Origin of the sequence: Paraburkholderia sp. GAS41, assembly GCF_050436545.1 — a bacterium.
Lineage (GTDB): Bacteria > Pseudomonadota > Gammaproteobacteria > Burkholderiales > Burkholderiaceae > Paraburkholderia.
The window spans coordinates 1-57671 of record NZ_JBNDMK010000016.1 but is presented as its reverse complement, the minus strand read 5'-3'; the positions used below and the strand labels follow the sequence as shown (position 1 = coordinate 57671).

General features: G+C 58.8%; 49 protein-coding genes and 5 pseudogenes (1 of these 54 running past the window's edge). 22 read left to right on the top strand and 32 right to left on the bottom strand.

Annotated features, from left to right (window positions below):
* The 3 genes from P3T43_RS21420 to P3T43_RS21410 all read right to left on the bottom strand — a co-directional run.
* Positions 1–487 carry the 5' portion of a Fe2+-dependent dioxygenase gene (locus tag P3T43_RS21420; RefSeq protein WP_429283045.1) on the bottom strand. 197 nt of this gene lie to the left of the window's left edge, so the window shows 487 of its 684 coding nt (coding positions 1–487); its start codon is at positions 485–487; its stop codon lies off the left edge, out of view.
* An 82-nt stretch (positions 488–569) separates the two neighbouring features.
* Positions 570–2822 (bottom strand): TonB-dependent receptor, encoded by a 2253-nt coding sequence (locus tag P3T43_RS21415; RefSeq protein WP_429283044.1) that lies wholly within the window; start codon positions 2820–2822, stop codon positions 570–572.
* Between the two features lie 350 nt (positions 2823–3172).
* Positions 3173–4567: a phosphomannomutase/phosphoglucomutase gene (locus tag P3T43_RS21410; protein ID WP_429283043.1), complete on the bottom strand. Its 1395-nt coding sequence runs from the start codon at positions 4565–4567 to the stop codon at positions 3173–3175.
* Between the two features lie 272 nt (positions 4568–4839).
* Here P3T43_RS21410 and P3T43_RS21405 point away from each other — a divergent pair, with 272 nt between their 5' ends.
* The 7 genes from P3T43_RS21405 (at position 4840) to P3T43_RS21375 (ending at position 12301) form a co-directional block, all read left to right on the top strand.
* Positions 4840–6114, top strand: coding sequence for an oligosaccharide flippase family protein (locus tag P3T43_RS21405; protein ID WP_429283146.1), 1275 nt, complete (start codon positions 4840–4842; stop codon positions 6112–6114).
* Positions 6111–6992, top strand: a complete 882-nt coding sequence (locus P3T43_RS21400; RefSeq protein ID WP_429283042.1) for a glycosyltransferase — start codon at positions 6111–6113, stop codon at positions 6990–6992. The genes P3T43_RS21405 and P3T43_RS21400 overlap by 4 nt, the downstream gene beginning before the upstream one ends.
* 24 nt (positions 6993–7016) lie before the next feature.
* Positions 7017–8198 (top strand): glycosyltransferase family 4 protein, encoded by a 1182-nt coding sequence (locus P3T43_RS21395; RefSeq protein ID WP_429283041.1) that lies wholly within the window; start codon positions 7017–7019, stop codon positions 8196–8198.
* Between the two features lie 11 nt (positions 8199–8209).
* Positions 8210–9235: a UDP-glucose 4-epimerase GalE gene (gene galE / locus P3T43_RS21390; protein WP_429283040.1), complete on the top strand. Its 1026-nt coding sequence runs from the start codon at positions 8210–8212 to the stop codon at positions 9233–9235.
* A gap of 829 nt (positions 9236–10064) precedes the next feature.
* Entirely contained in the window at positions 10065–11183 is a 1119-nt protein-coding gene (locus P3T43_RS21385) for an integrase domain-containing protein (protein WP_429283039.1), read from the top strand.
* A 102-nt stretch (positions 11184–11285) separates the two neighbouring features.
* Complete coding sequence (locus tag P3T43_RS21380) at positions 11286–11900, top strand: hypothetical protein (protein WP_429283038.1); 615 nt, start codon at positions 11286–11288, stop codon at positions 11898–11900.
* A 158-nt stretch (positions 11901–12058) separates the two neighbouring features.
* Positions 12059–12301 (top strand): hypothetical protein, encoded by a 243-nt coding sequence (locus P3T43_RS21375; protein WP_429283037.1) that lies wholly within the window; start codon positions 12059–12061, stop codon positions 12299–12301.
* A gap of 415 nt (positions 12302–12716) precedes the next feature.
* Here the strand turns inward: P3T43_RS21375 and P3T43_RS21370 are convergent, their stop codons facing one another.
* From P3T43_RS21370 to P3T43_RS21350, 5 genes are all read right to left on the bottom strand, one after another.
* Complete coding sequence (locus P3T43_RS21370; RefSeq protein ID WP_429283036.1) at positions 12717–12851, bottom strand: hypothetical protein; 135 nt, start codon at positions 12849–12851, stop codon at positions 12717–12719.
* A 138-nt stretch (positions 12852–12989) separates the two neighbouring features.
* The gene (locus P3T43_RS21365; protein ID WP_429283035.1) at positions 12990–13232 is read right to left on the bottom strand and encodes a hypothetical protein; all 243 of its coding nucleotides are present in this window, start codon (positions 13230–13232) and stop codon (positions 12990–12992) included.
* A gap of 671 nt (positions 13233–13903) precedes the next feature.
* A complete protein-coding gene (locus P3T43_RS21360; protein WP_429283034.1) occupies positions 13904–14434 on the bottom strand; it encodes a hypothetical protein in 531 nt (176 codons plus the stop codon).
* A 187-nt stretch (positions 14435–14621) separates the two neighbouring features.
* Positions 14622–15455, bottom strand: a complete 834-nt coding sequence (locus P3T43_RS21355; protein WP_429283033.1) for a hypothetical protein — start codon at positions 15453–15455, stop codon at positions 14622–14624.
* A gap of 447 nt (positions 15456–15902) precedes the next feature.
* Complete coding sequence (locus P3T43_RS21350; protein WP_429283032.1) at positions 15903–16181, bottom strand: hypothetical protein; 279 nt, start codon at positions 16179–16181, stop codon at positions 15903–15905.
* Between the two features lie 1272 nt (positions 16182–17453).
* On the opposite strand from P3T43_RS21350, the gene P3T43_RS21345 reads away from it, so the two are divergent.
* Positions 17454–17594 (top strand): hypothetical protein, encoded by a 141-nt coding sequence (locus P3T43_RS21345; protein WP_429283031.1) that lies wholly within the window; start codon positions 17454–17456, stop codon positions 17592–17594.
* Between the two features lie 681 nt (positions 17595–18275).
* Here P3T43_RS21345 and P3T43_RS21340 read toward each other — a convergent pair.
* From P3T43_RS21340 to P3T43_RS21315, 6 genes are all read right to left on the bottom strand, one after another.
* Complete coding sequence (locus tag P3T43_RS21340) at positions 18276–18770, bottom strand: hypothetical protein (RefSeq protein ID WP_429283030.1); 495 nt, start codon at positions 18768–18770, stop codon at positions 18276–18278.
* A 731-nt stretch (positions 18771–19501) separates the two neighbouring features.
* Positions 19502–19717, bottom strand: a complete 216-nt coding sequence (locus P3T43_RS21335; protein ID WP_429283029.1) for a hypothetical protein — start codon at positions 19715–19717, stop codon at positions 19502–19504.
* Positions 19718–20253: 536 nt separating this feature from the next.
* Entirely contained in the window at positions 20254–22209 is a 1956-nt protein-coding gene (locus tag P3T43_RS21330; protein ID WP_429283028.1) for an AAA family ATPase, read from the bottom strand.
* A 1100-nt stretch (positions 22210–23309) separates the two neighbouring features.
* Positions 23310–23630: a hypothetical protein gene (locus P3T43_RS21325; RefSeq protein WP_429283027.1), complete on the bottom strand. Its 321-nt coding sequence runs from the start codon at positions 23628–23630 to the stop codon at positions 23310–23312.
* Positions 23630–23995, bottom strand: coding sequence for a hypothetical protein (locus tag P3T43_RS21320; protein ID WP_429283026.1), 366 nt, complete (start codon positions 23993–23995; stop codon positions 23630–23632). The genes P3T43_RS21325 and P3T43_RS21320 overlap by 1 nt, the downstream gene beginning before the upstream one ends.
* A gap of 214 nt (positions 23996–24209) precedes the next feature.
* A complete protein-coding gene (locus P3T43_RS21315; protein WP_429283025.1) occupies positions 24210–24566 on the bottom strand; it encodes a hypothetical protein in 357 nt (118 codons plus the stop codon).
* Positions 24567–24988: 422 nt separating this feature from the next.
* Between P3T43_RS21315 and P3T43_RS21310 the strand changes: the two genes are divergently transcribed.
* Positions 24989–25177, top strand: coding sequence for an integrase core domain-containing protein (locus P3T43_RS21310; RefSeq protein ID WP_429283145.1), 189 nt, complete (start codon positions 24989–24991; stop codon positions 25175–25177).
* A gap of 180 nt (positions 25178–25357) precedes the next feature.
* Here the strand turns inward: P3T43_RS21310 and P3T43_RS21305 are convergent, their stop codons facing one another.
* On the bottom strand, positions 25358–25687 hold the full coding sequence (locus P3T43_RS21305; RefSeq protein ID WP_429283024.1) for a hypothetical protein: 330 nt from the start codon (positions 25685–25687) through the stop codon (positions 25358–25360).
* 174 nt (positions 25688–25861) lie between these two features.
* Between P3T43_RS21305 and P3T43_RS21300 the strand changes: the two genes are divergently transcribed.
* Both P3T43_RS21300 and P3T43_RS21295 read left to right on the top strand, forming a co-directional pair.
* Positions 25862–26374, top strand: a complete 513-nt coding sequence (locus tag P3T43_RS21300) for a zinc ribbon domain-containing protein (RefSeq protein ID WP_429283023.1) — start codon at positions 25862–25864, stop codon at positions 26372–26374.
* On the top strand, positions 26364–27221 hold the full coding sequence (locus P3T43_RS21295; RefSeq protein ID WP_429283022.1) for a hypothetical protein: 858 nt from the start codon (positions 26364–26366) through the stop codon (positions 27219–27221). Before P3T43_RS21300 ends, P3T43_RS21295 begins: the two co-directional genes overlap by 11 nt.
* Here the strand turns inward: P3T43_RS21295 and P3T43_RS21290 are convergent.
* The 6 genes and pseudogenes from P3T43_RS21290 to P3T43_RS21265 form a co-directional block, all read right to left on the bottom strand.
* Positions 27140–27570: pseudogene (locus P3T43_RS21290) on the bottom strand (DDE-type integrase/transposase/recombinase); the annotation flags it as partial. The gene P3T43_RS21295 and the pseudogene P3T43_RS21290 overlap by 82 nt on opposite strands.
* 372 nt (positions 27571–27942) lie before the next feature.
* Positions 27943–28434: pseudogene (locus P3T43_RS21285) on the bottom strand (IS3 family transposase); the annotation flags it as partial.
* 80 nt (positions 28435–28514) lie between these two features.
* Positions 28515–30032 carry a group II intron reverse transcriptase/maturase gene (ltrA, locus tag P3T43_RS21280; protein ID WP_429283021.1) on the bottom strand — a complete coding sequence of 506 codons (1518 nt, stop codon included), beginning with the start codon at positions 30030–30032 and terminating at the stop codon, positions 28515–28517.
* A gap of 642 nt (positions 30033–30674) precedes the next feature.
* Positions 30675–31043 carry an IS3 family transposase gene (locus P3T43_RS21275; protein ID WP_429283020.1) on the bottom strand — a complete coding sequence of 123 codons (369 nt, stop codon included), beginning with the start codon at positions 31041–31043 and terminating at the stop codon, positions 30675–30677.
* A 123-nt stretch (positions 31044–31166) separates the two neighbouring features.
* Positions 31167–32525, bottom strand: coding sequence for an IS110 family transposase (locus P3T43_RS21270; RefSeq protein WP_429283019.1), 1359 nt, complete (start codon positions 32523–32525; stop codon positions 31167–31169).
* Positions 32526–32757: 232 nt separating this feature from the next.
* A pseudogene (locus P3T43_RS21265) lies at positions 32758–33018 on the bottom strand (transposase); the annotation flags it as partial.
* Between the two features lie 315 nt (positions 33019–33333).
* Here P3T43_RS21265 and P3T43_RS21260 point away from each other — a divergent pair.
* From P3T43_RS21260 to P3T43_RS21235, 6 genes and pseudogenes are all read left to right on the top strand, one after another.
* Positions 33334–33501 (top strand): annotated as a pseudogene (locus P3T43_RS21260) (UbiA family prenyltransferase); the annotation flags it as partial.
* Positions 33502–33569: 68 nt separating this feature from the next.
* Entirely contained in the window at positions 33570–34886 is a 1317-nt protein-coding gene (locus P3T43_RS21255) for an FAD-binding oxidoreductase (RefSeq protein ID WP_429283018.1), read from the top strand.
* Positions 34883–35623, top strand: a complete 741-nt coding sequence (locus P3T43_RS21250) for an SDR family oxidoreductase (protein ID WP_429283017.1) — start codon at positions 34883–34885, stop codon at positions 35621–35623. Before P3T43_RS21255 ends, P3T43_RS21250 begins: the two co-directional genes overlap by 4 nt.
* A gap of 258 nt (positions 35624–35881) precedes the next feature.
* Positions 35882–36052, top strand: coding sequence for a transposase (locus P3T43_RS21245; RefSeq protein WP_429283016.1), 171 nt, complete (start codon positions 35882–35884; stop codon positions 36050–36052).
* A gap of 69 nt (positions 36053–36121) precedes the next feature.
* Positions 36122–36256 (top strand): hypothetical protein, encoded by a 135-nt coding sequence (locus P3T43_RS21240; RefSeq protein ID WP_429283015.1) that lies wholly within the window; start codon positions 36122–36124, stop codon positions 36254–36256.
* Between the two features lie 14 nt (positions 36257–36270).
* On the top strand, positions 36271–36522 hold the full coding sequence (locus P3T43_RS21235) for a transposase (protein ID WP_429283014.1): 252 nt from the start codon (positions 36271–36273) through the stop codon (positions 36520–36522).
* A gap of 6 nt (positions 36523–36528) precedes the next feature.
* Here the strand turns inward: P3T43_RS21235 and P3T43_RS21230 are convergent, their stop codons facing one another.
* Together P3T43_RS21230 and P3T43_RS21225 are read right to left on the bottom strand one after the other, a co-directional pair.
* A complete protein-coding gene (locus P3T43_RS21230) occupies positions 36529–38559 on the bottom strand; it encodes an acyltransferase family protein (protein ID WP_429283144.1) in 2031 nt (676 codons plus the stop codon).
* 111 nt (positions 38560–38670) lie between these two features.
* On the bottom strand, positions 38671–38976 hold the full coding sequence (locus P3T43_RS21225) for a hypothetical protein (RefSeq protein ID WP_429283013.1): 306 nt from the start codon (positions 38974–38976) through the stop codon (positions 38671–38673).
* Between the two features lie 386 nt (positions 38977–39362).
* Here P3T43_RS21225 and P3T43_RS21220 point away from each other — a divergent pair, with 386 nt between their 5' ends.
* Complete coding sequence (locus tag P3T43_RS21220) at positions 39363–39749, top strand: GtrA family protein (RefSeq protein WP_429283012.1); 387 nt, start codon at positions 39363–39365, stop codon at positions 39747–39749.
* A gap of 10 nt (positions 39750–39759) precedes the next feature.
* Here the strand turns inward: P3T43_RS21220 and P3T43_RS21215 are convergent, their stop codons facing one another.
* Together P3T43_RS21215 and P3T43_RS21210 are read right to left on the bottom strand one after the other, a co-directional pair.
* Positions 39760–41415, bottom strand: a complete 1656-nt coding sequence (locus P3T43_RS21215) for a methyl-accepting chemotaxis protein (RefSeq protein WP_429283011.1) — start codon at positions 41413–41415, stop codon at positions 39760–39762.
* A gap of 181 nt (positions 41416–41596) precedes the next feature.
* On the bottom strand, positions 41597–41980 hold the full coding sequence (locus P3T43_RS21210; RefSeq protein ID WP_429283010.1) for a hypothetical protein: 384 nt from the start codon (positions 41978–41980) through the stop codon (positions 41597–41599).
* A 203-nt stretch (positions 41981–42183) separates the two neighbouring features.
* Between P3T43_RS21210 and P3T43_RS21205 the strand changes: the two genes are divergently transcribed.
* Entirely contained in the window at positions 42184–43287 is a 1104-nt protein-coding gene (locus P3T43_RS21205) for an MraY family glycosyltransferase (protein ID WP_429283009.1), read from the top strand.
* Between the two features lie 98 nt (positions 43288–43385).
* On the opposite strand, the gene P3T43_RS21200 is transcribed toward P3T43_RS21205, so the two are convergent.
* Genes P3T43_RS21200 through P3T43_RS21185 form a run of 4 tightly spaced genes read right to left on the bottom strand, consistent with a single transcriptional unit; the run spans position 43386 to position 48116 of the window.
* On the bottom strand, positions 43386–45269 hold the full coding sequence (locus tag P3T43_RS21200) for a polysaccharide biosynthesis protein (RefSeq protein WP_429283008.1): 1884 nt from the start codon (positions 45267–45269) through the stop codon (positions 43386–43388).
* Positions 45269–46309: an MraY family glycosyltransferase gene (locus P3T43_RS21195; RefSeq protein ID WP_429283007.1), complete on the bottom strand. Its 1041-nt coding sequence runs from the start codon at positions 46307–46309 to the stop codon at positions 45269–45271. The genes P3T43_RS21200 and P3T43_RS21195 overlap by 1 nt, the downstream gene beginning before the upstream one ends.
* 8 nt (positions 46310–46317) lie before the next feature.
* On the bottom strand, positions 46318–47274 hold the full coding sequence (locus P3T43_RS21190) for a UDP-glucose 4-epimerase family protein (protein WP_429283006.1): 957 nt from the start codon (positions 47272–47274) through the stop codon (positions 46318–46320).
* Positions 47271–48116 (bottom strand): glycosyltransferase family 2 protein, encoded by an 846-nt coding sequence (locus P3T43_RS21185; protein WP_429283143.1) that lies wholly within the window; start codon positions 48114–48116, stop codon positions 47271–47273. The genes P3T43_RS21190 and P3T43_RS21185 overlap by 4 nt, the downstream gene beginning before the upstream one ends.
* Before the next feature lie 1315 nt (positions 48117–49431).
* Between P3T43_RS21185 and P3T43_RS21180 the strand changes: the two genes are divergently transcribed.
* Positions 49432–52905, top strand: coding sequence for a glycosyltransferase (locus P3T43_RS21180; protein ID WP_429283005.1), 3474 nt, complete (start codon positions 49432–49434; stop codon positions 52903–52905).
* A 151-nt stretch (positions 52906–53056) separates the two neighbouring features.
* On the top strand, positions 53057–54121 hold the full coding sequence (locus tag P3T43_RS21175; protein ID WP_429283004.1) for a glycosyltransferase domain-containing protein: 1065 nt from the start codon (positions 53057–53059) through the stop codon (positions 54119–54121).
* Between the two features lie 269 nt (positions 54122–54390).
* On the opposite strand, the gene P3T43_RS21170 is transcribed toward P3T43_RS21175, so the two are convergent.
* The gene (locus P3T43_RS21170; protein ID WP_429283003.1) at positions 54391–55395 is read right to left on the bottom strand and encodes a phosphoribosyltransferase family protein; all 1005 of its coding nucleotides are present in this window, start codon (positions 55393–55395) and stop codon (positions 54391–54393) included.
* A 326-nt stretch (positions 55396–55721) separates the two neighbouring features.
* Here P3T43_RS21170 and P3T43_RS21165 point away from each other — a divergent pair, with 326 nt between their 5' ends.
* Positions 55722–56633: an acyltransferase gene (locus P3T43_RS21165; protein WP_429283002.1), complete on the top strand. Its 912-nt coding sequence runs from the start codon at positions 55722–55724 to the stop codon at positions 56631–56633.
* A 227-nt stretch (positions 56634–56860) separates the two neighbouring features.
* On the opposite strand, the pseudogene P3T43_RS21160 reads toward P3T43_RS21165, so the two are convergent.
* Positions 56861–57193 (bottom strand): annotated as a pseudogene (locus P3T43_RS21160) (hypothetical protein); the annotation flags it as partial.
* A gap of 97 nt (positions 57194–57290) precedes the next feature.
* A partial coding sequence (locus tag P3T43_RS21155; protein ID WP_429283001.1) for an ATP-binding protein occupies positions 57291–57671 on the bottom strand: 381 nt, incomplete at its 5' end.

Here is a 57671-nt window from a genome sequence, read left to right as displayed (position 1 = left end):
CGACCTGATGCAGGCTGGTCGCCGGATAGACGATCATGTCGCCGGCCGCGAGCTTCACCTGCTGCACGCCATAGGTGTCCTCGATGATCAGTTCGCCGCCGTCGTACTCATGCGGCTCGCACAGGAACAACGTCATCGAGACGTCCGTGCGGACCTTGGTGCCGTTCGGCAACAGGCGCACCGCGCCGTCCACGTGACTGCCGAACTGCATGCCGCCTTCGTAACGGTTGAACAGCGGCGGATAGACCTGGTTGGGCAACACCGCGCTGATGAAGAGCGGATGACGCTCGAGCTCGGCGAGAATCACCTCGCCCAGTTCGCGCGCCAGCGGCGAAAACTGCTCGATCTGCTGGTTGCGTTTGACCGGCGCACCCTGATAACCGGCCGTAGCCCGACCATCGACCCAGGCGTCGCCCGCCGTGTCGAGCCGCTCGCGGACGAAGCGCACTTGCGCCTCGTTGAGCACATTCGGAATCTGCAGGAGCATCAGTCAATCCTTCGCGGAGTCGCCGCATTGTATGAGGAGCTTGCGTCAACACGGTGACCCCGAGCCTTCGTGCAAGCCTGAATCAGAACCGGTAGTCGAGCGTGGCCAGCAGCGTGCGGCCAATGCCTGGCACCGAACGGCCGCCGTCCGACGGAATCAGCGCGTCGTAGTAGCTCTTGTTGGTCAGGTTCAGCAGGTTTAGACGCACGTCGTACTGTTTCGCGTGATACGCCGCCGTCATATCCCAGCGCGTGTAGCCGCCCACCTGCACGTAGTTGGTGTTCGACGCGTAGCGCCCCGACATATAGCTCGGGCCGCCGCCGATTTCCCATGCCGGAGTCAGCGAGTACGTGGTCCAGAAGGTCAAGGTGTTACGCGGCGTATTGGCCGGAACATGGCCCTGGGTACCGTCCGCCGCCTGCAGGATGATGGCGTCCATGTACGTATAGCCGCCGAACACCTGCCACTTGTCGGTGATATGGCCCGTCACGCCCGCCTGGAAGCCGTCGACGCGGATATCCCCGTCGAGCTCATACTCGGTGGGCGAGACCTGGGTGCGCGCGTTGGTCATCTCTTCGCGGAAGAACGCGGACGTCACCGACAGGTTGCCGCCAAGCAGATCCCACTTGCCGCCTACTTCGTACGAGCGGGTGGATTCCGGCGCCAGATTCTGCGTCAGATTGGTGACCGTGAGCGCTTCGAGCGAAGGATCGAACGATGTCCCGTACGAGATGTAATAGGACTGCCAGTCGGTCGGCTGGTAGATCGCACCGGCCCGCACGCTGGTGAAGTAGTTGGTCTGGGTGGCGTACGACGGTGCGCTGATCGTATTGTGAATCTGCGCCTGGAAGCGATCCCAGCGCAAACCGCCAATCAGCTTCCAGTATCTGCCGATCGACACCGTATCGTTCACATAGCCGGCAATTTCATTGGAGCCGGAGTCGGCGTAGTTGCCGGTTGTCGTGGTCACGCCTGCCGGGCTGGACAGGTAGGCGGGGTTGAGCATCGTCAGGACCGGCAGGTTGCCACGCGTGTAGGCCTGATTCGAATAGCTGTCATGTCCCACTTCGACACCGGCGATCAGGTCATGCTTGATCAGTCCGGTGTTGAATTTGTATTCGAGCGTCGTGTCGTTGTAGATCGAGTGGTTCTGGATCACCCGGTCGTGGCTCTGCAGCTTGATGAACAGTTGCGACGGCGAGAGGTTCGTGTAGTTGCCGTTCGACAGCGCCGGGCTGGTTGCGAGCGGCCCCGTCAGCACCGCTTGCGGCGCGGTTTCGCGCGCATCGGTCATGGAATGGGAGATTTGCGTCTGGTTGCGCAGCGTGATGTCGTCCGAGAACTTGTGCTTGATACCCGCGTTGAACGTCTGCACGTCCTGGATGGTGCGGTCGCTGGTGAGGCCATAGAACGTGTTCTTCGGCACCGGCGACGGATGGCCGTTCAGCGCCTGCACGCCGTAGTCCGGCATGTCGTAGTTGTGCTGGATCAGCGCCGAGAGCGTGATCTCGGTTGGCGTGCCGATGCCGAAACGCGCTTCGGGCGCGATACCGTAATCCTTGTTCTTCTCGACGTCGCGCGTCGAGCCCAGACTCTGGCCGAACGCGTTGATGCGGATCGCGGAGGTGTCCGTCAACGGATGATTGAGGTCGACGGTCGTGCGGTAGCGGTCGTTGGTGCCGACCATCGCCGACACTTCGCCCGACTCCTGCAGATTGGCCTTCTTGCTGACCTGGTTGATGACGCCACCGGTCGAACCGCGCCCGAACAGCATCGACGAAGGGCCGTAAAGCACCTCGATCTCTTCGAGGTCGAACGTATCGCGGTAGTACTGGTTACGGTCGCGGAAACCGTCGAGATAGATGTCGTTCTGCGCCGTAAAGCCGCGCAGGTTGACGTTGTTGCCGATCTGGCCGCCTTCGGCCGCACCGATCGTCACGCCGGGCGCGTTGCGTATCGCGTCCTGAAATGAAGTCGCGCCCTGCGATTGCAGCACCGCCTTGTTGATGACCGTGACCGTTTGCGGAATGTCGCGTAAGGCCGTGGGCGTTTTCGCGCCTACCGTCGAGCGCTCCGCCTGAAAGTCCTGCTTCTCGGACTGGCCCGATACGGCGATGGCCGGCAGCGTGCCATTGCTGGAAGTCGCGCTGGAAGGGGTGCTGGAAGACGCATTGGCCGTCCCGCTCGAAGGGGCGGCCTGCGCGGTCTTTTCCGGGTAGGCCGGTGAGGCGTTCGACGCGGCGGTCGACCCGGCAGTCTGCGCCAACGCCGGCGCGGAAAAAGGAATAGCCAAAGCTAGCGCCAGCGCTGTTGCCAGCGGCGTTTTTTTCAACATGGGAATCTCGTCAGTGGTAGGTCCCTGTCAGAAGCGCATGCATCGAAGGCAGCGATCAGGTGACAAAGGAAGCGGCGGCTGGCTAGCCGCTCCTCCAGGTGACGGGAAGGAAACGGTGGGCTGGCGTTAGTAGTTAATGAGAATCACTATCATTTCATATGTTTCAAAACATTTCAATCGTAAGGATTCCATGCGACGCAATTAAATCGTTTCGAATTATTACTGAAAGTATTTTGTAATTTTTGCGACGGACCGGCTTATATAGGGAAACGCCGGCGTCGAGCCGGCGTTCCTTGTTTTGCGTTGGTCCGGTGAGGCGCGCGATACGTGCCTCGCCTAACGACAATCGCTCAGTACGGCAGTTTGGCGTCCGGCTTTTCGGCCAGGATCACGCGGCGGAAGTCTTCCTGAATGCGCGTGAGCGCGGCGTCGTTATCCGCCTCGAAGCGCATCACGACCACCGGCGTCGTGTTCGACGAACGGGCCAGTCCGAAGCCATCCGGATACTCGACACGCAAGCCGTCGATCTTCACTACGTCGTCGGCGCCGGTGAACTGCGCGCTCTTCTGCAGACGCGCGATTAGTTCGAAGTTTTCGCCTTCTTCGAGCTTCAACTGCAGTTCCGGCGTGGAATGCGAGTTGGGCAGCGAATTCAGCAACGCGCTCGGATCGGCCGCACGCGCGAGAATTTCCAGCAGACGCGCGCCCGTGTACAGACCGTCGTCGAAGCCGTACCAGCGGTCCTTGAAGAACACGTGGCCGCTCATCTCACCCGCCAGCGGCGCGCCCGTTTCACGCAGCTTGGCCTTCACCAGCGAGTGACCGGTCTTCCACATCAACGGCTCGCCGCCCTTGTCCTTCACCCACTTCGCCAGATTGCGCGTGCACTTGACGTCGTAAATGATCTGCGCGCCCTTGTTGCGCGAGAGCACTTCTTCGGCGAACAGCATCAGTTGACGGTCCGGATAGATGATCTGGCCGTCCTTCGTCACGACGCCGAGACGGTCGCCGTCGCCGTCGAATGCGAAGCCGATTTCCGCGTCGGTTTCCTTCAGCGCCTTGATCACGTCCTGGAGATTCTCCGGGTGCGCGGGGTCCGGATGGTGATTCGGGAAGTTGCCGTCGATCTCCGTGAACAGCTCGACGAGTTCGCAGCCGAGCTTCCTGAACAGCTTCGGCGCGAGGCCGCCCGCGACGCCATTGCCGGTGTCCACGACGATCTTCAGCGGCCGCGCGAGCTTGATGTCGCTGACGATGCGCTCGAGGTAGGCGTCGGCGATGTCGTAGTCCGTATAGCTGCCGCTGCCGCTGGCGAAGTTGTCGTCGACGATACGCTGATGCAGCGCCTGGATCTGCTCGCCGTAGATCGCGGCACCACGCAGCACCATCTTGAAGCCGTTATAGTCCGGCGGATTGTGGCTGCCGGTCACGACGATGCAGGAATCGACGCGGCGCTCGCCGCCTGCCAGTTGCAGCGGCACGCTCGCGGCGAAATAGCCGACCGGCGTCGGCACCATACCGACGTTGACCACATCGACACCCGCCGAACGCAGGCCATCAGACAATGCCGCGATCAGTTCCGGGCCAGACAGCCGGCCGTCACGGGCCACCACGACGGCATCGCCGCCTTGTGCACGCACTTCACTGCCGAAGGCGCGGCCGATCAGACGGGCGGTATCGGCATCGAGTGTCTTGCCGATCACGCCACGAATGTCATACGCCTTGAATATAGATCTGGAAATCATGGTTGGCTCACTTGCGTGCATTGAAAAAGTGACCGGCACCTCTTTAGGGTGTTCCGCGTCATGAGTGGTCATCGCGCTGCGCCCTTGCCGGAAGCACTCCGGTTCCAACTTATAATTGCGCTTTTCAGACACGCCTTGTCGCTCACTATTCTAATGCTTAGACGCCCTCCTTTCGTAAAGTTGCCGCTGCAGACGGCGAGGCGGGCAATGGCGCTGACGGCCGCGTCATGCGTGTCATGCGTGTCACCGAGGGCGATGCGGGCAGGCGCTGGATGCTGACGCTCAAACGTTTATCCGATCGCTTCGCCAGTCCCGACGTCACGCGGGCGTTTGCGAATATCGTCTGGCTCGGCCTGGAACGGGTGACGCAGATTGCCGTGGCGATCGTCATCAGCGGCATGCTGGCGCGCTACTTCGGCCCGGATGTCTTCGGCAAATGGCAGTACGCCAACACGCTGCTGCTGGTGCTCTCGCCCATCACCTGGGTATGCGGCGCCGAGATTCTCGTGCCGACCATCGTCAAGCGGCCGCCTGAGCAACTGGGCACCGTGCTCGGCAGCGCCTTTGCGTTGCGGCTGTCGGTTTCGGCCGGCGCGTTGATACTCAGCTGGATCGGCATTGCTGCCGGACTCACCGATCCACTCGTCGGCGCGATGCTCGCAGGTCTCGCCGTGACGATGCTGTTTCGCGAGCCGTTCGTGGGCGTCATCAATTCGTGGCTGCAAAGCATGACCTACAGCAAGCCGCAATTGCTCACCAGCATGAGCACCGCGATCGTGAAGGCCGGGCTCGTGTATCTGCTGGTGCGCACCGCCACCACACCCGCGCGCTTCGGCTGGCTGTGGGCGCTGGAGTCGGCGGCGATCGGTGCGGTGCTGCTCGTGTATTACATCCGGCGGCATGGCGGCCAGCTCGGCTGGCACCTCGACCGCGCGCTTTTCAGGCACTTCGCGACCGCCGGCACGGTGTTCTGGCTCGGCCTGATCTGCATGTATCTGTTTCTCAAGCTCGACCGGCTGATGCTGGAGCGCGCCATTTCGTTCGCGGACCTCGGCCGTTATTCGGCCGCCCAGCAACTCAACGAAAACTGGATCACGCTCGCACTGATGCTCGCGCAAACCATCGCACCGGCTTTCGTCTACCGCGTGCAGGAACCCGCCCATCTGCGCCGTAACATCTGGCGCCTGACCGCCATGACCGCGGCCTTGATGATCGGCGGCGCAGTGGTGCTCGATCTGCTGGCGGGTATCATCATCCGCCGCGTGTTCGGGCCGGCTTACGAAGGCGCCATCGATATTTTCCGCTGGGCCGTGTGGCTCTCCGTGCCGGCTGGCATCGAAGCGATCGGCAATCTGATTGTGCTGAAATACCAGGCGAAGTTCGTGTTGCTGTCCAAGTGGCTGCTGGCGCTCGCCGTGGCGTTCATCGTCAATCTGCTGGCGATTCCGCGCCTTGGCGCTTATGGTGCGCTGGTCGGCCTCGCGGTGGGCTATCTGGTCGCAGCGTCGGTCAACCTTTACTACATCCGCCTCAAGCTGCGCTCATGACGAATTCATCCGCCGCCGCGCAATCTTTTACCGGTTCGTCCGGTTCTTTCGGATCATTCGGCACGTCAGCCCCCGTCACGCTCGACGACGTTGCGGTGCTATTGCCCGCATACAACGGCCAGACAGACATCGAACGCACGCTCGCCTCGTTTAGCGAAGATGCGCCGGTGCATGTCCTGATCGTCGACGACGGCAGCACGCCGCCGATCGTCGCCCCTGCAGTGCCGAACCTGAAGATCGAAGTCCTGCGCATGCCGCAAAACGGTGGCATCGAAAAGGCGCTGCAGACGGGCATTGACGCCCTCGCCGAACGCGGCTTTCGCTATGCGGCCCGTATCGACGCAGGCGATCTGACCGTGCCGCACCGGCTCGCGAGGCAACGCGCTTTTCTGGAAGCCAACCCGCGCGTGGCCGGCCTCGGCATGTGGACCCAGGTGGTCACGCGCGACGGCCAGCCGCTTTTCATGCTGACGCCGCCTGCGGCACCGGAGGCGATCCGCCGTCTGCGTTTTTATCGCAGTTGCCTCGCGCACCCATCCATGACGCTGCGCATCGACGCGGTGCGCGAGGTGGGCAACTATCGCGCGGACTACCGCTCGGCCGAAGACCTGGATCTGTTCCTGCGTCTGATGGAACGCTATGACTGCGCCAACCTGCCCGAACTGGGCCTGTACTACGAGTTGAACGAAGGCGGCATCAGCGCGACCAGACGGCGCCGTCAGGTGGGCTCGACGCTACGGTTGCAACTGCATTACTTCAATGCGGGCAATCTGTACGACTGGCTGGGACTCGCGAAGAACCTGCTGCATTTCGTCACCCCCTATCGCACGCTACAGGCCGTCAAACGCCGGCTGTTCGCGCCGCGTGCCGGTCACTGAAACTGAAGCTCCTGTCAAACCACGATGAAGCCCAACGGTCACCACGGTTCCCGCGTTTCGAATGTTTCCGATGTTTCCCATGTTTCGCTGCGCATTACACTTGTCTGCAACACTGCCTGGGCAATCTATACCTACCGGCAAGGGCTGATTCGCGAACTCGTCTTGCGCGGCGTCGAGGTGACGGTGCTGGCGCCGCGCGACCGTACCTTCGAACTGCTGAGCGCGATGGGCTGCAACTGCATCGATCTGCCCGTGGCATCGAAAGGCACCGATCCGCGCCACGACCTGCGCACGCTGTGGGCGCTGTACCGCCACTATCGGGCTATCCGGCCGCACATCGTGTTTCACTACACGATCAAGCCGAACATTTACGGTTCGATTGCGGCTAAGCTAGCGGGCGTCGATTCGGTCGCGGTCACCACGGGGCTCGGCTACGTCTTCATCCAGCAGAGCCGCGCGGCCCAGGTGGCAAAAAAGCTGTACCGTTTCGCGTTCCGCTTCCCGCGCGAAGTGTGGTTTCTGAACCGCGACGATCAAGCTGCCTTCGTCGATCAGAAGCTGCTCGTGCATCCGGAACGCGCCCGCTTGCTGCACGGCGAAGGCGTGGACCTCGAGCAATTCGCTTTCACGCCATTGACGGACAAGCCGCATTTCGACTTCGTGCTGATTGGCCGGCTGCTGTGGGACAAGGGCGTGGCAGAGTACGTAGAGGCCGCGCGACGCTTGCGCGCACGCTACCCGCACGCGCGCTTTCGTCTGCTGGGGCCGGTGGGTGTGGATAATCCCAGTGCGATTTCACGTGCAGAAGTGGCCGCATGGGAGCAGGAAGGCGTGATCGAATACCTCGGCGAGGCGCACGATGTGCGGCCGTTTATCGCCGCGGCGGACTGCGTCGTCTTGCCCTCGTACCGCGAGGGGGTGCCGCGTACGCTGATGGAAGCCTCGGCGATGGGCCGGCCGATCGTCGCGACCGACGTGCCCGGTTGCCGGGAAGTGGTTGCAGAGGGCGTCAATGGTTTGCTGTGCGAAGTCCGCAATGCCGACAGTCTGGCAGAGCGGCTCGCGCAGATGCTCGACATGAGCGGCGAGGCACGCCGCGCCATGGGCGAACGCGGCCGGCAGAAAGTCGCAGCCGAATTCGACGAGCGCGTAGTGATAGAAAAATATAAGGACCTGGTTCGCAACTTGACGGGCGTTTCACTCTAACGGAGCACAGCATGGCCACGAAGGGCACGATTCTGGTAACGGGCGGCGCGGGTTTTATCGGCTCGCATACGTGCGTCGAACTGTTGAACGATGGCTACGACGTCGTCGTGATCGACAATCTCGTGAACAGCAATCGCGAATCGCTCGCGCGCGTCGAACGCATCACGGGCAAGTCCGTGACGTTCTACGAAGCCGATGCGCGCGACGAAGCAGTGCTGCACCGGATTTTCGATGCGCATCCAGTGACGGGCGGGATCCATTTTGCAGCGTTGAAGGCGGTGGGCGAATCGGTGGCGAAGCCGATCGAGTACTACAGCAACAACGTCGGCAGCCTGCTCGCGTTGCTCGCCGTGATGCGCGATCGCAACGTGAAGCAGTTCGTGTTCAGCTCGTCGGCCACCGTGTATGGCGTGCCGAAGAGCTCGCCGATCGACGAATCATTTCCGCTGTCGGCGACCAATCCGTACGGACAGTCGAAGCTGATCGCCGAACAGGTGCTGCGCGATCTCGAGCTGTCGGACCCGAGCTGGCGCATCGCCACGCTGCGCTATTTCAATCCGGTCGGCGCGCACGAAAGCGGGTTGATCGGTGAAGATCCGGGTGGCGTGCCGAACAACCTGATGCCGTATGTCGCGCAGGTGGCGGTGGGCAAGCTCGAGAAGCTGCGCGTGTTCGGTGGCGACTATGACACGCCGGATGGCACCGGCGTGCGCGATTACATTCATGTGGTCGATCTGGCGCGTGGGCACATCGCGGCACTCGATGCGCTCGTCAAACACGATGCGAGCTTTGTGGTGAACCTGGGGACAGGTCATGGGTATAGCGTGCTCGACGTGGTGCGCTCGTTCCAACGGGCGTCAGGCCGGCCAGTGCCGTATGAGATCGTGGCGCGGCGCCCCGGTGATGTGGCGTCGTGTTATGCCGACCCGGCTGCGGCGGCGAAGCTGCTCGGGTGGCAGGCACAGTTTGGCATCGAGCGCATGTGTGTGGACCACTGGCGGTGGCAGGAAAAGAATCCGCGGGGGTTTGCAGCGTAACGTCTGGATGTCACCACGCCGATGCGTCCCGGCAGGCCCCGGGATGCGTCGGCTCGCTGGCCCGGGGCAACAACTGGCGCTTTTGGGCGCTGCCCTGGGTTCCGACGCTGCCCTGGAAGCAGCAACTGAAAATAAATTCTCGACCACTTGCGCGCGGACAGTTCCATACGGTAGTATCACTGCGCTTACTCGCCGTTTTCGGCATGAACCACCCCCTGATCTTCAGGGTATTAACAGCAAGCGCTGTTCTGCCTTCGGCCATGTGCCTTGGGCATCGATCCAAAAGACAGGCAAGCCATTGCCTGTTGATTTCGAGTTGTTGTTCATGGGCCGCCGTCGGTGTGCCTCTCGAGGATCGATTGGTCTGCTTCGCGCCACGTCTGGCGCCAGCGTCCCCTCAGCTACCCGCGCATTCGATCAATCGTGCCGCTTCCTGGCACATCAATAGCCCACGCGCGCTGCATGCGCGCCGGCCTTCTACCTTGACACATGCGATCGGCGCCAGCCGCCGCATGTAAGGCAGAGCCACTTCCGGGTGCCACACTCCCAAGCAAGCAGACCACCCCTATCCAAAACATCGGATCTCCCAACTCAACGCCTTTTTTCTGGTGTGTCTTCTACCCCGCTTCCCCATGAACCAGCAACGCCTCCCAGGCACCACAGCTGGCCGTCCGCCCCTGCATGACCAGCGTGATTCAACACGGCTAAAAGGCCGTAGTCATATGGCGCGGCACGCCCGCGCCCCCTGGGGGTGCGCTCGCGCCTTCCGCCGGCACGCGACGCACATTTGCCACCGCCTGGCTTGCTGCTTTAAGAGGAGGATATACCTATGGCCATGCTTGCCGACGCCATCCACCAGATCTCCGAGGCGAATGCCATTTTGGGTGGTAGTGTCAAACATCAGAAAAACCGGCGTTATCTGGTTACGCCGTTTCTGCGCTTCCTGCGTGATCTATTGAAGGCTCTGACGCGTTCGTTGGCCGACATCAGGCCCTGGCATGTGAAGATGTATGCGGTCCATCGCATTGTTGCAGGTGCGACGCCTGAGCATATGACGAACGAATTCTCGGCCATCCGCGTCGTTTGCGGGGCACTGGGGAACAACATCAGCAGGAGCTGCAGCAACCAGCAGCTCGGCCTGCCTCTTCGCATTCGCAAGGGCGCCCGCCGCGCCCAGTCGCAGGAAGAAATCAAGGCGCTGCTTGAGCGTGCCGCCCGCATCGACCGCGGTCTTGTGCACCTGATTGCCCTCGCTCGCCTCCTGGGGCTGCGCAGGATGGAAGCCCTCATGTGCGCCCGGGATCTGCGCATGTGGCGCGATGCGCTGCTCAACGGCAAAACCACACTCCACGTGATGAGGGGGGCCAAGAACCTGCGCCCCCGGGAAGTGGAAGTGCTGGAGAGCCACCGTGCCGAGACCCTCGCGGCGATTGAAGCCGCTCTGCAGTATGCCGTCGCGCATAACTATGAACTCATTACGGGGCGCGGCAGGACGTTGGAGTCAGCGCTCAACCGACTTAAAAGTCTGCTGCAACGATTAGGGATGGTCGGAGAACTATCTTTCCATAGCCTCCGCTACACCTATGCGCTCGATCTGGCACATCAGCTTCTGGATAGCGGCATAGCTCCCTACGAGACACTGGTTCGCCTGAGCGGCTCCATGGGCCATGGTCCAAGTCGTGCGGCCATGATTTGTGCCTACTACTGTCAGCCGATCGCGGAGCGCTTCAAGGGCTGCATGAAGCTTCGTAAAAGCGAGGCGCATCGCCGCAGTCCGGCAACGAAAGTACCTCGCGCAAATGCACGGCGCGAGGCAAAGCTGAAGCACGCGCGCCTGAGTGGATTTCCCATCGGTCGGATGGATTTCCCAACGAACGCCTTACCTGTGGTGGATGCATCCGCTGTCCGCAGGCGTACCGGTGGAAGCCGGCGCCAGCCCGTGCTTTGAAAAGTTTGACGCATGGCTCACGATCTCACCAACTGCACACAGACGATCTGATGGATCTACATCCCGACCACCCATTCACATAGATAGGATACCGATATTTTTATGAAACAGTACGATAAACGAGTCTCCGTCGAACCGGCCAGCACGCCATTGCTCGTGCAAGGACTGACGTCGGGCGCCACGCCCGTCACGCCCTCCACGATCAACGCGATCCAGACGACGCCCGGGACACCGGTGATGTCCGGGACGCCCACATGCTCCGAGGCAGCGCTATCTGCTGGCACTGGTGCCGCAGACACCGGCTCCACATCGCTGCAACCGCAGATACATGTAGAGGTACAGACTGTCATCAACAGCACAGGCTGCAATGCACACGTGGGCGCACTCCTGCTTGATACCTGGGTTGCATACAGCACGTTCGCTGGAGAGCATGGCACGCTGCCCGCACGGCTTGGAGACATCGGTCCCGACGAGCTGACCCGGTTCGTCGTCCACGCCCGATCTGTCCAAAAGGATATCGATGCGCTCCTCACGATGCTGACCATGCTGGGCACCCTCCTGGTGTATGCCGGGCATAACCCGGGTGTGCTCGCTGTGTTGACAACTGCTGTCCGGAGAATGCGCATCCAGAATGCCCGCAACGGCAAACGCATGTATGAGCGCCGGCTCGTCGAGCCGGCTTCAGGACCGTATACCGATTCAGGAAACGAGGTCTGAAAACGTGCAGAAGGCTCGCCCGGTGGCAACGTGAAAGCGCAACTACGAGGGGCGCCCTTCCGCCCTCTTTCCGCCCGCTGGCAACCGCCCTTAAGCGACCGCGCGCTTCCGGGCAAACATTAACCCTCTCTTCAAATGCACTCACCGGGAGAACACGAATGAACACCGACTATGCCACCGCGACCGATACGACAATTTGCGCACTCGATCCGGTCAACACGCTGAAACTAGCCGCTAATCAATCTGGGATGATGCATTTCCCTCTTAAAGGCAGGACGGTGGTCGACCCTCTGCTCACACCGCATCTGTTGCGTGAACCTGGGGTGCAGGAGCATTGGATGCGCCAGTACGGCCTTGGCGTGAGCGCTCATTGTATTTTTGCCAAGGGTAGGTCCGAGTAGAGAGTTCGCGCCTCGGGTCGTACCGGATCATCGCCTGTGCGCAGCCGGTACCACCACAATCTTCTCGCGCCGCGCGACTCCAAAATTCCCCCCTGCTATACAAAATCGGTATTCACTCGCATGGCACCCACTTTCAAGTCCTTGATTTTTATAATATTTGGAAAACTCGTTGTCGCACGATGAGACAAAACTAAGCGGCGCGTTGCCCGGACCGGATGTGGCGACGCCCGAAAATGACGTCGCTCCGGCTCTAGCCTCTCCTAGTTAGACAGCGACCAATCGGCGAACACGGGGCGCGTGCCGCATTCGACGATGGGAGCACGAAAATATACTGGAAGCCATGCGGCGCTGGCTTGATCGACACCCGATGAAATGGCCATCCGCCGAAGTACCGTCGAGCATGTCTTCGGTACGCTCAAGCATTGGATCGTTCGTCTATCGACTCGCCACAGCGGGTCGCCTGCGCCATTGGATTGAGTGACATTGCCTGTTCGACGAGACTCGACAGACCGCTGATGTCCATCCGGAAGTCAACGCGTTCGCGGTGCACAAAGACCTTTTAGTCCTTCGTCGAACTGGAACATTCCGGTCTCCCGAGCATTTTGCACGATCGTCGGCTGCTCTCTGACGTTAGCTTCGCCAAGATCGAATTCGACACCGTTGGGTAACCGCACATGGAGCGCGAATGTTATCGACAACCTGGAGAGGCTGGTGTCGGCGGTAACAACGACGCAGGTGGCGCAGAAACGAGAGCGACAAACGCCGGTGCGGTACTCACATACATCGGGCTTGGGGCTGTCGCAGCGGAGATGTCGATCGAGACATCGTCGATTACCATCGGGTCCGGAACTCCCGGCGCGTGCAGAATCTGCCCTTGCTGATGGCGCGCGATCCATCGACGCAACTGGTTCCGATTGACGTCGTGATCCATTGCCGTTCGCGCAATCGACACGCCCGGCTTCAAGCACAGTGCGACTAACTCCGCCACCGCGTCTTAATAAACTCCCGTCGGCCATCCCGCTTTCGCCCGACCACCAGTCTGCTTCGAAGGTCTTGTTTCTCTGTCATTGAGGTCTGAGTGCATGTGTCCACGCGGACACTTAGCTTCCGACCTCCCGCTCGTCACTGGAAGGGTGTCGTTAATTGACGGCTTACCCAAAATTGGCGGATATGTTACCGGTACGTTGTGTTGCCTGATTGATTGGTATACCTTATTAAGTGACTGCCGCGACCCGGAAAGCAGACGTTCAGTTCGATCATTCTCCACCCGGACAGGGCAGGTTGCTACCTCAAAGCAGCGCTATCCCCCCGGGAAAGCTTTGGCGAAGAGATCCTATGCAGAAACGTGGTCGCGACTGTGCGTAGGTGCTTCGTGCGGATGTTTCAATCGAGGAAGACCTTGGTCCAGGCGCGTGTGGTCCGTCTTGCAGAAACGTTCCTGCGTGCGTACGATCATCGCCTGAGCGGCGAGGATCGACGCCGATAGAAGAGTGTCCACCCTGAGTTGCCTGCTAGCAATCGTCGGCTCCTGTGTAAGGTCGGCAACTTTCGACCTTACGACGCGGGCAGCCGGTTCCGGCTTTCGCAATGGGCGTTCGGGTGTCAACCTTGATGAAGTCGATCTGCGCGCAATGTACCCTTTGTACGCGAATACGAGGCTCTGCGCAGGAACCCGGATATGGACATCGCCCGCCAACGTTCCAGGGGACGGGTTTCAGGAATTTTCATGGCCCTTTGCCACGCAAATTCCATGCACATGGCCGCAAACTGAACCTTCGAGAGCATCGATTCGCGTGCAATCTCCGCGTGTCTTGCCACCCACAACGGGTCTGCAAGCGCCTCTTCGAAGGCATTTTCAAATTCGCTGTGACTTGCCTCTTGCATAGCCATAATTTGCAGCTCAGCGCCGTTTAAATTCACGAAGGCGCCTGCGGCCAACCCGAATTTGGGCATCCAGTGCGCCTGCACCCCCCGCTCATCCCAAAGACGCTGGGTGAGCAACGAGTCGACCACCGTCTCGTCGGCTTGCGGAAAGTAGGCAACTCCGAGATGCTGGGCCTGAAGCCGCAGCACGCCGACCTGATCGAGCCTGGTGATTTTCTGCCTGACGGGTGTGACAAAGTCGACTTTCAATTGAATTCTCCCCGGTGGATGCAAATAAATGAATGGCCAATGTTCGGCCGTAAGCACGCGGTTGTGACAACGCAGAAGATTGATTCCAGGTGCGTGGGCGGGCGATCCGGAGACTTGTGCCGAGCGTCATCAAGGATTGCCCGTCTTCCACCAGTGCACATGCTGTCTGGCACGGCACTGATTACTGTTAGGATCCGGTGGTCTGCTCGGACATAATCTCTTCCGTAGCTACGGGCGCTTGCGGAAGAAGCAACGCCCCCTCCGTCAGCACCGGGGGCTGCCGGTTGCGTTCAAACAGATCGGGTACGCGCAATGTATTGAGTGCCCGGGAAATCTCGGCTTTACAGCCAGACAGGGCCCTTTGCATCATCAGCTGCCGGGCCAGCTGGTTCAGCACGTCCTCAGGCTCACAATTCTTGTGTGCCTGGTCAAGCGCGGCTTTATAGTCCACTTCGCCGCGCAACACTGTGGCAACGGGCAACTGGAGCTCACGAATCCGGGTAAAAATGGACGAATGGTGCAGAACCGCCTCGAGGCTGATGCGGGGAAAATTGTCGCGGATAAAGGCCACCAGATGCCCATAAGCTTCGTCCACGGTCGCTGTGCGCGGTGCCTGAGTAAAAAGGACGCCAAGCTGACTCTGATTTACACCCATGCGGGATAGGCGCGGGAGCCTGTCGGCAACGCTCTGCTGCGATGACGCATTGGGAGTGGTGGTGCAAATTACGGATCCGAAGTCACTTACCGTACCCTGATGTTGCTCCAGGAATTCGAGTGTCGCGGGAACAGCATTTGCGGAGACGACGACGGTGCAGACACGGCGCGAAGCCGGCAACTGGTAGTAAAGCTGCTCAAGCTGGTTGGGGTGGAGGCGGACAACGTCGGATTCAGAAAGTCCCGGCGTTTTTCGTTGGGCGTCCACTCGCACGAGCATTCCGCCGAGGCGTGAGTGAACGAGTTCGCCGGATACAGTTTCCTGCATATCACTGCCGCTCAAAAGGATGAGGTGTGAGTTTTCCATCTGCTTTCTCCTGTTAGCCAGATATCGTGTGCGTTGCGGGAAGTACGGTGAACCAGACGTGTGTTTCGGGCTGGTCAAAGACTATCGGAATCGTTTGGATTGCGACAGACCCGGATGCCGCGGTGCGATGCGCCGTCGGGCATGGACGTCGTCACGGCAATCAGTCCGATAAAATTGGTGTTTACCCGTGCGATTCATAATGCTTCGTTATCCTGTGTATATAAAAATCTGATCAAGATGCAAGTCCATCCCCTGGAGAGGGCCGTAGCACGCGCAGATTCGTGCTGTTGACTGAAACCCTGGAGTCGAGTCTACCCTCCGGGAAAATGACGCGAATACGCAAAAGAACGCCACTTGCTTACGGGATCGATCGTTCTATAGCCGCGCCAATTGAACGCCTGCTCTGGACGAAGCTCAAAGTAGGCGCTCAGACCAACCTGGCAATCCTCAGCGAGAGAATTCACGTCCAAGTTCGGCCCGGAGGGCGATGACGTCGCATTCGTCCACGCGGAACACACTTCCGAGGATGGTCAGAGTCCAACGCCCTTTGTGTGGCCCCGACAGGATCTGGTCAAGTGAAGCACGATCACCTGAAACGCCACCCAGTACCGAATCGACAAGATCCTTTACTGCGCTGGGGACGACAAGGATCAGCGTTCTCGCTAGCAAAAATGCAATTGCTAGCGCGCCATTTGGCAGCCGGAAAACTCGCACCTGGTAGACCATCTGTATCTCCTTCAAATGAGTTGCCGACACACACAGGTTACAAGGGGCAGGGGCGCCGTTGGGCTCGAAAATCACGCGATTTTGGGGGGTCTTTTGAACCCAATTTTGGAAACGACGCTGGTAAGCTATGGAATCGAACCGCGCCCGGGGATGTCGCGGAGCACGTTTGCGACTCGCATCTTTTGCGGAATACCGTGGTCTATGAGGCGGTCGCTCGTGCCGTCATGGCATTCTCCTGCTGCGCTGCTGCGCTTCGCTGGGCGGTTCGCCAATGGGCGCCCGCACAAATGCCGCTGCCGTCGGCCGATTGGCCGTCGTAAAACCTGGTGATCGGGATGGATCATCCCAGTCCAGCTATCTGATGCGCCCGGCTGCCCACGCCCCAGCTCGCGCTAGCGGCAACGCTCTGGCAGAACGCGGGATTCCGACCTTGACAGCACGCAAGCCAGGGGGCGCCGATGGCCATCCCTCGATCACTGGCACTTTTTGTTCTGTCTGTCATGGCCGGTCGCAAAACGGATGCCGGCGACCATGACAGGCCACGCCATCGACAACAAGGCGCTGACGAAGTTGCTTGCTACGTCCGACTACGCATTGGCGAACCGGGGACGGTTCGGTGTGCGTTTGCTGGGACAGGTGTGGGGGAGCCAGAGGCCTTGGTACCCGGGTCCACGCTGGCACGCTCACGCAGGTGCGCGATGACGTTACAGTTCTGGATATCGCGGACGGTCGGATGACTGCGCGATGCCCGGCGCAAGCCGTGATGTAGCGGCGCCGTGACGGGCGCCCGGTCCGGCTTGTCTTCGCACCACCGGGAAACGCTGCACCGATCCGCGTACTGCAGCAGTTCATGATCCGAACTGTGCCGAGCATCGGCAGCAAATCCATGACGCGTGCGACGTGAAATTTCAGCAGTGACAGGTTTTTCGTGTATCGATGATGCTGTGAGGGGGCATACCAAACCCCCCTGCTATGCGGCTCTCACCCCGAATGGGAAGCCAGGACACCAAAAATCCTTTAAAAATCAGAGACCCCGTTTCTAACCGTGCGACTGACGTCGTCAGGCATGCCTGCGGGGGAGACGTCTGGTAGTATCAGCGCGAACCTAGGTGATGGGTGATCAACACCGAATTGGTATGTCGCGTCATAGCTTAAAGCGACGCACTTTGATGCATAAGGGTTGAAAGCGTCTCCATCCGTGGAACCCGCGTTGAGGAGCCTGCGCGGTTCGCTGTCGACAGTCTTTCGCAGCATAGCGTACGGGACGCGCCAATGACCTTCAGAATCATTCCCGGTGATAGACGCGGCTTTCGCATTCAGTCGGACGATAATGCCGACTCGCTCGCTCAGATGTTTGTCGATGAATCCAACGGTGTCGCCAATGAAGAATTCCTCTCGCTGGGCGCGAGCTGACGGTGCAGGTGCGTGAGTTGGGCGGTTCGCACTGCCAGGCGTAACCCCCGCGCATGGTACCGACCAAAGCTGACGGCTTGGTTTATCCTGGATCACCGCCTGGGTTTGCCTCAGTTCCACCACTATTCCCTGCGTAGGTGAACCGATTGGATCGCTCCTGATATCCTGATATAGCTGACCTCCATGCCCAAATGCACGTGCTGACTCAGATCAGGAATACGTCGTGGGTCATCCAGCAGTTTGCCAATGGAGAGATATAGGCGATACAACTTTGTGCTGGGCGCCTGTCGAAGCGAGTCGCGAATCTCCATGAGCGGTAGGGTGTTTATCGGACAAGTAGCAACAGTTCGTTCACGCCGTTGATGCAATGCGATGGCAGCTTCTCAATCGCGTTTGCATAAGGTTCGGAGCCATTTGGCAAGCCGTGCCAAATGGCTCCGAATACATTGTCGCGGCGCCCCTGGCGCCCCCGGGCTCCGAGGGGCCCTGCAGCGGTGTGAACTGGGGCGTGTGACTCGTCACCGCCTCGTCGAGCAATTAATTCGCGGCAAAAACCGGTCGGCCGGATCAGTTTTGAACTGGTCCGGCGTGGCGACAAGCTGCTTTCTCCCGCCATCACATACTGTCGCGTCACGCCGTCCATGTGGCGGTATACCGCCGAGGGGCGTCGGCGAGCCTCAGCTATCCGTGCACGAAGCGCAGGATCAAGGGAAGCACACATGCCACGCAAAGCACACATCCTCCAAACTTCAGGATTGTGCGCAATTCACCACGCCAGTTGACGCAGTTTCGCCGCTCGGCATGGAGGTGGAACAGCGGAAGGATCGACTGGATCAGTTCCTCGCGTTTGCGAAATTCCTGCCATCCGGCGTCCGCCAGTGTTACAAGATCACTGATGACGTCGGCCACTGCATGGTGGTCGAGCGTTTCAGCGTATGCCAGGAGTTGCACCTTCTCCATGGCGCGGGACAAAACCACTCGAAACTCCGACAATGTCCGCGGGAGAGCCTCTACATGCTCAAGCAGAATCCCGAATGCGAGGATCGTCGCGTCACGCTTCTCGATGCAGCGAAGCCGATGCGCTCGCCACAGGTATTTGAGGATGGCATTCAACAAACTTGTTGTGATCCGCATTGTTTTTCCTTTGGTTGTGACCGCAACCTGTTTTGCGGTCACAACCAGTATCCCGGGAAAACACGCGCCCACCTTTTTGAATGCGGGCCTGCTTTCACGTCCTTTTGATCATCGCGCCCCCGCCGGCAAGTGACGCTCGATGCGCCACCCATATTCCAAACGTCATCTTTTGTCGCACGATGCGACAAAAGCCTTATCTATTTTTTCGTACGTCATTGTTTTTAAAATGAAATTCTTTGCGCGCCTGTTCAGCAAAACGTGAAAATGTGTAGCACCCCAGTTTGGAGGGGGGGTCAATCATAGCAATTTGTCTGAACAATTTTTTTGCCCAACGCGGGCCGCCAGTGCAGCGGTCAGGTCGCCTGCCATCGATGTCGAAGCGATACTGTGGCTTCATTTGCACGTCGGCAACCGAGTTGGAAAGTCTTTCAGATAGGCACACGGGGAAAGTGTGCCCAGAGGACGGCCGCGGATCTAGTCGCAACTCCTCAGATCACTTCAAGTAGCGCGGCGTGTTGCTGCTCAAATGCCGCCTCGGTAGAACTGGAGTCAAGACCGACCGTCGTAGCGCCCGCACCAGGTGCGGTGCGGGGTTTAGGCTGCGGCAGGCGACGTGCTATCGCTTACCACACACCCAGCGCGCAAGCGCAATCACGGGCTGGACGAGATCAAGAAACATATCGCGACACTCCGTCCAGAAGACATACCAGTATTTTTTAACGTCTCGCATAATATATCCTCGCCGGATTGAAAAAGTACCCAAGACACTGCTATTACCGGATATATCCGGCACACTGGGCCCGGCAGCTTTCAAGGCAGGTCTGGGATGCCCCTTTTGCGGTCATCGCCACAGGCGCATGCACAATCCATAACCCTGCGGCAACGATGCCGCTTCCAGAAGCCGCAGCCGCGGCCGCCAGAATCACGAGCGAGATATCGTGACCTTCATGGTCAAAGAAACGCCTGTACATACCGCGAATATATTTCATAAGTACTCCAGTTTAATTTTCATGTGAATGCGAACACCAGATAGCTGAGTTTCTGTTTGCCGCAAACCCAGTGTCTCTTGCAGACTGTGAAAGGCAAACTCATGCGCAGCGCGCCAGGATTCAAGACCGAGGCGGTCGACCTGCAATCTCACACGCAGGAAATGTATGGCGACCCAGATGAAGCGATCGGCAATCTGGCACCAAGATCCTGCACGTGCCATAGCACCATCTGTCCGTAGTAACCGGGATAGTGAGGACCGCCCCATCGGCCCCGGTCACAACGATCCTGCATCGATCGGTTGCTGCCCGCACGGCATTCAGTCACAGCACAGTCAACTGGATTTATGTGACGGCCACACTCGCCATGCGGCGGGGGTGCATTGTCTTGCCGCGCCTGTATCGCCGACGCTGGAGGTTCTCATGAACCGCCAGAACCGGCGGCCATCCATGCGGTGCGATGACGCCTGACCCAAATGACTCCGGCCAATTGTCACGCTGGGCGGCAAGCCCCGACGGACGAAGCACCACGGTCCATATTACCGCCGTGCCGTTGTGTCGGATTGCTTGGCAAATACAAGGCGTGCCGCAGCGATCACGTCGGCCACGCACAAGTGCGCGACGTTCTCCCGCAGGGCGCGTACGGCGGCGGTGTTGATGGACTTGTGGATCAGCGCGTCGGCATCGGCGATCGACCTCCCGGCCAGCTCGGCTATGCAGCGATCGAGCACACCTGAAGCGACGGCATACCTGTCGCGCGTGACGCTTGCGAGCTTCCGGCTCACGTACAGACGCATATCCTCCTGCTGCGGAACACCGAAACGAACTTTCTCCTCGAAGCGTCCACCGCGCAGCACCGCCTTATCCAGACGATCGTAGTGGTTCGTCGCCGCGATATACATCACGTCACGAACCTTCCCCCCGGTGCCGCTCACGGTCACGAGGATTTCGTTGGTCAGTAGCTCGACGTTCGAGTGTCGGCGATCCTGCAGAACCGTATCCGACTCGTCAATGAACACAATCGCCGGACGGATATCCTGGGCCTCGCGCACCAGCTTTCCCCACGCGTCGGGTCTGGCCATGAGGTTCGCACCTGTGGTCGACAGGAACGCCCAGCCGCTTGCCTTGGCGAGTGCCATTGCTGCCTCTGTCTTGCCCGTACCCGGTGGCCCGAAGTAGATTACGCCCGGCGGAAGGCTGCCCCCCATCTTCTCCAGGTTGTGGACATTTTTCATCTTATAAGCCATATCACGCAGGGCATCGCGCGACTCAGCCGGCATGATGATTTCGTCGATCGACTTCACACCTTCCGGCAGCTTGCCCTTGCGACCCTGAAGGAGACGCATCGCCTGCATACCCAGGTCGAACGTCACCTTGCCCGCCCCGAACTTGCCATCCCTGCGCATTTCTGCCAGTTGGCCGCCAATGCTCGCAAGACGGCTCGCGCTGAAGCCGGCCCAACGTTCCGCCAGGCTCGTGACAGCGACCCGGTCAACCACCGAGAAACCGAGACTGTCGCCGATCGTCTTGCGCAGGATAGCCTCGCGCGCTTCCATATCAGGCGCCGGGACTTCAATCTTGAAGTCAAAGCGCCCCTCGCGGATCGCGGCAGCATCGAGTTTGTCGATGAAGTTCGTGGCCACCACCAGCACTACCCGCGTGCCGTGCAGGTTATTGATATTCGTGAGCATCACATTGGCCATGTCACGATCCATGGAATGCGAGCCATCGTCGTCGCGCTTTTTTAACGGCGAATCAGCTTCATCCAGGAACAGCACGCAGACGCCGACACGGCGCGCCGTCCGGAACATTGCTTCGATCTTCTGCGGCGTTTCGTTGATCCACTTCGACGCGAGGTCGCCGTAGGTGATCGCCATGAACGGTACCTTCAACTCGCCAGCCAGCGCCTCGGCAAAGAGGGTCTTGCCGTTGCCCGGCTCACCGAACAGGATCACGCCATTGCGCTTGCTGCCGCCGCGCACGATCTCCTCGCCGGCTGCCAGCAACCGCTTCTTGGTCTCGCTCATGCCAACCACGTCCGCAAAACGGTAGCGTGGGTACTGCACGTTCTGGTCAAACGAATATGTCGGCTGAGCGGGCTGCACCGCATGGCGTGACGTCTCTGCCTCGGCCGCGATATTCCCGGTGGACCGGCCTGCACTGGCTCGCCCGTTAAGCCAGTAATGCCGGGACTTCATGGCGATGGCAGCCACAATCAGGATTACTGCACCGTACCGGCTAAACTCGTTGCAGGCGATGAGGAGTCGCAGCATCCCCATACCGAGTATGAGAAATGCCGCTTGAGTCCAGCGCCAGCTGTGCCGGTTCTGCACCCACACGGCCGCCGCCGCGGCTAAAGCAAGTGCCAGCAGGACGGCACAGGCATCAGGAGCCAGCCGATACCCCGTCGCAAATGAATTCATGATGCCAAGCAGAAAAAGTCCCACGAGAATCCAGCGTACGACAAACGCCGCGGGGTGATTGAACCCGTTCATTGATTCACCTCAATTTGTATGTTGTAGGCCGAGGACCAGCGCCTGCGATGTAGGCGCCACTGGTACCACCGATAGATATCTGGAGCCAACGCACGTTGTGCCACTCCAGCGTTAGCGTTGTGGCTTTGGGTCCCAACGTCGCACTGGCTCTCTGGTGCGTTTTCTGACGATGCGTATGTGCGTCGTGACACGCACCGGTACGAAGCGCCGCCGCCTCCAGCGCCGTTCAGCGTGCCGCAGGCGGCCAATCCGGCGCCCCAGCTGGCTTGCAAGTCGCCGGCACCAGAGTTCAATGACTTCTACGGGGATCGACGGCGGGACAAAGACGGTGAGGTTACGGTTCACGACTACCGTGAGATCCGCATCATTTTGATAAGAATTAAAACGCTCTTTTTTCATTCGTTATCCTTACAATGTCATGTTGATAGACGTCTCTGGATCGGGCGTGCTGACAGGGTCTCCTTTAAAGGATGGGACCACTCGCCGCATCGAGTCCGTCTGTGCATGCAACGTAACACCGACATCAGGAACCGCGCCTGAGCCCTGGTGAATACGCAAACTTCATTAGAAATCCATGCCGCCGCGTTCGATGTTCTGCTTCATTCCCTCCTCGTTAAAACGATGCTCTGAAATGCAGCCATGTGTGTGAACCATCCTTGTGGATCGACTTCGGCCCAACCAGTCGGCCAGACACGAGCGAAAGCTCGCCGGGGTCCGGATGCACGCTGTTGCGCGGATCGGGTAGTCCAACCGTTTGATGCACACATTCTTCCTGCGGTGTTGCCGCATCCGCTTTTCTCGTATCGACATAACCAGGATGCCATCGGATCCAGCTTGTGCAAATCACGGGAATCGAAGGGGGGGACCGGTGCGACATCTGCCGAAACTCGTATGGCGATGCCGTTGCCGATGAACGGCGCCCTGCTGCATCCCGACCCTCAACACTCTGGAGTCGCTGCTAAAGGCACGCGTTACCGAGTCAGCCCTGCCTTGGCAGCTTCAGTCTGGCAGGCACTAAACGCCAGCCTCACCGCGACGTATCTGGGTCGGAACACCCGTACCTGGGTCTGACCACCGCGTCTGACCCGCCATCGCTCGCGTCAATGGAGCCTCAGCGGGCCAGCAAGATATATTTCATTCAATGCAAACGGGCACGGGTCAAAAAACAGGAAGAACCATCCTGTGACGTTACCAAGCGCGTCACGCGGAAAGAGAAAGAGCGCCCAGTGAGTAGCGCCGGATTCGGCACCGTCAACACCAAATCCGTCCCCCACCGCGCCGACGCGACACACACCATCAACCTCGATGAGCGCTCCCGTTGGCAGCAGGCCATCGTCCAGCACTGACTCGTACTCCAGATGCACAATCACCACTCTGGCCGGTTCCTGCTGCGTCTCTGCCGGTTCCTGTGGCGCGTTCATCAGGTCTTCCTTCCCATTGAGCTGGAAAGCGGATATTGCAATACCATGCAAATCCCGCTGAAACCAAACAGGTAGCTTGCATCACAATCCAGGTCGATGATTTCCAGATCAAGGAGGATTTCAAGATCACGCATGACCGCCAGTTTTTCACGAGCAAGGAACAACGAAATCGAATCCATTGTCATCGGACCTGCCTCGCCAAGCAGCCTGACAATTTCCATCCGCTCGGGACTCGTAGCTTCTAGAAGCCGTCCCGGATCATCGAAGAATAAGAATCTCGAGCCGTGTAACTGGTCGTTGCCGCCTGCCGCAAGTCTTTCCTGCGCGCCATCGAACGGAACATTTGCGAGGATGAGAAAGCTCATGATCACTCCCTTCTGCCTAGACGGCACGCGCGCAGTCGTTGGCGCACGTGCCGCAATATCATGTGTGGTTGACAATTCAAGCAGTCCCGAACCGGAACAAGAAGCCGGCTCGGGACAAGTTGAAACGTCGCAAAAACGTCAGGCATCGCTGCCAACGATCGCACATATGTTCTTGCGCGGTCACAGGACAACTGAGCGTAATTCCGCATTCCGGCTATCGGCGCAGCAGCCTTACAAAGTCTTCGGAACTGTCGTCGATAATCTCGTAGACGATCTCGGCCCATTCAGCCCGGCTTGACCAGAGTTCAAGAGCAAGAATCAACGCAAACAGCGACGCACCGAGTTTCAACATATCGAGAAGCGCGAAGACTGGACCCGCTTTCGCCCCAAAGGATGAGAGCATGGCGTCAAGGCTCCACGTGATCAGGAACCAGAACAGCAGCGAGAAAACGTGCGGGGCCGCGAACGCGAACGCGCCCAGGCTGTTGAGCGCCCAATGAACGGGGCGTGGCAAATCGGCGTAAATGGCGTTCACGGCTGAAAAGCGGGAGCATCGTTTACGGTTCTGCATTTGAGTTCTCCTTGGTTAGCGTTAGGACTTGAATCGGGTACTCGTAGATCGAACTTGCGAATCCAGTTTCAGCTACGCGGTAACCAATGCAAGTCGGCAACGAAATTGCGCAGAGCGACACAGTGATGCATGGAATGCAAGAGATCCGGTTGCCACAGGGGAGACCACCGGGAGACCTCATTGCGTCAGTGCAACTTGAAGACATAGGAAGATCGCGGCTGGCCCGACGCGGGCCCGCACTACGTCAGATTTCCTCGCGGGCCAGGCCGCGACGTAGTACAGCGGGCATAGGCGATCAATTCAGAGTGTCAAGCGTTCTCGCAGGGATCCACCGCTGCCTCGAGCGCCATATCGTCCGGGAACTGAACCCGCCCATCCTGGCCGATCCGGCAGATTTGACGTGCCTCGCTTGAAATAGGAGCATCTACGCGGTAGTCGAGCGGTTCATCAGAAGCGTGAAGAGCGAATGGATCGGTGCACAGGAGTACTGCAGTCACGAACAGGCCCGGCGCGATATAGCGCGTTACGTGACTTACTTTTGCAACTACCGGCGCATCCATTCGGCGGCAAATGACTCACCGCCGGCGCGCTATGAGGCTTCGATTTACTGAAAGCCCCTTTGTAGGTGTCCAAAGGGGCTTGACCACTACAGGGCGACTTTCAGGATCGCCACACCAGGAAGGAGGAAGCGGGGCGTTGTCGCATATTTCGCGCTTTCCTCCTCCGCGAGCCTGGTCGGCGCCCCTCTCCAACTTCGAGGTTGCAAACACCTGTCCTGAACGATTCGCAGCTCAGTGCCTCGATGTAGAGCAGTTAAGTAAGCCCAGAGCGGCACCAAGACGCTCGATTTCGTCTATGACCATTTGTACCTGATTCCGGGGCTTTGACTTGAGTAAAGGTGCCTCGACGAAGAGAACGGCCATCTGCGCAAAACGGTCCTCCAATGCTGGGCAAGTTCGGGCGTCCGCCTGGCGCTGCAGAATATCTAACGCCTCATTGGCTGCCAAATCGAACATCGCCATATCTGCGGGATCGTCTATCACTGCTTCGGCGAGTCCTCGAAAGATCGGAATGAACTCCTTAAGCATACGATGCAATTTCTTCGGAATGTAAGTTGCCATGTCAACTCCTTCGTAAGGTTTTGAGTAACTGCAAATCGGAAGCGACCAATCTCAACCAGGCATTCGAACTCCGGGCTTCCGCGTACGGAGAACCGGCCCTAATCCCTGCACTTTCCCCTATCGGTAAAATACGGAAGGAATTTAGGGTCTTTTTTGGGGGAGGTCAGATTCGACGTGGATGATCGTGGGTTGTGTGAATGGCGGTCGGAATCCGACTGGCAAGTGCTCATCCGCGGCGCCCACGTCGGTTATATCGACTGGGACGAATTCGAGCGCAATCAGGCTACGCTCAGGCAAAGCGCAAACGGATTCGGTTCGCTCGTACGAGGCACCGTTCCTCGCGAAGGCGATGGACTGCTACAAGGGCGAGTCATCTGCGGGTTGTGCGGAAATCGAATGCGCGTGCGCTACCAGAAGGTAAGCGGCAGGCTTGAACCGTACTACGTATGTCATGACGTCGCTGCCCATTACGCTGGCAAACCGTGCCAGTCGGTGCGTGGACGCGCAATTGATGATGCCATTAGCGCATTACTGCTTCAGACGGTTGGGCCGGCAGCCATCGAAGTGGCGCTCGCGGTCGAGGACGAGATCGCCGGACGTATTGAACAGGCCAACTCCATGCGCCTGAAGCAACTGGAGCGCGCGTTACGAAGCCGAGCTCGCCCGCCGTCGCTACATGAATGTTGATCCAGCAAACCGGATGGTTGCCGATGCGCTTGAAGCGGACTGGAATGATCGCCTTCGTCGACTGGACGTACTACAGCATGATCACGAACGCCAACGCCGATCGGATCAGGATCTGCTTGGCGACCAGGCTCGCGCGCGCATTCGGGATCTCGCGGATGACTTCGCCATTGTGTGGAACGACAGACGTATCGAATCGGTCGAGCGCAAGCGTATGCTAAGACTGCTCATTGAAGACGCCACCCTTGTGAAGTCGGAGAAGGTCTCAATCCATGTGCGCTTCCGCGGCGGCCGCACGACCTCACTCACAGTCGACAAACCCAGGTCGATGGCACTTGTACGCAAGACACAACCGCCGGTCGTAACCGTCATCGATGGGCTTCTGGAAACGTGCACCGATCAGCAGGTCGCCACCCGACTCAACGAGCTCGGATATACAAACTGGCAGCACCAGACATTCACCGCCAGGAAGGTGGCGTTGGTACGGACCACCATGGGCTGCCGAGTCGATTTGAGCGACTGCGCTCGCGTGGTCTGCTCACCGGCGCCGAACTCGCCACGCAGCTCAAGGTTAGCCAAACCACGATCCACCAATGGGGACGGCAAGGGCTTCTACGACGGCACGTTTACGGGCATGATCACCGGTGCCTATACGAACCTCTGGGCAATGTCGTGCTCGTCAGAGGTATTGGTGGACGCAAAGCAACGCGGCCCATCTTCATTGCCGCTCCAACTCCCGGACAAGGTGCAATGTGAAACCTACTCCTTGCTCTGTGGACTACACACGGGCGTCGTTAGCGGCTTCAGACCTATGTCCGAGGCGAACGCGCGAGTCTTTTCGGCAATGTAGCCCCAACCGTTATCGTTGAGCCCTTCTATTTGCGCATGCGCTTTCCGAACGTTGCCGAAACGATGTTCGACAGCCGCTAGCATGACGTCACGCGCAACGTCACCGTTGTGACCGCCGTTCGTCGCAGCCCAGCTCATAGCCTCGCGGTCACAGCAGTCAAGCGCAAGGTCACACGCAGTGGCTCGCCGTTATCGCAGCGAAACTCGAAGCCGTCAGAGCACCACCGCTGGTTGCTCTTCGACACAGCCGCTTTGCCGTCATGCTGCCGCTCGATACTCGGCCCCGCACGCCGCCTGTGAAGCAGCAAATCGTGCACGCGCATCACGCGGTAAACGCGTTTAGCATTCACCAAATGCCTCGTATCGCGATTGGCGCGCAGCACTTTCTATTATCAACAGAAGGCGCTGCAGTTGGCCGACAAGTAGTCTGACGCCGGGGGCACCTCCAGCAAGCCCGCCGTGTCGAACGGCTCTCGCGCACAGCGCAGCACTGACTCGCCGTTTTTCCTTTCTATCGTGGTGAAAATCCATACCGTGTGCCCGTACCATGGGTGCCAACGATAGAGAACTTCCCTTGACTCGGTGATATGGGTGTTGTGTTGACGGCTTGTACAACCAGAGACGACCTCATTCGAGTCTGGAAGACCGCACGCCGGATGAGGCATACTTCGCGACCCTGCCTGCGATCAAATTGGCAGCATGACTGCCCCGGACTGTAGTGGTCAAGTTGTTTCGGACAGGCAGATAGGTTCTTTCGCTGTCAGTTTCGCCTCGTAGGCAGCGGGCGACAGATAGCCCAAAGTCGAATGCAAGCGTACGGCATTGTAGAAGCCGACGATGTACTGGTTGATGTCACGCCGTGCCTCGCCGTGGTTGGCGTACTGACGCTGCCATACACGCTCCATTTTCAGGTTCAGGAAGAATCTCTCCATCACCGAATTGTCCCAGCAATTTCCCTTGCGGCTCATGCTGCAAACTACGTGATGCTGCTTCAACAAGGCCTGGTATTCATCACTTGCGTACTGGCTGCCCCTGTCCGAATGCAGAACCAGTCCCGGCGCTGGCCGACGCTGCTGCAGCGCCATGGTCAGTGCCGACATGACCAGCCCGGCCGGCATGGTCGGCGCCATCGACCAGCCGACCACCTTGCGTGAGTACAGGTCCAACACGACCGCGAGATACAACCAGCCCTGTGCCGTGCGGAGTGGAGTAAGAGACCGGGCGTAGTCGAGCTATTTCCCGGCCTCTCCTCCCCGAACCGGACTTGCACCTCTCAGCGCATCCGGCTCTCCATTCAAGCGTTGCTCATAGCAAAGGCGACATCGGCATAGCGCGACTCGATGGTACTGCGGTTCTCATCGCGAAGGATGTACGGATTTTCCGACGGAGAACGCCACCTGAATTGACCCTTGCGACTGGTAACAAGCCGCCGAAGCGCCACCGCCCCATACCACCCTCGACTGTTCTGGCCGTGCAGCACCCATGTTTTAGTCTGACCCGGCTCTGGTGCCCGGATGTATTCGCGCATCAGCGACCGGAACCCACGCCGATACCTGCGTGCGAGCCAGTAGCCGAATTTCCAGAAGACGGTTCGGTCTACTTTTCTAAACATGGTGGCCGTAAAGTCGGTGAATTGATAGAAGGCAGCCCAGCCCGCAAGCTGCCGATTCAGGCTTTCCATCAGGTCCATCCGGTTCATGCCATAGTTACCCGACAGTTGCTTGACGAGCCTCCCAGCAAAGCCCCGATACTTCTCCCACGGAATCATCGTCACAGGTCTCATGCGACCGCGTGACCCTCGCTTGCGGATGATCCGGTGACCGAGGAAGACGAAGCCATCGTTCACATGCGTGATATGGGTCTTCTCCATATTCAGCGTGAGCTTCAGTTCGCCTTCGAGGAAGCCACGGCACGCTTCGCGTACCGCCTCAGCATGTTCGCGAGTCCCCTTGACCACGATCACAAAGTCATCTGCATACCGACAATAGGCGATGGCTGGTTTCCACTGCCGGTTCTCTCGCACAGTAATCGGACGCTGCTTGAGAATGGCGAAGTTCCACGCCCACCGATCCTTCCGCACTTTCTTGTTCAGGTAGTTCTTTTCCATCCAAACATCGAATTCGTGCGGCATGATGTTGGATAACAGGGGCGAGATGACACCACCCTGAGGAACGCCTTCACTCGCGGCGCGAAACAAATCGCGATCAACACAGCCCGCCTTGATGAACTTCCAGAGCAGGGCAAGGAAGCGCTGATCGGCGATCCGCTTGCGGATTCCCTTCAGAAGCAGGCGATGGTGAACTGTGTCGAAGTAGCTGGCGAGGTCGCCCTCAATAACCCAGCGTCCAGCGACACTTTGCTCACCACTATCCTGCAACTGAAGCTTCACCGTGCGAATCGCGTGGTGTACGCTACGGGCAGGTCTGAAGCCATACGAAGCCGGATGGAAATCACTCTCCCAGATAGGCTCCATCGCCATCAGCATTGCCCTTTGCACGATTCGATCCCGTAGACTAGGGATGCCGAGTGGTCTGAGCTTGCCGTTCGCTTTCGGTATGTACACGCGTCGCGCAGGCAGCGGACTATACGAGCCCGCCAACAGTTCGTCGCGTATCGTCGCCAGTTCATGCTGGAGATTCGCCTCCATCATGCGCCTGTCAACACCGTCCACTCCAGGTGTCCGGGCTCCGCTGGATGCCAGCGTAATGCGAGCCGCTTCGCTCAGCCAATCCCTGTCGGCAATCAGTCTCAGGAGTCGATCGAACTTGCGCTCTTTGTTCTCCGTCGACCATGTCGCCAGTTTGCTTTGCATTTCACTGATTATCAAAGGTCTTCACCTCACTATGGTCAGTTAATTAACCCAGCAAACCACTTAAACTGCCCCCCTTCGCCATGTAGCCGGCTTTCCCGACCTCGGACTACTACGGAGGCTCCGCCAGCCTGCACGTCATCGGGGACACACTCCCTTGGCATCCGTGCAGACCTTCCCCAGTCCACATGCTGGACTCAACGCATGGGCGAGGCTGCCTGTCGCAGTCTTTATCCTTGCTTGCCGCAAGTCGTCGCGAACACCACGGTCTAGCTGCGCGCTCCCCGTGGTTCCATGCCGACCAGCATACATATCCAGTCGGCGCTCGTGCCACCGGTCCATACGTGTGACCGACGTCAGTCCGCGTCCTGCCCATAAAGCGGTGTGGGCAGGGGTGACATTTCAACCCTCAGATGCGGTTTAACAGGTTCGTGTTCCTCAACCTTCCCACGCTCAGCCTGGAGGCTCATCTTGGCGTAACCGCTTCGCCGCAAGCCCCTTTTCCCACGGACTACGTCACCTTGCCAGTGTCAGCAAGTCACCGCCGCTTCGGCTCACTTCCTCTCACAGCAGAGGAAGGGCATACCCCGGTACTGCAACTTCAACTCCTCCGGAGTCCTGCATTCCAAACATGCTCAAGCAGCTTCACTCCCATACAGGCGGGCTACGCTGGCTGGGCGTACTATACGTGATGTCTGAAACCCACGCGCGATTGGGTCCGGCCACGTCAAACTGCCGGTCGAGCACGTTCTCTGCCACAGGTAGCGTATGCCTGCTGTCGGTCGTCGAGATGAACTTGCGCTTCCAGCTCGTGCGCAGGCCCGCTTCGCGCATCAGCGTACGTACCCGATAACGACCAATACGTAGCCCTTGCTGCCGTAGCGCATGCATCACACGCCGGCTGCCATAGCTCGCGCCGCTGGCCGCGAATGCTGCCTTGACGTGGGTCTGTTCCTGCAGACTCTTTGTGCTCGGCTTTGCGCCCCGGTGTGCATAGTAGCCAGAGCGGCTCACCTGCAAAACGCGGCACGCGTCACTGACCGATACGGCCTCCTGTTGCAAATGAGTTACCACGCGGTAAATCACTTCAGTTCCCGGGCAAAGAAGGCCGACGCTTTCCTGAGAAACTCCCCTGAGTCAGGTCGTTTTAGCCTGAAGGACATAGCCTAGGGACTCGGCCCGGCGCGTCAGGTTGTTCAGAACCCGCTGCCGGTAACGTTCCTCATAATAGGCAGCGCCTGGATCGACATATTCCATGCCGTAGCGCAGCGTGTTGTAGAACAGTGCCGCGATCTTGCGTGCGGTGGCAGTGACAGCCTTCGCCTTGCCGATGCGGGCTGACAGGCGTCGATAGAAGCCGCCCAGAGCAGTGTCGGTCTTACCGACCGTGACCGCAGCGAGCCGCAACGTGGCAGCGGCCTTGCTGGAGGAGCGGCGCGTTTTCGAGGACAGGATCTTGCCGCCCGAGATCTTGTTGCCAGGTGCGAGGCACAGCCATGACGTGAAGTGCTTCACGCTCGGCCAGCGGGACATGTCGTTGCCGCATTCGGCAATGAGCTTGAGCGCCACGTAGGGTCCCAGGCCGTGAATTTGCGTCAGGTCGACACCAAGCATCCCATACAGTGCAGCACGCACGTCGAATGAGAAGTCGTTTGACTGCTTGCCTCGATGTCGCGCTGCCGGAAGTGGCGCGGCGACGGGTTCAATGCCGGCCTGCAACTGCCTGAGCACGATTTCGATCCGCTGATCGCATTGCGTCACCTGGGTCTGGTAGAAGTCGTACAGGGCCACGGCCTGGGTGAGCTCGAACACGTGTTCGGGCTGGTAATGACCGCCCAGCGCTTCACGGATTGTCTCGATGGAGGCCTTGCAACGTCTGTCGCGATGCTGTGCGAGGACATCGGTATCGCGCTCGCCAGCGACAATCGCCCGGATGATCTTCATGCCGGTGACGCCTGTGATGTCCTGAACAACGTGATGCAACTGTACATTCATCTGCATCATTGCCTTCTGCATATGCTGGATATGGGACGCCGCATATTCCAGCAGGCGCTCCCGCTGCCGCAGATAGGAGCGTAGCGTGACGACGTCCTGTCGGGGGCGGAAGCTGGCGCGCAGCAGTCCGTACCGGTGCAGCTTCTGCAGCCACTGGGCATCGTTCACGTCGCTCTTGCGTCCCGGCACGCTCTTCGCCTCCCGGGCGTTGACCAGCAATACCTCGAAACCATAAGACTCAAGGATTTCGAACACGGGAAGCCAGTAAATCCCGGTCGACTCCATCACAACAGTCGTGACCTTGACCTGCCTGAGCCACCTGGCAAGTTCGTGAAGATCGGCCGTGAAGCTGCGGAACGAACGCACTGGCTCCTCGGCGCATTCGGGTCCAACCGCGACCACGTGAAACTGTGCGCCAACATCGATGCCTGCGGCGTGTGGATTGACAACGGACATATCGGTGCGGCGACCGACGGTTCGCCTCGGTTTGGGCTGTGCCATGTCTGGCCCTCCTGGTCATGGAAGTGCCAAAGGGCGGGACTGCGGTATCAATCACTTTCCTGAACGGGATCACCTCACGGTGTCACCAATGCCGGGGCCGCATCAGTCCCTGGACCATGTTTTTTAACGGGATCAGTCACCAGTAAGCGGACGGCCGCTCCCTTCGGCATGGCCAGTGTAGGACTTGCCCGGAGTTTCTGCTCCTTGGGGAGGGCGTGGCCCTTTGGATGTTTTTTAGCAGCGCGTTGTCCTCTCGCAATTGCCGGTTCTCAGCTTCAAGTTGCCGGATGCGCTGCTGTTCCGCCGTTAGCGGCTTGCCCTCGCCGGGGCCGCCAGCACGTTCCGCATCGTACTGGGCTACCCAGCGCCGCACGGCTGTCTCAACAAGGTCCATCGACCGGCAGACTTCGCCAATCGATAAGCCCTGGTCTCGAACCATCCGTACCACTTCCAGCTTGAAGCTGGCGTCAAATTTTCGGCGCCTTCTTGTCATCTATCGTTTTTCCTCGTCGATTCCGGATTGTCCTCCTATCGACCTGTCCGAGGAAATTAGACCACTACAACCAGCCTTTCTTTTTGTTGCGTGTGGATGCGCTCAAATCAACTCAATTTATTCTTCCTGAACGGAAAGATGTGCTGCAAAATCAACGCACTCATACGTGTAAGATTGTGTGCAATATCGTGAATTCGTAGCGTAGAGCCGCAAAAATTCGGACCCAAGGAGTTCAGACGGATACGCGCAGCAACGGAATTAGCTGCAGCGGGCCGCCGATCGTCATCATCACAACCCGTTGCCAAGGCAGACTGAATGCGCTGCAGACCGCTTGTTGCCGATCTGGATGGCGCCTTGATTCGCTCGGACGTACTGATCGAATCGGGGTTTGCCTATCTGAAGGCCACGCCGCACCGTTTTTACGAGCCGCTGCTGTGCCTCGCGCGCGGCGGCAAGGCCGGATTGAAGGCCGGTATCGTCGACACGCGCAATCGCGTTGGCCCTGCCGTCCTTGCACTCGTTAGCGGGTGTTCCGGGCGGAGATCTAGGCGATGACTACCGTGCTGTCATGGGGACGCTACCCCAACTCGCCACAGGAAGTGCACCCCGTTGCATGGCGTGACGCGGCTCGCGCTGCTTGGCTCGACGCCAGTCGTGAACACGGAACCACCCTCGCTTTCGGCAATGGCCGCAGTTATGGCGACAGTTGTCTCGCCGCTTCAGGCCACGTCGTACAAACCTTGCCGCTTAACCGCCTGATCGCGGCAGACTGGCAGACTGGTGTGCTGCGCGCCGAGCCGGGCGTCACGCTCGAACAGATTCTGAACGTTGCAATTCCGCGAGGCTGGATGCTGCCCGTGACACCCGGCACAAAATACGCAACTTTGGGCGGCGCAATCGCCAATGACGTTCATGGCAAGAATCACCACGTCAGAGGCACCTTCGGCCGACATGTACGGCGCTTCGCACTCGCGCGCAGCGACGGCAGTCAGTTCGAATGCGCGCCGGACGACCATCCCGAGTTTTATCGCGCCACCATCGGCGGCCTCGGGCTCACGGGGCTCATCCTGTGGGCAGAGATCCAGTTGATGCCGATCCGCTCGAGCATGATCGGCGTAACGAGCATCCGCTTCGCTAATCTCGACGAATTCTTCGCGCTGTCGGAACGGCTAGACCCACTGCATGAGTACAGCGTGGCGTGGGTGGACTGCCAGAGCCGCGGCGCCGGGCTCGGGCGCGGGATCTTCATGGTAGGTGACCATGCAGTCGACGGACCACTTGAAGTCGCAACCCGCAAGAAGCGCACGGTGCCGTTTACGCTCCCCGTTCCCGTGTTCAACCGGATGACTTTGCGCGCATTCAATGAGCTTTATTACCAGAAGCAGCACCGCGACAAAGTACGCTCGACGGTCAGCTACGACTCGTACTTCTATCCGCTCGATAGTCTGCTGGAATGGAATCGCATCTACGGCCGCGCGGGGTTTCAACAGTACCAATGCGTCATCCCTCCTGACGCTGCGCGCGATGCGACGCGCGTAATTCTTGACGCTATCGCCCGGAGCGGTACAGGTTCATTTCTGGCCGTGCTCAAGCGCTGCGGTGATGCACGTTCGCCGGGGCTTCTGTCATTCCCGCTGGAAGGCACATCGCTGGCGCTCGATTTTCCGCAACGCGACGCATTGAACACAAGGCTTTTTGCCCAGCTCGATGCGATCGTGCGCGAAGCGGGCGGCCGTATCTATCCGGCCAAAGACGCCCACATGCCGGGCGCCGACTTTCGCGCCGCTTACCCTCAATGGCAGGAACTCGAAGCGCTACGCGACCCTGCCCTGCTGTCACGCTTCTGGGAACGGACCACTCTCACATGAAAAATGTCCTCATAGTCGGCGCCACCTCGGCAATTGCCATCGCCTGTGCCCGCCAATGGGCCAAAGAAGGCGCACGATTCTTCCTCGTCGCCCGCAACGGCGAACGTCTCGAGCAGGTCGCGAACGATCTGACGGCACGTGGCGCGCCGCTCGCCGCTTGCTACCAACTCGACATCGATTCCCTGGAAAGGCATTCCGGCATGCTCGAGCGCTGTGCGAGCGAACTCGGCGCGCTCGATATCGTCCTCGTAGCGCCCGGCACCTTGCCGGACCAGGCAGCCTGCCAGGCCGATCCGGCTTTGGCTGTACGTGAGTTCAATACGAATGCGGTGTCGGTCATAGCATTGCTGACTCCGATCGCCAACATACTCGAAACGCAGAAGCGTGGCGCGCTAGCCGTGATCTCGTCCGTGGCGGGTGACCGCGGGCGGCCTTCGAACTATCTGTACGGGAGTGCAAAAGCGGCCCTTTCCGCGTTCTGCGAAGGTCTAAACGCCCGGCTTTTCAAGGCCGGCGTACACGTGGTGACAATCAAGCCAGGTTTTGTCGCCACTCCGATGACGGCCGGCCTGCCGTTGCCGGGGCCGCTTGTGGCAACGCCTGAGCAAGTCGCGAGCGACATCGTACGCGCCGTCGAAAAGCGCAAAGACATGCTTTACACGCGATGGTTCTGGGCGATCATCATGCTGATCATCCGGCTGGTACCTCGGTTTATGTTCAAACGCGCGTCGTTGTAGTGGTGGATATGCACATGACTCGCCGGGCTACCGCGGGAAGCCATATCCTCTCCCTTAGGGTGTTAGGCACTTTCTGTCAGACCTGGTAGCCGAGCGGGATGATAGAACGCAAGCCATACCCGACAGATGTTTCGGACGAGGAATGGAGCTTCGCCGCTCTGTATCTGACCTTGATGAACGAAGACGCACCGCAGCGCCGATACGAGTTGCGCGAAATGTTTAACGCGCTGCACGGCGCGAGCCGATGCATCGTGGCGGATGCTGCCGACCAACTTCCCGCCGTGGGAACTGGCCTACCGGCAAACACACCGTTGGCTGAGCGCAGGTTGCTTCAAGGCGATGGTCAACGATTTGCGCTCGGTGCTGCGCGTGGCGCAACCGCGTGAGGGCCAGTCCAGTGCGGTTATTCTGGATGGACGCACGTTGTAGTCCACGTGCGAAAGTGGTCCGTGTGCTGGCTACGACGGTTACAAACGCAAGCGAGGCAGCAAAGTTCACATGGCTGCCCACACGCTGGCGATGCTGCTCACGGTACACATTACGCCGGCCGACGGGCAGGAGCGCGCAGGTGGCCGAGCTTGCGCGTCAGGTTCAGCACGTCACCGGTCAGACGGTGAAACTTGCGTTTGCTGACCAGGGCTATACGGGTGGCGCTGCTGCACAGGCCGCACGTGACGGAAGGCATAGAACTGCAGGTCATCAAGCTGTCGGAGGCGAAGAAGGGTTTTGTGCTGCTGCACCGCCGCTGGGTGATCGAGCGCAGCTTCGGCTGGCTCAACGGCCTCCAGCGTTTGGCTTGCGACTACGAGCGCCTACCTGAAACCATGGCAGGCCTGCACTTCGTTGTCTTCGCCATGCTCATGCTCGTTCATGCTGCACCGATTATGAAAAGTGCGTAACACGCTCTACTCCACCCCTCTATTCAGAATGGCGTCCAATTCACCGGGATGGCGCGCCATATATTTCGGGAAGAGTAGCGCACTCCCCGCCACGCTCAAGTGGTGATAGTCGTCGAATCGATAGATCGGCAAGCCATCGAAGTTAAGCGAGCACACCGCCGTCGTGCAGGAGACATCGTAGGTATGCATGATTTCGACCTGCGCATGCCTCGCCTTCAACCGCAGCAGCATCGCCTTGATCGGTACGTGCTGATCGCGTGCAATGCTCGCGTCGAACTGACACGCACGACGATGCACCGGGAACAGCAAATCGTTCTTGAAGTCGCAGTTGACCAGATCCATCGGGATCATCGGCACGTCGTTCATCAGCACGACCTGTTTGCCAGCGGCCGTCAGCTTGCCGATCGTGTCGCTCAGATCGTTCTCGAGCTCGCCGGGATGGAAGCCATGTCCGTTCGGTCCCGCATCCGGCTTCGTGGCGAGGTTGAGATAGTTTTGCCACGCCGCCGCCATGAAAACCGTGCGAATGTCAGGCCGGGACATGACGTAGTCCATCACCGCCTTGTCGTGCGCGACGCAATGCAGATGATCCTCCAGATAGGGCATATAGCCCGGCTTCGCGGGTTCGTTTTCGATCGGCGGGCAGAGCGTAAAGCCAACATCGTGAATGGCCAGTTGCTTCGCCTTTCCCAACGCGTCGAAGAAGTAGACGAGGTGATACGCGTGCGAATCGCCCCATAGAATCGCTTTGTCGTTCGATTTGGGATCGCCGAGCTTACAGGTCTTTTCATCGGTGACGGCGACCTGCGACCAGCATTGCTTGCCACGTGGCATGTCGAACAGCGAGTCGCCTGACCAGCGCACGTCATTGCGAATCTTCGCCGGGTACGCAAACAAAAAGCCGTCCGTTATTTTGGCGGTGCCCGCCAGCGCGCCCGAAGCGACCAGCGGAATAGCGAGGAAGCCTAGCAGCACGGTGCGCGTCGGCAGTCTGGTGCGTCGTGCAGTGCTTTCGACGTACAGATAGGTCAGCACGGACAGCGCCGTCGCGATCAGCATCGTTACAGCGTAGCCGACGGGCGTCGCCAGACCGAGCTGACGCAACGCGTAGTACAGCGGCCAGTGCCACAGGTACATCGGGTAAGAAATGCGACCGATAAACACCGCCGGCCGGTTAGACAGAATACGCGCCAGATCGGCTGAACGGAGACCGGCAAAGATCATCAGCAAGGACCCGCCGCACGGCACGATCGCGCCCACGCCAGGAAACTGCGAGGTGGTGCTGAGTCCGAAGATGCCGAGCAAAACCAGGCCAAGTCCCGCTGCGAACAGCACATCGAACGCGCGTAATCGAGCCGCCTGCGGGCGCCCGAATTCGTACAGCGCCAGCAAGCAGCCCAGCAGAAACTCGAACGCCCGGTTCTCGGCAAAATAGTAAGCACCGTTGGTGGCGCGATGCGCCTCGACAAGTGCACAGGCAAACGACCCCACGGCGAGTACGGCGATCGCGGGCACGAGCCAGCGCCTCGCGTTGCGGTGCAGCCAGTAAAGCAGCAGCGGCAACACGACATAGAACTGCTCCTCGACCGACAGCGACCAGGTGTGCAGGAGCGGCTGATCGGCGGCCGCCGCATCGAAATAGCCCGTCTGCTTCGACAGGAAGATGTTCGACGTCATGGTGGCAACTGCGAGAATATTTTTCGCCAGATGGAACGTGTCGTCCGGGAAACAGAAGAGGACGCTGAACACGAAGGTCGCCGCCAGCACCACGTACAGCGCGGGAGCGAGGCGCTTTGCGCGGCGGGCGTAAAAGCCGCTGAACGAAAACGTGCCGTTCGCGAGGTCGCCGAGAATCGAAGTCGTGACGACGAAACCTGAGATCGTGAAGAACACGTCGACGCCAGTGAAACCGCCCGCGAAGGCTGAATAACCGGCATGGCACAGCATCACGGCGAGAACGGCAAGGGCGCGAAGGCCATCAACATCAGGCCGGTAAGCGGGGGAATGGTGAGGGGTCTGACTGCGGGTCGGCTGTATGCTCTATTTGTGCCCTCGTCTATTTGAGGGCCATTCGTGAGGATGATCGGTGAACGGCGTGGGATGGAACCTGGACGGACGGCATCCGAAGCAGGTTGACCAGGCAGTGCATCAATAGCAGTCGAACACCACTTCGATCACCTGATCCGTGACGCCCCATACCCCTTGCGTATGCACAGCCACCACATGCAGTTGCTTGTTCTGGTCTCTGCAGTAGCCCGCGGCTTCCTTCATCCCAACGTTTCTCGTGTGATTCCAGGAGATGAAGCTCCAGCGCGCCCTGCTCATCACCGTCAGATGGCCATCCTGGCGCGAATCGACGTTCGATACGGCCGTGCACGCAGAAAGGACGCCAATACCGGCGAGACACGCGCTTTTGCGCATCGCCAGACGCCATAGCGAGGTGCGAGGCAGCATGATCGCGGGCGCTACGAATCGACGACGAAGCAAATGGCTGGGCATGTGCGCTATCTGTAACTGCGGGTAACACGGCAACGCGATTGTATCGGCGGAATCAGCTTAACGGTGTTTCGCGTCAAAATTCTTGAACTTCGGGCATTTGACGGGCATGCGCCCGAGAGAGGTTAAAATCGCGCCCAGACGACGTTGACCCGCATCAGGCCCCGTTGGCCTATTTATCGCTGCTGTGATATCACCGACTATCGTGAAGCTATCCAAAACCCATCTCCCGGCATTACCGGGAATATCGCCGTTCCGCGCACCTTCCGGCATGCTTTTTGAGGGCTGGCCATGCGGCCGCCTGTTGGTCAAATTGAACGGGCTCGGCTGGAGCGCTCAATAACATGCGCCAGCAAGTGATTCGATTCGTGATTGCCGGCGTCGCCGGTTTCATCGTGGACGCCGGCATCCTGTACCTCGCGCTCGCCGTGGGCCTCGGCTACTTCGCTGGTCGCGCGGTGTCGTTCCTCTGCGCAGTCTGGGCAACGTGGCAAATCAACCGCCGCTACACTTTCACCTCAGTCCGTAGCGAATCGGCCTGGGTCGAGTGGTGGCGCTATCTTGCTGCAATGTCGGTGGGCGGCGTCGTCAACTATGCCGCCTACAGTGCGACGGTGCTCACGCTCAAGGGGCTGCCGTTTCTGCCCATCGTCGGGGTCGCCGTCGGTTCGTTGGCGGGCATGGTCGTCAACTTCGCCTCGGCCAAGCTGTGGGTCTTCAAGCACCGCTGAGCGGCGCGCGTCAGGCTGCCTGAAGCGGAGCGGCCGCGCCGCCGCGTTGGCCTGAGGCTCGCTCGCGGCCGCTGGCCGCGTACGATCCGACATCGCGCTCGCCCGACGACAGTTCGCCCGCTTCAAGCCGGAACACCGACACCGCCTCCCTCAGCACCGCCGCCTGCTCTTCCAGCGATTTCGCCGCTGCGGCGGCCTCTTCGACCAGCGCCGCGTTGTGCTGCGTGACCTCGTCGATCTGGGTGATCGCCTTGTTGACCTGCGCGATGCCCTCGCTCTGTTCGAGCGCCGCTGCTTCGATCTCACCCATGATGCCGGTCACGCGCTCGACGGATTGCATCGCTTCGCGCATCGTTTTGCCTGCTTCAGCCACGAGCGATGAACCCTGTTCGACCTTGGCCGCCGACTCGCCGATCAGCTCCTTAATCTCCTTCGCGGCCGTGCCGGAGCGTTGTGCGAGACTGCGCACTTCCGAAGCCACCACGGCAAAGCCCCGCCCCTGCTCGCCTGCGCGGGCTGCTTCGACGGCCGCGTTCAACGCCAGGATGTTGGTCTGGAATGCGATTCCTTCGATCATGCCGATGATCTCGGCCACCTTGCGCGACGAGGTGGTGATGCCGTCCATCGTTTCGGTCACGCGGCTCACCACAGTGCCGCCGCGCGTCACGGTCTCCAGCGCGCCGTGAGCGAGGCGGTTGGCCTGCTGCGCGTTGTCGGCATTCTGCTTCACCGTCGCCGAGAGTTCTTCCATGCTGGCCGCGGTCTCCTGCAGCGCCGCCGCCTGTTGCTCCGTGCGACGCGACAGGTCGGCGTTGCCCGAGGCAATCTCATTCGCGCCCTGGGTAATCGCGCCCGTGCTGCCGCGCACCTTCGATACCGTTTCGACCAGGCCATCGCGCATCTGCGTCAGGGCGCCGAGCAACTGGCCCATCTCATTGCGCGAGCGCACTTTGACAGCGATCGTCAGATCGCCCGCCGCAATACGCTGGAAATGGCGAATGGTCTGGTTGACCGGCCGGATCACCGCCGCCGACAGGCCCACGCGCGCCAGCACGCCAATCAAGATCGAGATCACACCGATCGCCGCAAACAGAAGCGTGGCAACGCGAAAACGCGACGCCGCCGTTTCGGCCTGCACCTTCTGGTTATCGGTTTCCAGTTGCTCGAGCGCGTCGATCGTTTTCGCATAACTGGCGTAGAAACTGTTGGCGGTCTCGCCCTGAATATTGCGAAAGGTATTGAAGTCGTTATCGCCAAGCGCCTTGAATTCCGGCTCGATCGCCTGATCGACTAGCGCCGTGCGGGCGGTCTCCACGGCATGAGCGAGGCGTTGCTCTTCGTCGCTACCAAAAGGGCCCGCCGAATAGGCGTGGAAATCGTCGTTCGACTCGACCAGCACCTTGTGTGCGGCGGGCAGAAGATCGTCCGTCTGCTTGCCGACACTGAACAAAGTTTCGTAACTGCCCAGCGCGAGGCGCGCCTGCAGCAGCTTCGCGGAACTCTCGTTCAGGTGCGTCAGGGCGACCGAATTGCGCTGCACATCCTGCAGACCATTGCTGGCCAGCTTGAGCGCGCCGTATCCGACCCCGATCACAGTCAGCAGGAACGCGACAAACACGCAGATGACCAGCGTCAATCCGCCCCGAATGGTGATGTTATTTAGCATAATTTCTCCGTAACGACCTGGTCGCGCGGCGCACGAACAAAGCTTTCCCTCGCACCTCGCCGCAACTGGGTTAACGGTCGTCAGGAATCCGCGCTAGATAGGGGGAATCCATGACAGGCGGAGGTTTGGAGGGCGTTACAGAAGCACTATTTGGGAGCAGGGAGCGACTACGCTGAGGCACCTACCGTTGCGTCACTTTCCACAGCATCGAAAAGGTTGCGGCCCCGAGGGTCACATAGCCGGTTGACATACAGTTATCCGATCGCGGATCGCACAGGATGGTCAGTTTTTGCTTGCCGCTGAAATCGAGATTGACCGGTGGATCTGCCTCGCCGCGCGGCGTCGGCACACTGTACACAAAAGCATAGCTTTGCTTGGGCGTTTTCGTGTGATCGCCCAGAATCACCAGCGTGCCGGTGTCCTTGGGAGCGGGATCGAAGTGCAGTTCAGCCGTGTCAGCCATCTCGGTGACGCCTGTCATCACGACGGGATGCAAATACCCATCGGCCATGGCGCTGCCGGTAATCGCAAACAGAATGAAAGCAATGGTGAGATTGCCAAACATGGGGGGACGTTCGGTGAAACGATAATCTAGCAGTATGACGGATTGGCCAATTTTTTTCAGTGGCGCGGGGGGTGCCATGCTGGGACTACCCGAGGTGCATATGCAAACTGGCCGCTGAGTTAACTTTAGTCCGTCCCGGCCGACTTTTCGAGACCCACCCGTTTCATTTGTATAATTCGGCGTCTTCGCTCAGGCTCACCTTCATGCTTAGTTTCGCGCTCGGCTTTCTCGTCTCACTGCTGGTCACCTTGTTGATCGTGCGTTACGCGCATCTGCATGAAAAATTCCCCACCGATACCGATCTGGACGGCGTGCAGAAATTCCACGCGCAGCCTGTGCCTCGGATTGGCGGAACCGGCATCCTGATCGGACTGGTGGTCTCGGCCCTGCAGTTGCATCACACCTATCCGGCCGTGTCCGCAGGGATTCTCGGCCTCGTGGCGTGCGGCCTGCCCGCCTTCGGTTCTGGGTTGGTCGAAGACCTGACCAAGCGCGTCTCGCCGCTCGCGCGGCTTGTCTGCACCATGGCAGCCGCCGCCCTCGCCTATTTTTTGCTGGATATCGCCGTCACGCGTATTAGCGTGCCGCCGCTCGATTTTCTGCTGTCCTATGCGGTGATTTCTTGCGCGGTGACAGTGCTGGCCGTCGCGGCACTGGCGAACGCCGTCAACATCATCGACGGCTTCAATGGGCTTGCGTCGATGGTCGCGTTCATGATGTTCGCGTCGCTGGCGTATGTGGCGTTCGAGGTGTCGGATCCGATCGTGCTGTCCGCATCGCTCATCATGATGGGCGCGGTGATGGGCTTCTTCATCTGGAATTTCCCCGCCGGCCTGATCTTTCTCGGCGATGGCGGCGCGTACTTCATCGGCTTCATGCTCGCGGAACTGTCGATCATGCTGGTAATGCGCAACCGTGACGTGTCGGCGTGGTATCCGGTGCTGCTGTTCATGTACCCGATCTTCGAGACGTGCTTCTCGATCTACCGGAAGAAGTTTATTCGCGGGATGTCGCCGGGGATTCCCGACGGCGTGCATCTGCATATGCTGGTCTACAAGCGCCTGATGCGTTGGGCCGTGGGCGCGCGTACGGCGCGCGAGCTGACGCGGCGCAATTCGCTAACCTCGCCGTATCTGTGGCTGCTGTGTCTGGTGGCCGTGGTCCCTGCGACGTTGTTCTGGCGGAATACGCTGCATCTGTTCTGCTTCGTGATGGTGTTTGCGGCGACCTATGTGTGGCTGTATGTAAGTATCGTGCGCTTCAAGTCTCCGAGATGGCTGGTGGTGAGGAAGAAGCGGCGCACATAGAAAAAGGCGCAGTAAGCGCCTTTTTTCTTGTCCTGCCGTGTTGCAGCGAAGGGGTCGCTAAGTGCCCGGCCTGAACACCGCAGTGCCTTGAAGTACAACTACGACGCGCGAACGTTGGTCACCGAAGGCACGCTCTGCAACGGCGGCGCCATAGTCGGCTGATATTCCGGCACCCAGCGACGCAGATCGCGCCGCACGTCCTGATCGGGCAATACGCGGTGCTGCATCAGCCACGGCAGCAACTCGTCCAGCAGGTTATCCGGCACGCCGCGCGCCTGCGCGATTCGCAGTTTCGGATGCGGCGTACGCGACGTGGTTTCGTCGTCGGCAAGCAACTCCTCGTACAGCTTCTCACCTGGCCGCAGCCCGGTGAACACGATCCTGATGTGTTCCTCGCTGAATCCATACAGACGGATCAGATCGCGCGCCAGATCGACGATCTTCACCGGCTCGCCCATATCGAGAATGAAGATCTCACCCCCACGACCCATGCTCGACGCCTGCAATACTAATTGCGAGGCCTCGGGAATCGTCATGAAGAAGCGCGTGATCTCCGGATGCGTTACCGTGACGGGGCCGCCCTTGGCGATCTGCTGCTGGAACTTTGGAATCACGCTGCCCGCGCTGCCCAACACGTTGCCAAAGCGCACCGTTTCGAACTGGGTGCGTGTGCTGGTTTGCTGCAGAGCCTGGCACGCCATCTCCGCGAGGCGCTTGCTTGCGCCCATCACGTTGGTCGGGTTGACGGCCTTGTCCGTCGAGATCAGGACGAAGTGCTTCACATCGTGACGGATCGCTGCTCGCGCGACTCGGTAGGTCCCCAGCACGTTGTTGCGGACTGCCTGCCACGCGTTCTGCTCTTCCATCAGCGGCACATGCTTGTAGGCCGCCGCGTGAAACACGATGTGCGGCGCATGGTGCGACAACACCTCATCGAGCAGCAGCGAATCCTTGGCGTCACCGATCACCGAGACCACCGGCAACCCCGGGAAGCGGTCGTGCAGTTCTTCCGTGAGCTTGTACATCGCATACTCGGACAGATCGAAGGCGACCAGTTGTGCCGGTTCAAAGCGCAGGATCTGACGGCACAGTTCCGAGCCGATCGAACCGCCCGCCCCCGTCACCATCACCACACGATTGCGCAGCAAGGCTTCGACATGCGGCGTATCGATCTTGACCGGATCGCGCCCCAACAGGTCTTCGAGGTCGATCTGCCGGACCCGCGACAGAAACGCCTGACCTTGCGTCAGCGTGGTCAGGGCCGGCAACACCATGGCACGCACGCCGGCGCGCACGCACAGCGTCGCCACACGGCGCTGCGCTTCGACGGAAGCGGAGGGAATCGCGATGATGGCGTATTCGGTCTTGAGCGACTCGGCCAGTTGCGGCAACTCGCTGATCGAGCCCAGCACCTTGTAGCCGTAGATTTCGCGGCCATGCTTGGCCACATCGTCATCCAGCAGGCCAACCAGACGCCACTCGCTCGAGCGCGACAGTTCGCGGGCGAGGCTCGCGCCTGCGGAGCCCGCGCCGAGCACGACAACGGGCTTGCCTTGAGCCACAAGGCCACCGTAGAGATAAAACTCCTTGGTCGCGCGATAGAGCGCGCGCGAACCGCCCATCACGAGGAACAGTATCAGCGGGGAGACCACAAGAACCGAACGCGGGACGATAGGTACAGGTTGAACCATCACCGAAACCACCATCGAAACGAGCGCCCCGGTCGAGACAGACTTGGAGATTCGCATCAAGTCCGGCAAGCTGGCAAATACCCACATACCTCGATACAAACCGAAGACGCGGAACATCACACCATATACCGGCAAAACCCAAATCAGCGAGCGCATGGCACCGGCCCAGAAATCAGCGGGGACCGAACCATTAAAGCGGATGACGTATGCAACAAGCCACGCCCCGCCGACTGCAAAGAGGTCGAACAGGAAAGCGCTGAGAGATAGCCACGTGGATTTATTTCTTAGCATCAGCGTGATACCTCAGATGTTTGTTCAGACAGCGTTGACTGAAAACGACGCCAGCGTAAATCGACCGCAGCCCCCATGAGGCACAACGCGACGACCCAAGCGACGCCCACGCACCATTGAACAACGGGAGAGCGGCCAAGCAAACAGACAGCAATCATTATGCCAGCTGTCATTACCGCATACCACGCAAAAGCGGTTCTGGCGTGACCCATACCCAAACGCACCATACGCTGATAGTAGTGTTCCCGGTGAGCTTGCCAGAATTTTTCGCCACGAAAAAGGCGACGCATCAGGGTGATCGTTGCATCGGCGGCGAATGGCGCAAAGACGAGCACCGGAAACCAAATGGGCCATACGCCACGCAGCCAGCCCCAGTAGCCCAGAGCGCCCGCCAGAAAGCCCAATGAAATAGACCCCGCGTCGCCGAGAAAAATGCGCGCCGGATGGAAATTGAAAAGGAGGAAGCCAAATGCCGTACCTGCCACCACGGCAGACGCGAAGGACAGTTCGGGCAAAGGATTGGCCCCTAGCAACGCTGCAACGGCGTACCCGCCAAACCCAAAGAGCGACATGCCGCCGGCCAGACCGTCCGCGCCGTCCATGAAGTTGTAAAGATTGACCAGCCAGAGCATCAAAAACGACAAGGTGGCGAGCATCCACCATGGAACGGGCGCGGGATAAATGGAGACCAAACCCACTACCGCCACCAAATGCGCGGCGAACCGAACGCGCGCAGGCAGTCCGTGACGATCGTCTATCTGCGATAACGCGGCGAGAAACGCCGCTGCCAGCGCCGCACACCAAAGGCTCGGCGCCATCAGCAGGATCGCCAACACCGACACCGGCACGATGCCCCAGCCTCCGACTCGTGGGGTCGGGCGAACGTGTAGCGAACGGTCGTTCGGAATGTCGATCGCGAGCCGCCAGGCCAAACCGGTTTTCAGCAAAAACAGCAAGATCGCCGCGCACGCGCATGCAGCTAACAGCGCGGCCAGCGCAATCGTAGCCCAATGGGAAGTTGCAAAAACTTGCGTAATCATGGACACCCTCAATGCGTCGATCGGTACCAGCACGCAGTTGCAGCCAGCCCGTCGTCGAGGGAGTGAGGCGGTTGCCAACCCAATACGGCACGAATCCGATTCGTGTCGACCTGCAGGCCGCCGATCAGGCGCTCGATCTGTGGCGAGCGATGCGTCAATCGCCCTGCCAGACGCAACCAACCGACAGGAACCGGCAACAGCCGAGCTGGCTTCTCCAGATGTTTGGCAAGCACACGCACCAGGCCGGCGACCGTTGGATCGTCGCGATCCGCGACGTGGAAACATTGATTCGCCGCGCGCGGGTCGATCGCGCAACACACCAACGCGTCGGCCAGGTTGTCGACGTAGACGAGGCTGCGCCTCGCGCTGACGGAAGCCAGCGGCAACGGCAGGCCTTTCCAGACAGCGTCCATCAGCCGCAGGAAGTTGGCGCGAACCTCGGGGCCATAAACCAGCGGCGGGCGGACGATCACCACCTCCAGGCCAGTGTCCTGACCGTAGCGGACCAGCGCCTCCTCCGCCGCGAGCTTTGAACGGCCATAAGGATCCTGCGGCGCGGGCGCGTCATCCTCGCGCAGCGGGCGACCTGCGTCAGCCTCGGCGGTCGCCTTGATGCTGCTTACAAACACGACGCGCCGCGCGCCGTTGCGAAATGCCGCTTTGACCACCCTTAATGCTCCGTCCACGTTAGTGGCGCGAAAGGCCGCGTCAGGATCGGTCGCATCCTCATTCACAACATGCACGCGCGCAGCCAGATGGATCACGCACTCCGGCTTCATACCCTCAGGCCACGCTCGTTCTAGGCCCGCGAAGTCCCGGCTGGTCTCGACCCACTCGCTCACGCCGCTTATGCAGCCGCCGGCCTGACGCACAAGGCCCGTCACAGCGTGGCCACCATTGGCGAGCGCACGGCACAGCGCGCGCCCGACAAAACCGTTTGCCCCGGTCACGAGAATCTGCGTCATAGCCACTTCCAGCCAAAGCGGCTGTAAAATTTGTAAGCAGAGCCCGCGAACATCCGAATATGCGCCGTACCTTTGCGCGCCGCCCCGCCACCGTGGTGCAGGACCCGGACGGCCGGTACATATACGACCCGAGCGACGTCATGCGCCCGCAGACTCAGGTCATAGTCTTCGAAATAGAGAAAGTACCGTGGATCGAAGCCGCCGAGCTTCTGAAGCGTATCCGTTCGAAATAACATAAAACAGCCGCTAACGATAGGCGGATTCCAGACGATATCCCGGTCGTTGATCAAGTCACGCATCTCATAGCGGGCGAGGCGACGGGAAAATAATCGCCGCGCACTGCTAGGCAAAAAGCCGCGCGCAAACAGGTCCAGCACAGTCGGGTAGCGGCGGCACAGGAACTGTTGATGGCCCAGCTCGTCACCGATCCACGGCGTCAGTAGGCCCGCGTCCGGATGGGCGTCGAAAAATTCGCAGGCACGCACCAAGGCCTCACGATCGAGGTCAATGTCAGGATTCAAAACCAAGTGATAACGACTTGCCACCCGTTCAATGGCCAGGTTATGCCCGCACCCGTACCCCACGTTGCCTTGACCGGCGATGACAGTACATATCACGCCTCGAGCACGGAGATCATCCAGCGCCCCCTCGACATCTGGCAGATCACCATTGTCAACCAGATAGAAACCGGCACGAAGGGTTGGTTGAGCGCTTCGCAGCGCATCGTATGCGACCGTCAGGCTCTCTAAGGTTTGCGCTAGCTGCGCCGCGTTCGGTCTGTACACAACAACCGATACTGATAGGTCATAGGGCTTAGGACCTGGCACACCAGAAGTATTCATGTGGGACATAGCAACGTGCCTTGTTCGCGGCACTAATTTTTGAGAGGGCCAAAACAGCTTCGCCAGTTTGCTCAGAATGCTCCTGTCAAGCAACCTAGTTTTACTTTTGTTACGCCAGCACCAAGCTTTGCCCCTTATTTTTTACCAAGTAGTTTAAATGACAGCAAGTATAGAATTTAGCCTCCCGTTTAGATGTTTGGCTTCTAGGCACACCCGTCTTCGGGAACGAACACGAAGAATCGCCACCCGGAAAGCGATCCATGGCCAATTTCCAAATTGAAACAGTGACTTAGATTGAAAATCAACGCATGCTCGCCAGTGAAAACGCGTGAAGTCCCCATACGCGGGCCCTGCTGCTAGGCGACCCGCAAAAGCAAAACACTCGAAGCGCGCACAGCCACGACTCGTAACGTTGCCGCAGTATGCCTCCATATTCCGGTAGGCGATTCGGAAATGTGGTACCGTTTTCGGCTAACATAAGAAAGCAAAGGCAGATCACGTCCAGAATACACAGGCCGACGATACCCGGCCTCGCATCTGGTTTGGCCATACCCCGCTATGTTCTTTCCGTACCCCGCAGTTCTGTTCGGTGGTTCGCGACATTGAGAAGCCATTGTCGGGAACGGGCCTACGGGCCTTGATGGATCGATTCGTTCGCGCTGCTAGCTTAGAGATCGACTTGAACACAAGACCATCCAGGCGTTCCGGCAAATAGGATTAAAGGTTTGGGCTTTCAATCCAGCGACTATCTGCCAGCCTGACGCGGGTGGGGTTTCGGCGTTTGCCGGGCATTCGCAGTCCACATGGAGCCATGTCCCGCCTGAGCCAATATCTTAAACAGGCTTGCGCCCGAAAAGCAGGCGGGGCTTCGCCTTCATGCATCCGTTCTGTTGCGCGAGAAGCGATCGCTGCCGCGGCAAAGCGACCCGTCGAACGCTATCTCGACGCAAGAAGTTTGGCTCGCAAAGCCCAAAGCAGTCAATCAACGTGCGTCGGATAGGGCGTCGAGGTTTGTACATAGACACAACCGCTAAGTTTGATCGCGGCACAAGCTACCCGACAACCGGAGTCATCCGCGATTCGCCAAGGCACATTTCGCTGACCGAGCAGATCCCTCAAGTTGATCAGTTTTCGGTCCCTTGACGCAGCGACTGGATCAACTGAACATACAGGCACCATACAGTCGACTGGGTTGCCGTAGATTGCTCTGACGTACGCAACACCGCGCCATTTGCAAACCTCGCCTTTGGCCCCCGACTTCATTTCCGAATTCAATCAGACAACTATGCATTTGAACGAGCAAAACCGAGCATTTATGGATTCGCAGCAGGACAGCTTTGTGTCCGACGCCGCCTTACTGTGGCCACGACACATCTTTGCGTCTAGTTGGCACGAACATGCCCCGTTCGCCTTCTGGCTCGTGAACGAGATTCAACCACGGGTGTTGGTGGAACTGGGCACTCAAGGCGGCTTTTCCTATCTTGCGCTCTGCCAGGCAATCGATACCTTTGCGGACGATGCGAAATGCTTCGGCGTGGATACGAGTCCCATACCCACCCCGGCAGTCAGGTATGGAGAATTGGACATCGCAAGCCCCTACGCAAGATTTTCTTCGCTAATACAGTCTACGGTTGAAGAAGCGACCCAGCGCTTTCCAGATGCCTCGATAGACCTATTGCACGTTCATAGCAGATTCGAGGGCCCTCGTGCGCATACGGAATTCCAAGACTGGCTCCGCAAGTTGTCAGCACGTGGCGTGGTTTTATTGCACGGCACATCCGACGCAGAAAAATATCCCGAAATAGCCCGCATACGAGCTGAGCTCACAGCACAACACGCATCATTCGACTTTGATCATGGCGGCGGATTGACGATCGTTGCCGTGGGTACAGAAACGCCGGACGCCCTGAAGCGACTCATCGGCCTCGATCCGCACAAGCAACGCACCGTGCGTGCGACCTATGGCAGACTAGGAAAGGCAATCAGCCTTACCTTCGCTAACGACGCCAGGCAGCAGCTGATTTCTCGTCAACAGGAAACCCTGCAAACCCACGCACGAGACGAGCAGGAACGGGCAAGCAAAGACCTGGTCTTGCACAAGCTCCAGGTCGAACTCGCACGCGCCGACAGCGTGAGACAGGAACTACTCAACTCCACTTCTTGGCGAGTTTCGGCCCCCGTCAGATACGTGGGCACGCGGCTCAATCGTCTTCGCGTCAATCCGCGCCACATGCGTTTTTTCGCCGGTATCGTGTACCGTAGTATTCGTACCGTCGGCGTAGTTGAGACTATGAGAAAGATCGGACGCCACCTGTCGGGTCTATCAACCGCACTCGGCGGCCAAGTCAGCGCAGAGCGGCGCATTGATCCAAAGAAAATGCCGCCGCCACTACGCCCTGCGACGGAAACACTAGCCTTGCGGGTCCTGCTGATCGCAGAGGTCAGCTTGCCGCAATGTCTGAAATATCGCGTGTTGCAAAAGCAGGAGATGATCCAGGCATTAGGCATCGACTGCACGGTAATCAAATGGAGTGACTATCAGGCCTGTTTGGATGCGCTACAGACACACAGCGTCGCCATTTTCTATCGCGTACCAGGCTATCCGCAAGTTCTGGAACTGATCGAGAACGCCAAGACTCTCGGCGTCAAGACTTTCTGGGAAGTCGACGATTTGATCTTCGACATCCAGAAATACCTGGCGAACACGAACCTCCAACATCTGACACCCGAACTCCGACAGTTGGTACTTAGTGGCGTCCCTCTGTATCTCAGCGCACTAAAGGCCTGCGATGCTGGCATTGCATCGACCGTCGGCATCGCGAAGGCGATGCACGACGTCGGGGTGAAGGAAACCCACGTAATCGAAAACGGGTTCGACGTGGAAACCTTGTCGTTAGCCGACACACTAAACGTTGAGAACGACTCGGTCCAAGCCAAGATCCCGGCGGGCACAAGTGAGACCGTACGGATCGTGTACGGCTCAGGAAGCAAAGCGCACGACGCCGACTTTCTCGAGGCTGCCCCGGGATTGCTCGCCGCTCTCAAGCAGCATCCTCACGTCGAGTTGCACATTGCGGGCGAACTGACATTGCCGGCGGATTTCGCCTCGGTTGAGCGGCAGGTATTCCGTGAACCTGCCTCGACCTACCCGCAATACATGAGGTGGCTGTCTCAAGGCGACATTAACATCGCCCCCATGGAAAATACGGAGTTCAACGACGCGAAGAGCAATATCAAGTATCTGGAGGCCGCCGCGTTGAAACTACCGTCGGTATGCTCACCGCGCGCCGCTTTCGCGACGGCAATCACCGATGGTGTAGACGGCTATCTCGCGGACAATGCCACCGAGTGGACCGCCAAGCTTTCCAGTTTGATAGAGGACTCCACCCTGCGGCGCGAAATGGGCAATACTGCGCGAGATCACGCCCTCGCACACTACAGCATGAGCTCGATCATGCATACGCAAGTGGATGCGCTGCTGGCGAACGCGCGGCACCCCAGGCCCGAACTCTGCATTTTGGGCGTCAACATTTTTTACGCACCCCGCAGTTTTGGTGGAGCAACGATCGTCGCGGAAGAAATGGCAAAACGCCTGCAAAACCAGGATGGTGTTCGTTTTGCAATGTTTACTTCCGCTTCAGTCGACACTGTTCCCCCGTACCAGACAGTGCGGTATGAATCCGACGGTGTAACAGTTTTTGGCGTCGGCCTCCCCTCGGACCTTCGGCGCGCCGGTGACTTCGAAAATCCCGAAATGCACGAACCTTTCTTGCGGGTGCTTCGCGCGACCCGCCCTGACGTTGTTCATATCCACTGTGTGCAGGGAATTGGCGCAACTATTATCGACGTTTGCAAAAAAGAAGGTGTGCCTGTTGCCGTTACATTGCATGACGCCTGGTGGATTTGCGCTCGCCAATTCATGGTTACAGGCGCGAATCGCTACTGCAACCAAGTGAAGATCGATCTGAATGTGTGCGCCAAATGCCTAGGCAACGATGGCAGCGCCAATGCCTACCGACAGCACAAACTCGCCCGACTGCTGCACTCCGCAGATATGCTTCTTGCGCCTAGTGCATTCTTCCGTGATCTCTATATCGCCAACGGCTTCGACGAATCGAAGATTGTAATCGACAAGAACGGCGTTGTCGGGGCGACTCAACCGCGCGAAATGCGGACCACCCTGCCGGGCGGGAAGTTGCGGTTCGGCTTCCTTGGCGGCATTGGGCCCATTAAGGGATACAACCTCATTAAGGATGTCTTCAGTGACCTGGATCGCAAAGATTACGAGTTGGTACTGGTTGACAACGCACTCAATCTAGGCCACTCGTCCATACATGCATCGCAGTGGAAGATCAAAGGCGACCTCAAGGTGATTCCAGCCTTTACCCAAGCGACAATCGACGAATTCTACGCGCGCATCGACGTACTTCTTTTCCCAACGCAGTGGAAGGAAAGTTTCGGCCTTGCGGTCAGAGAAGCATTGATTCGCGACGTTTGGGTTGTCGCCACCGACGGTGGAGGAGTGGTCGAAGATATCACTCCGGGCGTGAACGGAGATGTGATTCCGCTGGCTGATGACGGTACGGCCTTGAAGCGCTCGATCATTGCGCTACTGGAGGATAAGGACCGCTTTATCGAATATCGCAATCCGCACGCCAGCGAAATTCGCGTGTTCGACACCCAGTCCGAGCATCTTCTCGGTCTCCTGCGACAGGTAGCGCGCCGCGTGGACAACCGCGATGAGAGCGCATCCAGCGAGAGCGAACAGGTAAAGAGCGAAAGTTACTAAAGCACTAGATAATCAGGGGCGAGCCGCGAATCGGGGCTCGACATCCCACTGGTCGGTGTGAGAGCCAAGTGGCCCATACACCGCCAGAAGACCAACTCGGGATAGAGGTCGCGGCTACACCAACCTGCTCCCATTGCGGTATATTTTTGAGATGAACAACGAAAAAATTTGCATTTACACCTGCATCATAGGCAACTATGAGACGCTCAACGAACTCGACGCGAGCGTCACAACAAAGTATCCCCGCATTTGCTTCACGGACAATCCCGCGCTAGAAAGCAGTACATGGACCGTCAAGCTTATCGAACCGGCGTTTCCGATGGACTCCATCCGAAGCCAGCGGCGCGTGAAAATTTTGGCTCACGAATACGTCCCCGAATTCGATGTTTCGCTGTACGTGGACAATGCGGTTGTGCTGAAAGCACCGATTGATGCAATCCTGAACACCTATCTTCAAGACGCCGACATGGCCGTCCCTATGCACAGTTTTCACAGTTGCGTGCTGGACGAGTTCCTCGCTGTAGCGGAGCACGGGCTTGATGAGCCTTCACGGGTCTTCGAACAGCTAAATCACTATCAACTCACACACGCCGAGGTCCTGGATCAGCCGCCCTATTGGACGGCGATTTTGCTGCGCAATCATCATCGACCCAAGGTGCGCAGCGCGATGGTCGACTGGTACAACCAGGTCATGCGCTATTCGCGTCGCGATCAGCTATCACTTAACACGGCAATTGCGCGGAACAATCCTAGCGTAAGCCTCATCAAAATCAGTAATCACGAGTCGTGGTTCCATACATGGCCTATCGCCACCGATCGCAAACACCAGAAGCGCTTGAAAGACTTTTCGATGGCAGGAATTTCGGCAATCGCTCAGCACCGGCTCGCCCAAATCAAGTTGGAAGGCGTCTCTTCACAACTCGCTGAAAGGCAGCGCACGACCTCCGAACTAACGATTGCACTCGATCACACCAAGGAAGAGTGCCGACGCGCTCAGCAGTTATTGGAGGAGCAAAGCCAGCGGTTGGAAGCACAACGGTTAGAGTTGGAAGAGGAACGCGCGCAACGATCAGTCATGGAGGCGACGGCCGTCTGGCGCCTAGCCACCCGTATTCGACAAAGCATGCAACGACATCCCCGGTTGCACCGGGTAGCGACAAAAATGGCGCGCGGACTCGCCCGTATAGCTGGCGGCGTGCGCGCCAGCCACGACTAACGGCAACCGGTCGAAATCTCGTGACGAATCGTTCTCCTAATCCGATCGTCTAACGACGTGTTGAAATGGGCGAAGCGGCTATAGAGCGATTCCTGCGGGCGCGTTGTGCCGGTATGAATGACAAAGCCACAAGCCTTATAAAGCTCGCAGGCAATCGACCACAAACACGCAAACAATACCCGTATCAACCGCGCCGTGCTTGAATTCAGCTTCGGCGCAATCCACCGCTTCTATGAGCAATATATGAGTTCCGGAGCCATCGCAGATTCCTATGAGACGAGGCGCTGCCATACGGAGACTAACCTTCGTAGCGGCGCAGTGATTCTCCAACTCGAGGACTGACTCATCGCATGTATCAGCTGATCCTGCCGGGAAATCTTCATCAGTAGTGCTGCAATTTGATTGTCCTCTTGCCCGGTTGCGGTTACTAGACCTTTTCCGAAGCAAAATACAGGTTTGCCTGTTGCGAGGTGGATCGTTCGAGCTTGCTCAGGATCACTCTCGACAAAAAGCATTCCACCAAGTGTCTTATACACGTCAGCTTTCATTGCAGCGTGTGCCTTCAAACGTCGGCGCTCGGCACCGGTTGGTAGATTGCACATAACGAGTCGCCTATAGACAACCCCGTTTCGTTTCAACCAGTCTTCCGTTTGCGGACGATATTTCTCTAGCCTGGCGGTCACGATTGCACCGACCGGCACCGTTGGTACGAATTTCGGCCTCGCATTCAGACAAAATTGTTCGTAGCCGGGACCGTCGTCATTTTCGTCGACTGTTGGATCATCACATAACACACCGTCCAAATCCACGCAGTAGAACTGCGTGTTCACATGATGCATAAGATTCCACTCGAATACACGAGGCGTTGGCACTTCTTCCAGAAAGCGATCGACGTGTTGACGACCTGAGGGTGTGCAGTAAGCGGCCATGTATTGGATGTCGAATCGTTGATCCAGCCCCCGTTCCGAAAACTTTTTACGGATGTCGCCGAATGTCACGCCGTTCGACGTCGCATCGTCAACGATCAGAACTTTGAGTACGTTATGCCCAGCGCTCTCGAGTTTGGCGTGCTTGTCACCAATCCGGCGCGTATAAGTTTGCGTCGTATCGCCCGCCAGAAAATCGTGCAAGTGCACGAGCGGCACGTTCAAGTTTAAGGCAAGAATAGATGCGGGTACAAAGCCGCTTCTGGGGACGCCGACCACGCAATCGACATCCCTGAAGTCGGAGAGACGCGCGAGGATTGAACTATTGAGATCATCGATCGTACGCACGTTTAGGTGGTCGTGAACGCCCAACCGGTTGTGATCACCATCAATCGAATTCCAATACATCGCAGACCCGTGCCGAATCAAATAAGCGGGAAGCGTATCACACCGCAAGAGCCCAAAATGGTTAGCCGCCAGACGAGAACCCTTGACCGGGTGGCGCAGATCGGTGTGTCAAATGGAAGGCCACCGGCCGCAACGAACGGGCTAGGGCACCGCCGAAGTTTACAAACTCAGAAAGACGGCTATCATGGGCCAGCTTTGGGCTCGTTGTCCGAGGCGTTTTTCGCAACGTAAGATCTGCCCACAACTCAATAAGAGGCGACCTGAAAGTGGCAAATTCTCTGGATAACCGCGGTATCGACAACGAGATCTTTGTCGGGGAGAACGTTACCCTCGTTGGGTTTATCGAGGGTAACCGAAATCGTGTTTATTTTGCGGGAAGCCGAGAGCCCTCAGTTGTGCATCTTTACCTGAGTGGCGATAACAATATCGTTCAGTTTGAACATGCGTATGCACTTAAAGACCTGAACGTTACTATCGGCAGTCATATCCCCGCGCATAATACGCGACTGAAGGCCGGATACAACCTCTCGATCGAGTCCGGCGGACGAATCTTGCTCTACACATCCGGTGGAGCGTTGGACGTTGGCGAGCACTGCATGTTCTCCTCGGACGTTACCATGCGATGCGGGGAATCCCCGCATCTAATATTTGAGAAAGAGTCCGGAAAGTTCCTGGACGTCCCCAAAGGCGTATCGATAGGTAATCACGTTTGGGTTGGCGAAAACAGCTATCTCACGAAATCGGCCTCAATAGCGGACGAATGCGTGGTCGGTGCCTGCAGCGTGGTTACGCGACGCTTTGAGGAGTCGCACTGCGCGATTGCTGGAAATCCGGCACGCGTGGTAAGACAAGGAATCCAGTGGATACGGAACAAACACTATCTAGAGGCTGGGTCAAAGTACTCCGAAAGTCATGACGAGTTCCACACAGCACACGCTGAGCAGTCTGATTCAACGAGTCAATCTCCTCAGTTGCACTTGCACGTGCAAAACGGAGAGCCGTCTGCCACGCCTTCAGTGTTAAGACAATTGGTCCATACAGATCAGAAGCTAAAGCAAAAGGAATCGGAAATTAGCGATCTCAGGCGGCAGATTCGAGACATGGAGTTGTCCACAAGTTGGAAGATCACCGCTCCAGTACGCGCGGTCAAGCGACTAATGCACCGGTTTAGAGGATAGACACCTCACGCTTGCTTGCTTAACAGACCGTAAGTCCGTCAATGCAGACCGAACGCCTGCCACGCGTATCGGGAAGTTCGGCGACAACTCCGTGAAGTTGAGCAAGCACCAATGTCGCCGACTCTCCCGGCGCGGCCGGATCGTACGGGGAACGGTTGCGCTCGAGGCGTTCTCTCTCGTCCATAGCGGCCTCGTCAAAATGCTGTGTAAACGCAAGGGCTATCCATTTAGCTCCACAATTTCGCATTGCGGGAATGGGAGCGTTTCGTCGGCCTGGATTTTCGTGTCACTTCGCCGTACGTGACGGGGTCGGCAATCACAGCCTGTTCGAGCAGACGGTAGAGGAGTAGTCCGCGAGAACGGGACGTGCGTCGATTGAAGCGAGAGACGAACTCGTCGAGATAATAATCCAGCTGGACAGGCTTCACCGTGCCTTGGTGTGTGCCGAGTAGCCAGCGTTTTAGCAGGGATGCCACGCGATGCACGCCCGGCAGCGTGACATGCGCCGGCGGGATCGAACCGGGGGTAACGGATTTCACCACGGTTCGTTCATGTGCGTATTTCGGGGAAGCTGGACACGCGTTTCGCGTGAAGGCGGACAGGTGTTTCGCGCGAAGCTGGACAGTCGGAGCGCAGCGACGCAGGGGTTTTCTGTTTTTACTCTGACAGCAGGTTTTCGGTCAAACTAATTTTTCGTTTTCGCATCGATTCGCCCTTCATGTTGATCCGATACGTGTTGTGAACAAGCCGGTCGAGAATGGCGTCGGCAAGTGTCGGATCACCGAGCGCGCCATGCCAGTTTTCGACAGGAATTTGACTCGTCGCGATGGTTGAACGGCGACCGTGGCGGTCATCAAGTATTTCGAGCAGGTCGCGCCGGGCGCTGTCAGGCATTGGTGCCATCGCGAAGTCATCCATCAACAGTACGTCCGTTTTGGCCCACTGGAGTTGCCCCTGTAAATCAGGACACGCAGACACCGTTAAGTTGATGATGCAGCGGTTCGCCGGAACTCCCGGGGGGAACGGTACTTCAGTGCC

Coding starts and splice junctions, on each gene's coding strand:
- P3T43_RS21415 (WP_429283044.1), bottom strand. CDS start 2,822: ATGTTGAAAAAAACGCCGCTGGCAACAGCGCTGGCGCTAGCTTTGGCT.
- P3T43_RS21410 (WP_429283043.1), bottom strand. CDS start 4,567: ATGATTTCCAGATCTATATTCAAGGCGTATGACATTCGTGGCGTGATC.
- P3T43_RS21405 (WP_429283146.1), top strand. CDS start 4,840: ATGCTGACGCTCAAACGTTTATCCGATCGCTTCGCCAGTCCCGACGTC.
- P3T43_RS21400 (WP_429283042.1), top strand. CDS start 6,111: ATGACGAATTCATCCGCCGCCGCGCAATCTTTTACCGGTTCGTCCGGT.
- P3T43_RS21395 (WP_429283041.1), top strand. CDS start 7,017: ATGAAGCCCAACGGTCACCACGGTTCCCGCGTTTCGAATGTTTCCGAT.
- galE (WP_429283040.1), top strand. CDS start 8,210: ATGGCCACGAAGGGCACGATTCTGGTAACGGGCGGCGCGGGTTTTATC.
- P3T43_RS21385 (WP_429283039.1), top strand. CDS start 10,065: ATGGCCATGCTTGCCGACGCCATCCACCAGATCTCCGAGGCGAATGCC.
- P3T43_RS21380 (WP_429283038.1), top strand. CDS start 11,286: ATGAAACAGTACGATAAACGAGTCTCCGTCGAACCGGCCAGCACGCCA.
- P3T43_RS21375 (WP_429283037.1), top strand. CDS start 12,059: ATGAACACCGACTATGCCACCGCGACCGATACGACAATTTGCGCACTC.
- P3T43_RS21365 (WP_429283035.1), bottom strand. CDS start 13,232: ATGGATCACGACGTCAATCGGAACCAGTTGCGTCGATGGATCGCGCGC.
- P3T43_RS21355 (WP_429283033.1), bottom strand. CDS start 15,455: ATGGAAAACTCACACCTCATCCTTTTGAGCGGCAGTGATATGCAGGAA.
- P3T43_RS21350 (WP_429283032.1), bottom strand. CDS start 16,181: ATGGTCTACCAGGTGCGAGTTTTCCGGCTGCCAAATGGCGCGCTAGCA.
- P3T43_RS21345 (WP_429283031.1), top strand. CDS start 17,454: ATGACCTTCAGAATCATTCCCGGTGATAGACGCGGCTTTCGCATTCAG.
- P3T43_RS21335 (WP_429283029.1), bottom strand. CDS start 19,717: ATGAAATATATTCGCGGTATGTACAGGCGTTTCTTTGACCATGAAGGT.
- P3T43_RS21330 (WP_429283028.1), bottom strand. CDS start 22,209: ATGAACGGGTTCAATCACCCCGCGGCGTTTGTCGTACGCTGGATTCTC.
- P3T43_RS21325 (WP_429283027.1), bottom strand. CDS start 23,630: ATGAACGCGCCACAGGAACCGGCAGAGACGCAGCAGGAACCGGCCAGA.
- P3T43_RS21320 (WP_429283026.1), bottom strand. CDS start 23,995: ATGAGCTTTCTCATCCTCGCAAATGTTCCGTTCGATGGCGCGCAGGAA.
- P3T43_RS21315 (WP_429283025.1), bottom strand. CDS start 24,566: ATGCAGAACCGTAAACGATGCTCCCGCTTTTCAGCCGTGAACGCCATT.
- P3T43_RS21305 (WP_429283024.1), bottom strand. CDS start 25,687: ATGGCAACTTACATTCCGAAGAAATTGCATCGTATGCTTAAGGAGTTC.
- P3T43_RS21295 (WP_429283022.1), top strand. CDS start 26,364: ATGAATGTTGATCCAGCAAACCGGATGGTTGCCGATGCGCTTGAAGCG.
- ltrA (WP_429283021.1), bottom strand. CDS start 30,032: ATGCAAAGCAAACTGGCGACATGGTCGACGGAGAACAAAGAGCGCAAG.
- P3T43_RS21270 (WP_429283019.1), bottom strand. CDS start 32,525: ATGGCACAGCCCAAACCGAGGCGAACCGTCGGTCGCCGCACCGATATG.
- P3T43_RS21255 (WP_429283018.1), top strand. CDS start 33,570: ATGACTACCGTGCTGTCATGGGGACGCTACCCCAACTCGCCACAGGAA.
- P3T43_RS21250 (WP_429283017.1), top strand. CDS start 34,883: ATGAAAAATGTCCTCATAGTCGGCGCCACCTCGGCAATTGCCATCGCC.
- P3T43_RS21245 (WP_429283016.1), top strand. CDS start 35,882: ATGCTGCCGACCAACTTCCCGCCGTGGGAACTGGCCTACCGGCAAACA.
- P3T43_RS21240 (WP_429283015.1), top strand. CDS start 36,122: ATGGCTGCCCACACGCTGGCGATGCTGCTCACGGTACACATTACGCCG.
- P3T43_RS21225 (WP_429283013.1), bottom strand. CDS start 38,976: ATGCTGCCTCGCACCTCGCTATGGCGTCTGGCGATGCGCAAAAGCGCG.
- P3T43_RS21220 (WP_429283012.1), top strand. CDS start 39,363: ATGCGCCAGCAAGTGATTCGATTCGTGATTGCCGGCGTCGCCGGTTTC.
- P3T43_RS21215 (WP_429283011.1), bottom strand. CDS start 41,415: ATGCTAAATAACATCACCATTCGGGGCGGATTGACGCTGGTCATCTGC.
- P3T43_RS21210 (WP_429283010.1), bottom strand. CDS start 41,980: ATGTTTGGCAATCTCACCATTGCTTTCATTCTGTTTGCGATTACCGGC.
- P3T43_RS21205 (WP_429283009.1), top strand. CDS start 42,184: ATGCTTAGTTTCGCGCTCGGCTTTCTCGTCTCACTGCTGGTCACCTTG.
- P3T43_RS21200 (WP_429283008.1), bottom strand. CDS start 45,269: ATGCTAAGAAATAAATCCACGTGGCTATCTCTCAGCGCTTTCCTGTTC.
- P3T43_RS21195 (WP_429283007.1), bottom strand. CDS start 46,309: ATGATTACGCAAGTTTTTGCAACTTCCCATTGGGCTACGATTGCGCTG.
- P3T43_RS21190 (WP_429283006.1), bottom strand. CDS start 47,274: ATGACGCAGATTCTCGTGACCGGGGCAAACGGTTTTGTCGGGCGCGCG.
- P3T43_RS21185 (WP_429283143.1), bottom strand. CDS start 48,116: ATGAATACTTCTGGTGTGCCAGGTCCTAAGCCCTATGACCTATCAGTA.
- P3T43_RS21180 (WP_429283005.1), top strand. CDS start 49,432: ATGGATTCGCAGCAGGACAGCTTTGTGTCCGACGCCGCCTTACTGTGG.
- P3T43_RS21175 (WP_429283004.1), top strand. CDS start 53,057: ATGAACAACGAAAAAATTTGCATTTACACCTGCATCATAGGCAACTAT.